We start from the raw sequence: 55595 nt of genomic DNA, 5'->3' as shown, positions 1-55595 counted from the left end.
GAGGGCGCGCTGTACGAGCTGGCCGAAAGCATCAAGGCCCAGGGCATCATGCAGCCCATTCTGGTGCGCAAGCTCAGCAAGGGAGAGCACAGCGGCAAGTACGAAATCATTGCCGGCGAACGGCGCTTCCGCGCTTCGCGCCTGGCGGGCCTGACCGAGGTGCCGGTGCTGGTGCGCGAGGTGCCCGACGAGGCCGCGGCCGCCATGGCGCTGATCGAGAACATCCAGCGCGAGGACCTCAATCCGCTGGAAGAGGCCCAGGGCCTGTCGCGCCTGGTCAAGGAGTTCGGCCTGACGCACGAACAGGCCGCTCAGGCCGTGGGCCGCTCGCGCAGCGCCGCGACCAATCTGCTGCGCCTGCTGAACCTGGCCGAGCCCGTGCAGACCATGCTCATGGCCGGCGATATCGACATGGGCCATGCGCGGGCGCTTCTCACGCTGGATCGCGCCACGCAGATCACGGCGGGCAACCAGATCGCGGCCAAGAAGCTGTCGGTGCGCGAGGCCGAGTCCCTGGTCAAGAAGATCGGCGCGGAATTCAGCCTCACGCGCCAGAAGGCCAAGAAGGACGTCAAGTCGCGCGACGTCAAGCGCATCGAGGAAGAGCTGTCGGACCTGCTGATGGCCGACGTGGAGGTGCGCGTCAAGAAGACCGTGCGCCGCGGCGGCAAGGTGCAGGACGTGGGCGAGGTGGCGATCCAGTTCGGCTCGCTCGAAGCGCTCAACGGCATCATCGAGCGCCTGCGCGCCGAAGGCTGAAGCGCGCGCCCTGCCAAACAAAAAGGCCTCCGCAAGGAGGCCTTTTGCATGGGACGGAGCCCCGGAGCGATTACTGGCCGACCTTGAGCTGGCCGCCGCGGCCCAGGCCGCCCTTGACTTCCTGCGCCTTGTAGTTGCGCAGCGAGACCACCATGTTGTTGTAGGCGTCCATGAAGGCGGCCACGGTGGCCTTGCCTTCGGGCGAGCGCGAGAAGCCGCCCAGGCCGGCTGCAGCGCCGCCGCCGAAGGCACCCATGGCCGCGCCGAAATTGGTGGCCGTGGCATTGCCTTCGGAGATCGAGATCTGCACGCCCGAGCGGATGTCGAACATGCTCAGCGTCACGACCGAGGCCTTGCTCTGCATGGCGCCGCCGATCAGCGTGCCCACGTTGCCGAACAGGCCGCCCACGCCGGCAGCCAGCTGGCCCGTGGCGTCGTTGTCGATGATGATGGACGGCTCCATGTAGTAGTCGGCCGCCACGCGCTGGCCCTTCTGCTGGCGCGAGCCGGCGCGGAACTCGCCCGAGTTGCGCTGCTTGTCGGTGATGGCGCTGAGCTTGCTTTCGGTGCGGTTGTTGCCGATGGAGGTGATCACGAAGCAGTTGGACTGCTGCACGGCCAGGCGGATCAGCGGCTCGATGGTCGTGATCTTGGTGGCGGCGCCGAAGCTGGCATACCACTCCTTGCCGCGGCCGTCGTCCACGGCCAGCGTGCCCAGGGGCGCGCTGCAGCGCTCCAGCGTGGGGTTGGCATTCACGCTGCTGGCGCCCCCGGCTGCGCCGGTAGCCGCCGTGGGGGCCGTGCCGGTGCTGATCGTGCCGCCGCCGGGGGTCACGCAGCCGGCCAGGGCCAGGGAGGCTGCCAGGGCTGCAAGGCGCAGAGTTGTCTTCTTGGACATGAATATGCTTTCAGTTGTGTAAAGGATTTTGAAAAAATGCGCTGAAGCGGCGCGGCCGGCTTTCAGCGCAGATACCAGCCCGACGTGCCCCAGATCCAGCTATAGGGCGTATTGGCGTACCAGGCATTGAGCGATTTGCGGTCCTCTTCGCGCACCCGGTAGTTTTCCTGGGCTTCGCGCTTGGCTGTTTGGGCCTGGGGCAGCAGGCGCTTGGCCTCCTTGTTGCCCTTGGCCGCGGCACGCGAGAGCCAGGTTTCGGCTTCCGCGGGGTCGGAACCCATTTCCTCGAAGCCCAGCAGGTAGAGCCGACCCAGGGCAAACTGGGCGGGACCGTAGCCGCGGTCACCGGCCTTGCGCATCCATTCGATGGCCTGGTAGGTGTTGCGCTCCACGCCGTCGCCGCGCAACAGGCGCAGGCCGAGGTCGTATGCCGCCTTGGGGTCGCGCTCGGCCAGGGCGGCCAGCGCGGCCATGCGGCGCTCTGCTTCGGGATTGACGGGCTCGCCCTGGAAGGTGGCGATATGGCGCGGCTGGTTCACGCACTGGTCGCCATTGCAAAGGCGCACCGTGGGTGCCAGCGGTGTGAGTTGCTCTTCCGGTGTCTGCGTCGCACAACCCGTCAGCATCAAGGCAGCCAGTGACAGGCTGGTGAAAACAAGGCGCATGGATATTCCTCGGAGATTCTGATTCACAGAGTAAGAAAAAGTATACCTATACGTATTGCGTAAATTCTGTGCAGATCGTATGGAGAGATGCCCGATTTTCCATGCAGTTCGCCACGGCGCAAATACCGGATGGCCTTAAATGGGCGATTTGAATATCAATGAGATTCCGGGAATTAATAGTTTCAACGGGTTTTGTTTCAGAACATTACATTTTGTTTTTAGGGCACCATCGCCCACCATGCTCCATTTATCCGCCATGACCTTCTGGCCCTTGCCGGCCTTGCTGACCTGGGCTGCCGCCTGGACGGCGTATGCGCTGTGTAGCAAATTCCTGCCCTGGTGGCTGGCTTTTCTGCTGGCCGGGAGCCTGGGCTGTCTGGCCAGCCTCCGGGGCTCTACCTGGTGGCGCCGGCTGATGATCGCGGGCGGTTTTCCGCTGTCCTTTGTCGCGCTGTCGGCCAGCATGCTGCCGGGCTGGGCCTGGCTGCTGCCGCTGGCATTGCTGCTGCTGGTCTATCCGCTCAACGCATGGCGCGATGCACCGCTCTTTCCCACCCCGCTGGATGCGCTGGACGGCCTGGCCGAGAAGATCGCGCTGCCGCCGGGCTCGGCGGTGCTCGACGCGGGCTGCGGCCTGGGTGACGGGCTCAAGGCCTTGCGCAGGGCCTTGCCGCAGGCCCGGCTCCACGGCCTGGAATGGAGCTGGCCGCTGCGCTGGCTGTGCGCGCTGCGCTGCCCCTGGGCACGCGTGCGACGCGCGGATATCTGGCTGGCGGACTGGAGCGGCTACCAGCTCGTGTATCTGTTCCAGCGGCCCGAAAGCATGGGCCGCGCGGCGGTCAAGGCCGCCACCGAAATGCAGCCCGGCAGCTGGCTGGTAAGCCTGGACTTTCCCCTGCCCGGCGCGGAGCCCAGTTTCGAGCTGCCCGGCGCGGGGCGCCACCGTGCCTGGGTGTATGCGATGCCGTTGGGCGGTCCGGAGGAGGCCCTGCAGGAACCCGGGCCGGGCCGTCCCAGGGCCGGCCGTTTCTGACGCGGCCGGGGGCGGTTCTAGGCGTCCGGTGGCGTCCCGCTGTGCAGGCCGAAAAAGCGGGCGGGCGGCATGCCCACGGTGCGGCGCACCATGGCACTGAAGGCACTGGGGCTGTAGTCGAGCTCGGCGGCAATGCGCTGTATGGGCCAGTTGCGCGCGGCCAGGCTGGTGGCATGGGCCAGCACCACCTGCTGGCGCCAGTGGGTGAAGGTGCATTCGAGTTCCTGGCGGAACAGGCGGGCGACCGTGCGCGGACTGGCACCCGTGTCGCGTGCCCAGTCCTCCAGCGTCACGTGGCGGGTCGGATCGGCCAGCACGGCCTCGCACAGCAGGCGCAGGCGCTTGTCCTGGGGCAGGTTCACGCCCAGCGGCACGGCGCTGGCGCGGCGCAGCTCGTCCAGCAGCAGGGCGCTCAGATGGCTTTCGCGTGCAAGGTCCGCGCTGCACAGCGGCGCACCGTCGTCGGGCTCGGTGGACAGTTCCCGCGCCACGGCGCGCAGCAGGTCCGAGGCATTGAGCACGCGGCACTGGCGCCAGGCGGCCTCGTGCGTGCGCGGCACGTCGGGACCGCAGCGTCCTTCGGGCTGGTGGAAATACAGGGTGCGCAAGTCGGCGCTCTCCACCATGGTCACTGCATGCTCCACGCCCGGCGGCACCCATAGCGCACGTGACGGCGGCACGATGAAAGTGCCCTGCGCCACCGTCAGGCGTATGGTTCCGGTGGTGGAGATGGCCAGCTGTGCCCAGGGATGGCGGTGGGGAACGACCTGGGTGTCCACTTCCAGCCAGCGGCATTTGGCCCGTACGGGGCGCCGGGCCGTGGGCACGAAGAGATGGGGCGTGAGCGACTCCACGTAGCTGGAGGCCTTGCCTGCGCGCAGCGGTTCGATGGGCATGGTGCTTGGCATGTTTGCAACAGCAATTGGCAGACTATCGCATACAAGACGCGGAAGCACTGCCTAAGATGCGATCCATGAACCGCCCCGCCTCCACCACTTCGTCTCCTGCTGCGCCCGATACGTTGCGCAGCGATGCGCGCACCATCGGGCTGATCGGCCTGGCCCATGGCTCCTCGCACTTTTTCCACCTGCTGCTGCCGCCGCTGTTTCCCTGGCTGATCAAGGACTTCGGCTACAGCTATGCCGAACTCAGCGTGCTGGTATCGCTGTTCTTCGTGGTCTCGGGCACGGGGCAGGCGCTGGCCGGCTTTGCGGTGGACCGCTTCGGCGCGCGGCCCATCCTGTTCTCGGCGCTCGGCAGCTTTGTCGTGGCCGGCCTCATCGCCAGCACGGCGCAGGGCTACGCCATGCTGCTGGCCGCAGCCTTTTTTGCAGGCCTGGGCAATGCGCCGTTCCACCCCGTGGACTTCACCATCCTCAACAAGCGGGTCTCGCAGCAGCGCATAGGCCATGCGTTCTCGGTGCATGGCCTGTCGGGCAATATCGGCTGGGCGCTCGCGCCGGTGTTCATGGCCGGCATCACCTCGGCCACGGGCTCGTGGCGCACGGCCTGCTTCTGCGGCGCGCTCTGGGCGGCCGTGGTGCTGGCCATCATGGTGCTCAACCGCGATGCGCTGGACGATCGCGCCCAGACCGCCGGCGCGCCCGCGGCCAGGCCCGGCAGCCATGCCGCGGCGGTGCCCAGGGAGCATCCGATGGCCTTCATGAAGCTGCCTTCGGTGTGGCTGTGCTTCTCGTTCTTTTTCTGGAGCACCTGCGCGCTCAGCGCCATCCAGAGCTTTGCCAGCCCCGCCATGCAGGCCATGTACGGGCTGCCGCTGAGCGTGACGGCGCTCATCGTCACGGGCTACATGCTGTGCGGGGCCGCAGGCATGCTGGTCGGCGGCTTCCTGGTGGGGCGCGTGCAGCGGCTGGAGAAGGTGATTTCCATCTGCATGATGGGCTCGGGCATTTTGCTGTTCATCGTCGGCACGGGCTGGCTGCCGGGCATGGCGGCCGTGGCCGTGGCGTCCATCGCCGGCCTCGGCACGGGCCTGGCCGGCCCTTCGCGCGACATGCTGATCAAACGCGCCGCGCCGCCCGGCGCCACGGGCCGCGTCTACGGCACGGTCTACTCGGGTCTGGATCTGGGCTTTTGCCTGGCAGCGCCGGTGTTCGGCTGGATGCTCGACCATCAGATGCACAACAGCGTGTTCTACGGCTCCGCCATCGCTCTGGTGCTCAGCGTGGTATCCGCCGTCATCGTGGGCGACGGCGTGAGCAAGAAAAGCCGCGCTGCGCTGGCTGCGGGTTAAGGCGCGGCAGCTGCCGGCCGCAATGCCTCCGGAAGGGATTCCGGGGGCTTTTTTTTTGGTTCATCGCACATTTACGTGGAGGCTGCATCTGACTTGATACGCTGAGGCGGTTCCAACTGCCTTGGAGATCAGTCATGCTGGAAGCAAAGTTGCTGGAGTCGCTCGGCGGCTGGCAAGGGTACGCAGTCGAACGCATTGAGTGGCCCGAGCCAGGAAGCCAGACGGTTGCGGTGTATCTGATGCCCAAGGCGCACGCCATGCACTGCGAACAGTGCGGGGCGATATGCACGCAGGTCCATGAGACTACGACACGGCGAGTACGGGAGCTGCCACTATTCCAGTACCGCGTTGTGCTGCACGTGCCGCGCAGGCGCTTGTGGTGCGACAGCTGCGGCGGCCCGCGGCTGGAGCGGCTGAGTTGGCTGGGGCGCTATCAACGGGTGACAGATCGGCTGGCGCAGGCGTGCAGCCAGCTGCTGCGCAGCAGCAACATCCAGGCGGTCGCTGCATTCTTCTCGCTGGGCTGGCACACCGTCAAAGCCATCGACAAGGCATGGCTGCAGAGCTCGCTGGCCGAGCCCGACTGAGCGAGCATCCAGTACCTGGCGATGGACGAGTTCGCCCTGCACAAGGGCCACCGGTACGCCACGGTGGTGGTCGATCCAATACGCAGGCAGGTGCTGTGGGTCGGACAGGGCCGCTCACGAGAAACGGCTCGCACGTTCTTCGAGCAACTGCCCGATGGAGTGGCCCAACGCATCCGTGCCGTGGCCATCGACATGACCACTGCCTACGAGCTGGAGATCCAGGCGCATTGCCCGCAGGCTGAGATCGTCTATGACCTGTTCCACGTCGTGGCCAAGTACGGCAGGGAGGTCATCGACCGGGTGCGCGTCGATCAGGCCAACCAGTTGCGCCAACAGCCCTCGGCACGCAAGGTACTGAAGTCCAGCCGGTGGTTGCTGCTACGCAACCGCAGGGCGCTGCAACCCGGTCAGGCCGTCACGTTGAGAGAGTTGCTGCAGGCCAACCAGCCGCTGTTGACGGTGTACGTGCTGCGCGACGAACTCAAGCAGTTGTGGTTCTACCGTCGTCCGGCGTGGGCCATGCGCGCCTGGGAGGGCTGGTGCCAGCAGGCAGATGACAGCGGTATCGCTGCCTTGCAGCGCTTCGCTCAGCGCCTGAAAAGCTACCTGCACGGCATCGTCGCCAGATGCCGCCATCCGCTCAACACCAGCATCGTCGAAGGCATCAACAACACCATCAAGGTCATCAAGCGCCGCGCTTACGGCTACCGCGATCAGGACTACTTCTTCCTCAAGATCCGATCAGCCTTCCCCGGTATTGCGCGATGAACCTTTTTTTTTCGGCTGCCAGTGGCGCTCCGGCCATGGCGTGTGCGTGTTTTCCCCTGTCTCGTTCTGGCGCCGGCATGGGCGGTGCGCTGCTAAGCTGGCCCGTTTTCGGGGCTTTGCCGCTCCATGCCCATCGGCATGTGCGCGGCCGCCCGCAATCCAGAGGAGACACGCCATGATTGGCACCCCCCGCCGCGCGGCCCATGCAGCCGCCGCCTTGTTTCGCATTTCCCCGCTGGCCCTGGCCCTGCTGCTGGGCACGGCCCAGGCCGCACCGCAGGCGCCCGTGCTGGAGCTGGCGCAGAAGGAGCAGCAGCCGCTGCTCGACACCTTGCGCGACCTGGTGCACATCGAGTCCGGCAGCAAGGACGTGGAGGGCGTGAAGAAGATTGCCGACTACGTGGCCGGCAAGCTGCGCGCGCAGGGCGGCAAGGTGGAGGTGATACAGCCCACCGACGTATACCGCCTGGACGACACGCCCGAGCAGGTCGGCCCCATGGTGCATGCCGAATTCAAGGGCAAGGGCACGAGCCGCATCATGCTGATCGCCCACATGGACACGGTCTACCTGCCCGGCATGCTCAAGGACCAGCCGTTTCGCATCGACGGCGACAAGGCCTACGGCCTGGGCATTGCCGACGACAAGCAGGGCGTGGCCCTGATCCTGCACACGGTAGAGCTGCTGAAGAAGCGCGGTTTCGACGACTACGGCACGCTCACGGTGCTGATCAACGGCGACGAGGAAATCAGCTCGCCCGGCGCGCGCAGCACCATCACGCGCCTGGGCGCCGAGCAGGACGCCGTGTTCTCGTTCGAGGGCGGCGGCACCGACGGCAGCCTGCGCCTGGCCACCAGCGGCATCGGCGCGGCCTACCTCCAGGTCAAGGGCAAGGCCTCGCATGCGGGCGCCAAGCCCGAGGACGGCGTGAATGCGCTCTACGAGCTGTCGCACCAGCTGCTGCAGCTCAAGGACCTGTCCCGGCCCGAGCAGGGACTCAAGCTCAACTGGACCGTGGCCAAGGCCGGCACCAACCGCAACGTGATCCCCGCCGAGGCCACGGCCCAGGCCGATGCGCGCGCGCTGCGCGTGGCCGACTTCACGGCACTGGAGAAAGCCATGCACGACAAGGTGGGCCACAAGCTGCTCGAAGCCAGCAAGGTGGAGCTCAAGTTCGAGGTGCGCCGCCCGCCGCTGGAGGCCAGCGAGGCCGCGCGCAAGCTGGCCCGGCATGCGCAAGGCATTTACGGCGACGAACTGAAGCTGCCCATGAAGGTCATGGACAAGGCCACGGGCGGGGGCACCGATGCGGCCTTTGCGGCCCTCAAGGCCAAGGGCGCGGTGATCGAAGGCTTCGGCCTCAGCGGCTATGGCGCCCACTCCAACGATGCCGAATACGTGCAGGTCAACACCATCGCGCCGCGCCTGTACCTGGCCGTGCGCATGATCGAGGACCTGTCGCGCGGGCAGGTGAAGTAAGGCCGCCCGAGCGGCTCCGGCAAAAAAGGCTTGCCCTGGGGCAAGCCTTTTTTGCTGCTGCGGGGGCGCGTGGCCTACTGGGCGCTGATGCCCTTGTCGTTGGCGATCTTGCTCCAGCGCGCGAAGTCGCCGGCCAGGCGTGCCTTCATCGCGGCGCTGTCCTGGTAGCGGGCAATGGCGCCGGCGGCCAGCATCTTCTGTTGCAGCGCCGGATCGGCCAGCACCACCTTCAGTTCCTTGTTCAGGCGGTCCACCACGGCCTGCGGCGTACCCAGCGGAGCCACGAGTCCGCCCCAGGTGTCGGCGTCAAAGCCGGGGAAGCCCTGCTCGGCCACGGATTTCACGCCGGGCAGCAACTGCTTGGCCTGGTTGGAGCTCACGGCGATCGCGCGCAGCTTGCCGGCCTGGATATGCGGCAGCGCGGCCACCACGTCGGCAAACATCACGGGAATCTGGCCGCCGATCAGGTCGGTCACCGCGGGCGCGCTGCCGCGGTAGGCCACATGCTGCATGTCGAAGCCGCCCAGGTCCTTGAGCTGCTCCATCGACAGGTGGCCGAAGCTGCCGGTGCCCGAGCTGGTGTAGTTCAGCGAGGGCTGGGCCTTCTTGGCATGGGCGATCAGGCCGGGCAGGTCCTTCACGTCGGGCAGCACGCGCGGATTGACGATGATGGCCATCGGCAGGTCGTACACCGTGGCCACGGGCAGGAAGTCCTTGCGCACGTCGTACAGATTGTTCTTGAACAGCACGGGCGCGAGCAGCGCCGGCATGCCGAACATGGACAGCGTGTAGCCGTCGGGGGCCGACTTGATGAAGCTGGACGTGCCGATCGATCCCGAAGCGCCCGCGCGGTTCTCGATGATCACGTTCTGCCCCAGGCGCTCGGACAGGCTTTGGGCCACCAGGCGGGCCGCGGTATCGGTGGGGCCGCCGGGCGGGAAGGCCACGACCATCTTGACCAGCTTGTCCGGCCACGGGCCGGCCGCCTGGGCCGGGGCCAGCAGGCCGGCGGCGAGGCTGGCGCAGCAGGCCGCCAGCGCGGTGCGGCGGGACATGCGGGAGGTGCGGGGGAAATTGCTTTGCATGGTTGTCTCCTGAAAGCTGATGATGAAAACGGTGCGGTCAGACCACCTGCCGGGCGCGCAGCGCGGCCACGGCCTCGGGCGCCAGGCCCAGCAGCTCGCCCAGCACCTCGTCGGTGTGCTGGCCCAGATGCGGAGGCGGGCGGCGCACGGGCAGGCGCTGGCCGTCCATGGCGTAGGGCGGCGCGAGCACGGACTGGGGGCCGGCTTCGTTGTCGTCGAAGTGGTGCAGCAGGCCGGCTTCGCGCGTGCGCTCGGAGGTCAGCGCCTCCAGCAGTCCAAACACTTCGCCGCAGGGAATCTGCGCGGCGCGCAGCTTCTCCAGCAGCTCGGCGCGGGTGCGCCGGCGCAGTTCGGCCTCGATCAGCGGCATCAGCTCGGCGCGGTGGGCCGAGCGCGCCACATTGGTCGCAAAGCGTTCGTCCGCCGCCCATTCGGGCCTGGCTATCACTTCGGTGCAAAAGCGCGCGAACTGGCCGTTGTTGCCCACGGTGATGACCAGCGGTCCGTCGGCCGCCTCGAACACGCCGTAGGGCACGATGGACGGATGGGCGTTGCCGAACTTGGGCGGATCGCCGTCCTTGAGCAGCGCCTCCATGCCGTAGTAGCTGGTGATCATCAGGCCGCAGTCGTACAGCGCCATCTGCACATGGCGGCCCCTGCCGGTGCGCTCGCGCTCCAGCAGCGCCGCCAGGATGGCCTGGGCCGAGTACATGCCGGTGAACATGTCCACGGCCGCGACGCCGAACTTCAGCGGGCCCTGGCCGGCCTCGCCGTTCATGGCCATGATGCCGGACTCGCCCTGCACCACGAGGTCGTAGCCGGGGCGCTGCGCCTCGCTGCCGCCGCGGCCGTAGCCCGAGATGGAGCAGTACACCAGGCGCGGGTTCAGGGCCGAGAGCTGCTCGTAGCCCAGGCCCAGCTTCTCGGCGCCGCCCACCTTGAAGTTCTGCACCACCACGTCGCATTGCGCGGCCAGCTCGCGGGCCAGTTGCAGGCCGGCCTCGGATTGCAGGTCCAGCGTGATGGAGCGCTTGTTGCGGTTGGCGCTGTTGAAGTAGGAGGTGTTGCGCGAGCCCACGCGCACGCCCCAGTCGCGCGTGTCGTCGCCGCGCGCCGGATGCTCGACCTTGATCACGTCGGCGCCGAAGTCGGCCAGCGCCATGGCGCACATGGGGCCGGCCAGCACGCGGGACAGGTCCAGCACGCGGATGCCGGACAGCGGTTGGAGGGGAGAGGAGTTGTTCATGCCTGCCTGTCTTGCCGCCTGGGGAACGGCGGCAGCAATATCCAGGCGCTGATTGTCGATATGTTTAATTAATTTGACAATTGTGCTGATAATTGAAATGTATGTTGACCAAGATTTGACAATGGATGTGAATGCATTGGGCCTGCTGGTGGAGATCATCGATGCCGGCAATCTGAGCCGGGCCGCGGCCCGCCTGGGCATGAGCCGCGCCAACGTGAGCCACCGCCTGAGCCAGTTCGAGCGCGAGCTGGGCCAGCAGCTGCTGCGGCGCACCACGCGCCAGATCGAACCCACGGAGCTGGGCCGGCGCCTGTACGAGCACGGCCGCAGCATCCGCCACGAACTGCAGGCCGCCGACGAATCGGTGGCCGCGCTGGGCCAGGCGCTGCAGGGCCGCGTGCGCCTGAGCGTGCCCAACGGCTACGGCCAGCTGGCCATGGCCGGCTGGCTGACCGACTTCATGCGCCGCTATCCCGGCATTGCGCTGGAGGTGATCTTCGACAACACCGTCGAGGACCTGATGGAAGGCCGCGTGGACTGCGCGGTGCGCGTGATGAACGACCCGCCCGAGCACCTGGTCGCGCGGCACCTGGGGCCGGTGCAGTACGTGGCCTGCGCCACGCCCGCCTGCATTGCGCAGTGGGGCCGGCCGCAGACGCTGCAGGAGCTGCTGCGCCGGCCGCTGATCGCCTCGGGCCTGACCGAACAGAAGCTGCGCATGGCCGGCCTGCAGCCGCTGGCCAAGGGCGATGCGGCCCTACCCATGCGCCTGGTCTCGCCCAATTTCCACTTCCTGCGCGAGGTGCTGCTGCAGGGGCTGGGCATGGGCATCGTGCCCGATTACATGGTCAGCGAATCCATGGCCTCGGGCGCGCTGCAGGAGCTGGACCTGCCGGCCGGCAGCCTGGACTTCCTGGCCACGCACAAGTATCTGCTGTACATGCCCACGCGTTTCCAGACCCGCGCCATCCGGACGCTGATCGACTTCGTGCACACGCGGGCGCTGGAGGATGCCGCCTGACATTGCACTCCGAAAACAGGAGCTTGTGGCGCTTTCCTGTCGGACATCTCACGTTGGAAAAAGCCTGCAATCGTCCATGGACGCGCGCTGGCAGCTCACTTTTCAGGTAGAGCGCTGTCATCTGCCGAACAGTCCCGATGCGCGCGGCTGGCTACAGTGCCAGCATTACGGCAAACACCACAGGAGACACCCATGAGCCAACCCCTGCCGGCCTCGGCCGACCTTCCCAGCGTGCAGCATCTGGTCAGCCCCGAGGAGTGGCAGCTGCGCGTCGACCTGGCCGCCTGCTACCGGCTGGTGGCCCTGTACGGCTGGAGCGACCTGGTCTTCACCCACATCAGCGCGCGCCTGCCCGGGCCCGAGCATCACTTCCTCATCAACCCCTACGGGCTGATGTTCGACGAGATCACGGCCTCGTCGCTGGTCAAGGTGGACATGCAGTGCAACAAGCTCATGGACTCGCCGTTTCCGGTCAATCCCGCGGGCTTCGTCATCCACAGCGCCGTGCACGAGGCGCGCGAGGACGTGCAGTGCGTGCTGCACACGCATACGCGCGCCGGCGTGGCCGTGAGCGCGCAGAAGAACGGGGTGCTGCCCATCAGCCAGCAGAGCACCTTCGTGCTGGCCTCGCTGGCCTACCACGACTATGAAGGGGTGGCCTTCCGCCCCGACGAGAAGCCGCGCCTGCAGGCCGATCTGGGGGCTGCCAACTTCCTCATGCTGCGCAACCACGGCCTGCTGACCTGCGGACCCACGATCGCCGATGCCTTCCTGGCCATGTACACCTTCGAGGCGGCCTGCAAGATCCAGATCGATGCGCAGGCCGGCGGCGAGCTCACCGAGGTCGATCCGCGCATCGTGCAGGGCGTGGCCGAGGCCATGAAGGTGCAGACCGGCGGCCTGGGCGGCCAGTTCGTCTGGCCCGCGCTGCTCAGAAGGCTGGATCGCACCGATCCCGGCTATCGCCGTTGATCTGTTTTCGGAAATGGCAAAAACTTGAATTCAGGCTCTTCGCAGCGCGCACGTCCATAGAGGTTAGTCGGTGTGCTGTCACTCGGCATTGCGCAGCTTGATGAGTTTGCCGATATGCGCGCGTTTACGTGTGCCCTCGATTCTCTTGAATGGCTGTATAGCGAGCGCCTCGGGACTGAGTTTCTCGTGAACCATGTCGAGAATCTTCTGCCCGTACAGCATGCCGTCGGCATGAATCGCTTCCTCCAACCGCTCCAAGTCGCGCTTGCGCAGTGCTTCGATAATGTCCTCGTGCTTGTGCCGCCCGTCGAGCACTAGAGGCTCGTCTGCCTCATATAGGTAGCGGATGCTGGGGCCCGTGATAGCCCAGAGCTGGCGCAACATCGACGTCAGATAAGGCATGTTCGCGGGCTCATAAAGCGCGAAATGAAACTGCACGTTCTTTCGCAGAATATTGTCGGCATCGTGCGCCTTCTTCGCCTTCATCATGTCGCGATGGATGCTGGTGAGCTCCATCAGCCTCTTCCCATCCCAGTGGGCTATACCCGCAGCGGCGGCCATGATTTCGAGCTGGATACGTATGCCGCGCACTTCGGCAAGGCTTTCCACAGTGGGCGAAGGCACGCGGATCGAAAAACCACGCTGACCCACCAGAATGCTTTGTGCAACAAGCTGAAGCAGTGCCTCTCGGATAGGTGTCTGGCTGATCCCCTCAAACTCGCCTGACTCCGTCATTTCGCGCAGCTTGAAGGCATGGCCGGGCCGGTACTCGGCATGGATCAGCTTGTGGATGATTTTTTCTCTGACGAGATCTGTCAGATTGACTTCGCTCACGACGAATCTCCTGTTGCCCTGCCGGTTGGATGTGGTTCCACTGTCCTGTGTGGGCACATGCTCGGTATTTTCCCTCGAACACACCTTGGCAAAAGAACTTTTAATCTGGTCTCATGCAGTATTTTATAAAAAACTGCATGAGACGAACCAGTGAAAGCGCATCGCCATGACAAAACCTCTTCGCACCCCGGGCCTCAACAAACACGACACTATTGGACACACCGTCGCTAGAACCCTCAAGAAGCACGGCATCACGCAGTTTTTCGGCCAGAGCCTGCCCAGCATGTTTGTACTTGCCGCAGAAGAGCTCGGGTTGAAGCAGATTGCGTATCGAACGGAAAACGCGGGTGGCTGCATGGCTGACGCAGCAGCGCGTGTGAGCGGCAAGCCATCGGTCATTACCGCGCAGAATGGTCCGGCCGCCGCCCTGCTGGTGGCGCCGCTCGCGGAGGCCCTCAAGGCTTCGATCCCGATCATCGCGCTGGTGCAGGACGTGGCGCGCGATCAAACCGACAAAAACGCATTCCAAGATCTGGACCATATGGGTCTGTTTAAGCCCGTTACCAAATGGGTACGCCGCGTGGATGTGGCATCCCGCGTGGAGGACTATGTGGAGCAGGCCATCATCGCTGCATGCAGCGGCCGTCCTGGACCGGTGGCGTTGATGCTGCCGGCTGACCTGCTCAATGAGCCGGCAATGCCCTCGTCCATGCCGCGTCCCTCGTCGCTTGGCTTCTTTCCACTCGATCGCCCCACCCCGGATGTACAAGCTCTGGAGCAGGCGGTCGACCTGCTCGTGAGTGCCAAGGCCCCGGTGATCATTGCCGGTGGAGGTGTGCACATTTCCGGTGCCGCTGAAGCGCTGTCTTTGTTTGCTAATGCGCTGTCGATTCCTGTCGGCACGACCAACATGGGCAAGGGAGCAGTGGATGAAACATCAGAACTCTCGCTTGGTGTCATAGCCAACTGCATGGGGCCGAATGGCTCTGGCCGCCATCTCAAGGACTTTGTGACAGAGGCAGACGTGGTGTTCCTCATCGGCAACCGCACCAACCAGAACGGCACGGACAGCTGGACGCTCTATCCCAGAAACGCGCAGTACATCCATCTTGACATTGACGGGCAGGAGGTGGGCCGTAACTACGATGCGTTGCGTTTAGTGGGCGATGCCAAACGTGGTCTTGAAGTAATGCTGAAGATCGCGATGCACAAGCAAATTTCAGCACGCAGCGCACAACGCGCCGCCATAGTCGGCCGCATTGTTTCGGGCAAAAAAAAAGCACCTTGAAGAATCGGCCTCTGTGCGCCTCAGCGCCGAAACACCTATCCGTCCCGAGCGCATCATGCAAGAACTCAATGCGCTGCTCGCTCCGCAAGACACCGTGGTGGCCGATGCGAGCTATTCCACGCTTTGGGTCACCAACTACCTCACAGCGCGCAAAGCAGGTCAGCGCTTCATTACGCCGCGAGGCCTAGCTGGGCTGGGTTGGGGTATGCCGATGGCCATGGGCGTGCGAGCCGTACAGGAAGCGGGCCATGTTTTTTGCTTGGTAGGCGACGGGGGCTTCGGGCATGTGTGGTCCGAGATGGAAACCTGCAGGCGCATGGGTATCAAAGTTATTGTGCTGCTCATCAACAATGGCATTCTTGGCTACCAGAAGCACGCTGAGAATGTGAAGTTCGGCGCGCACACATCAGCCGTGCATTTTGCGAGTGTGGATCATGCCGCCATTGCCCGAGCATGTGGCATCCATGGGCAGCGCGTGACCCTGCCCGATGAAATTGCACCGGCACTCAAAAACGCCATGACCGCCGAAAGTGCGGCGCTCATCGAAGTGATGTGTACCGAAAATGCTTTTCCGCCAATCACCTTCTACACGCCGGAGGCGAACTGATGGACACAGCAGCCAACACGCCAACAACTCCTGCGCGCATCGCGCTCGTCACGGGTGCTGCCCAGGGTATAGGTATTGCGAGCGCGATTGAATTGCTCAAGAACGGCCGCAAAGTCGTGCTGTCGGACTTGAAGTTACCCGATCTGTCGCAGATTCCCACCGCACTACGTGCCAATGCGTCGGCGGTCGAGCTCGATGTGGCAGACGAAGCTCAGTGCCGTGAGGTTATCGCGCAGATCACACGAGAGTTTGGTGGCGTGGACATACTCGTGAACAACGCAGGTATCAGCCTCAAGAATGCGTCGGGCCAGTCCAATGGCATTTTGGAGATCGACATGCCGGAAGTGCAGCGCATGATCGATGTAAATGTGCTGGCCATCGTGCGTCTGTGCCAGCTCGTCCTGCCTGGGATGAAGGCGCGGGGCTGGGGCCGCATCGTAAACGTTTCCTCGCTCGCAGGCCGCAGCAAATCGGTGGTGGCAGGCCCTGCCTACATGCTGACCAAGTCAGCCGTGCTCGGCCTAAGCCGTTCCATTGCATCGGAGATGGGGCAGTTCGGTATCACCACCAATTGCGTTGCGCCTGGGCGCATTCTTACGCAGATGGCGATGCAGGCGGGCGAGGAGGTCAATCGACAATATGCCGCGCAGATCCCGGTGAAGCGAATTGGTGAGCCGCATGAGGTGGCTGCGGCCATTTGCTACCTCGCCAGCGAAGCAGCCGGCTTCACCAATGGCGCCGTTCTTGACGTGAACGGTGGCTTCTTCATGAGCTGATGCTCAGCGCCAGCTGACGGTCGACGCAAGACCCAACTGTCCATCCACAAAGATTCAGTGAGACGAAACCAATGACCGCAAACCGCAATATCAGCAAACGCGCTTTCCTGGCTGCCTGCTCGGGCGCGCTGCTTCTGGGCATGTCTGGCGATGCGCTGGCGCAAGGCATGGATTCTTTCCCCGAGCGCGAAGTCGCCATGGTCATCAACTACGGGGCGGGCGGCAATACCGATGTGGCGGCACGCGCTATCGGCAATGCGATGGAGCGCCTTCTCAAAAAACCTATCATCCCCAACAACCGCCCAGGAGCATTGGGTACGCTAGGCGTCAGCTACCTCGCCAAGCAAAAGCCTGATGGATACACCATGGGCATCGTGACATACTCCACCGTAGCGATCACGCCGCATCTCTTGAAGGTGGACTACAAGGCCGATGATTTCGATTTCATTGCCGGGATTGCGCGGTACCGGTATGGGATCGCGGTACGTTCCGATTCCCCGTACAAGAGCATTGCCGACCTGGTGAAAGCTGCCAAGGGAAGCAAGGGCATATTCTTTGGTGCCCCATCCGCGCCGAACAATCTTGCCATGTATGAGCTGGGTCGCAAGACGGGCGGTAAATTCGAGGAAGTCACCTACAAGTCGGGCTCTGAAACGCTTGCCGCGCTGATCGGCGGACAGGTAGACGTGATCGTGCAGAACCCATCGGACATCGTGCCTTATGTGAAGGCCGGCAAGATGCGCTTCCTCGCAAGTGCAAGCCCCATGCGCTGGAATGAATTTCCCGAAGTGCCTACGCTCAAAGAGCAAGGCTATGACGTCGAAATCGATTCCTGGATCGGTCTGGCTTATCCCAAGGGTACGCCCAAGCCTATCCGCGACAGGATGGAGCACATTGCGACAACTGCTGCGCAAAGCACCGAACTCGCCAGAATCTTCGAGAGCGCGGGCGTCGATCCGATTTCCATCAGCGGGGAGGAATATCGCAAAAAGCTGCTTGAAGGGCGTGAAGTCATGGGCGCGGCCATCAAGGCCGCGAACCTGCCACGAATGAACTAACTGGCTTGGCGTGGCGCAGGCCGGCTCATAGCGCGAAGATCTTGCCGGGATTGAGGATGTTGCGCGGGTCCAGCGCCTGCTTGATGGCGCGCATCATCTGCACGGCGCCGTCGCCGGCCTCCTCGCGCAGAAAACCCTGCTTGTGGATGCCCACGCCATGCTCGCCCGTGCAGGTGCCCCCCAGCGCGATGGCGCGCTGCACGAGCTGGCTGTTGAGCTGCTCGGCGCGCGTGCGCTCGTCCTCGCTGTCGGGGTCGATCAGGTAGCCGAAGTGGAAGTTGCCGTCGCCCACGTGGCCGACGAGGAAGTAGGGGATGCCGCTGGCATCGGCCTCGGTCACGCAGTCCAGCAGCGCATCGGCCAGGCGGCTGATGGGCACGCAGGCATCGGTGGTGATGCAGCGGCAGCCGGGGCGGCTGGCGACGGCCGCGAAATAGGCGTTGTGGCGGGCCGTGAACAGGCGCGTGCGGTCCTCGGGGCGTTCGGCCCATTCGAAGGCATTGCCGCCGAATTCGCCCGCGATCTCCTGCACCATCTCGGCCTGTTCCTTCACGCCCGTGGGCGAGCCGTGGAACTCCATGAGCAGCATGGGCTCCTCGCGCAGCTCGAGCTTGCTGTAGGCATTGACCATGCGCACCGAGTTCACGTCGATCAGCTCCACGCGCGCGATCGGCACGCCGACCTGGATGGTCTGGATCACCGTGCGCACGGCGGCCTCGATGCTCGGGAACGAGCAGACCGCGGCCGACACGGCCTCGGGCAGCGGATACAGGCGCACCGTGATCTCCGTGAAGATGCCCAGCGTGCCCTCGCTGCCCACCATCAGGCGCGTGAGATCGTAGCCGGCCGCGCTTTTCTTGGCGCGGTTGCCGGTGCGGATCACCTCGCCGCTGGCCGTCACCACTTCCAGCGACAGCACGTTTTCGCGCATGGTGCCGTAGCGCACGGCATTGGTGCCGCTGGCGCGCGTGGAGGCCATGCCGCCTATCGAGGCATCGGCGCCCGGATCGATGGGGAAGAAGAAGCCCGTGTCCTTGACCGCGTCGTTGAGCTGCTTGCGCGTGATGCCGGGCTGCACGGTCACCGTGAGGTCCTCGGTGTTCACCGAGAGGATGCGGTTCATGCGGCTCACGTCGATGCTGATGCCGCCTTCCACGGCCAGCAGATGGCCTTCGAGCGAGGAGCCCGCGCCATACGGGATCACCGGCACGCCATGCCGGGCGCACAGCCGCACGGCATCCTGCACGTCCTGCGTGCTTTCGGCAAACACCACGGCAGCTGGCGGCGGCGCGGCGATCGCGCCCTCGTCGCGGCCATGCTGCTCGCGCACGGCCAGGGCCGTGGAGCACTGGCTGCCAAAGCGCGCCGCCAGCGCTTGCACAAAGGCTTCGGGAACGGGACGCTGCACGAATTCGGGATGCAGCAGGGAGGTGGCAACAGGGGCGTTCATCGGGTCTCTCCAGGGAACTCCAAAGAATACCACCGGCACCTGCGGCAGCGGCCCTGCGGGCAGTGCCCATCGGCGATGCGCGCGCTCGCCTGCGCCGCGCACGCAAGGCCCACCCGATCGGGCGCAAAGCCGCGCCAGCCATAGATTTCTTCGCAGATAGCAAATGAAAAATAACCGTTTAGTTTTTGCCTGCCTTGCTTTTACATTGCGCTGAAGCGGCCGCCGGCATGCAGGGAGCATGCCGCCGCGCCGGCTCATGCAGAAAGAAGAAAGGGAACCGGGAATGGCCGACATCAGCCGCAGGGCGCTGCTACGCATGGGGGGCGGCGTGGCCGCCATGCCGCTGCTGGGAGCCACCGGCCCGTGCGCGCGGGCCGCGGCACCGGCGGCCTGGCCGGCCAGGCCCATAAGGCTGGTGGTGACCTTTCCTCCGGGCGGCTCCAGCGACATCGTGGCGCGCCTGATCGCGCCGCTGCTCAGCGAGCAGCTGGGCCAGTCCGTGGTCATCGACAACAAGCCCGGTGCGGGCTCGTCCATCGGTGCGCAGCTGGTGGCGCAAAGTCCCAATGACGGCTACACGCTGCTGGTCTCGAATTCCGCCGCGCTGTCGATCGCGCCGTCGCTGCTCGAAAAGCGCAGCTACGATCCGCTGGCCAGCTTCGAGCATCTGGCCTATGTCGGCGCGGTGCCCACGGTATTCGCGCTGCACCCTTCGGTGCCGGCCGGCAACATCCGCGAACTGGCCGCCTGGATACGCGCCAGCGACAGTCCCGTGCCCTTCGGCAGCGGTGGAGCCGCATCGGTGGGGCATCTGGTGGGCGAGCAGTTCGCGCAGGAACTGGGCCTGCGCATGGAGCATGTGCCGTATCGCGGCGCGGGCCCGATGCGGGCCGATCTGCTGGGCGGCCAGATCAAGATCGCCATCGATGCGCTGCCCCAGAACATCGCGCTGCAAAAGCAGGGGCGGGTCAAGCTGCTGGCCGTGACGTCGGCGCGCCGCGTGCCCCAGTCCCCGCAGACGCCCAGCGTGGCCGAACTCGGGTTCGGGCAGCTGGTTTCCGAGAACTATGTGGGCATCTCGGCACCGGCGGGCATTGCCCGCGAGCATGCGCAAAGGCTTACCGAGGCCGTGCGCCAGATCTGCCGCCGGCCCGAGGTCGCCCAGGCCCTGGAGGCCCAGGGCTTTGTGACGCAGGACATGGATGCCGCGGGCTTCACGCGCCTGGTCGCCGCACAGGCCAGCACCTGGGCCGCCGTGGCCAGGCGTACCGGCGCGACCCTGTAAGCGTGTGGAAACGCTTGCGGAAATGAACCAGACAACCGTTGAGAAATACTCGAGTCAAGCAATGAGCAACCACCGCATTTCGCCCCGGCAGGCACGCTATGCCGTCGTGCTGTTCGGCCCCGAAGGACAGGGCAGCTTCAACGAATCCGGCCTGCTGGGCGCCCGCCGCGCGCAGGCCGCCGGCCATCTCGTGGATGTGCACTGGGTGGCCGCGCAGGCGGCACCGGACCGCGCCGATGAAATGCTGCCCCTTTGCACGGGCGCCTACGACCTGGTCGTGGCGCACGGCGGCCAGGGCGACGGACCCGTGGACATTCTCGCTGCACGGCATCCGCAGCAGGCCTTTGCGATCACGCAGGGCAGCCTGGTGGCGGCCAATGTCGCGCGCTACGAGGTGCTGCAGGAGCAATCGGCCTTTCTGGCCGGCGTGCTGGCCGCCAGCGTCAGCCGCAGCGGCGTGGCCGGGCATTTTTCGGGCGAGAAGGTGCCCCCGGGCCTGCGCGGGCGCGCGGCCTTCGCCCATGGTTTGTCGGCGGCCGGCTTTGGCGGGGATTTCGTGACCCAGTTCTGCGGCCACCAGCACCGCCCGCAATGGGCCCGGGCCTGCGTGGAGGACATGGCCCGGCAGACCGGCGTGGATGTGTTGTTCGCGATGATCGACGGCGGCCGTCCCGGCGTGACGGAGGCCTGCCGGCGCCATGGCGTGGCGCAGATCGGCAATGTGCTGCCCTGGGGGCAGCGCGATCCCGGGGTCTTCATTGCCTCGGCCATCTGCGATTCCGGCGAGGCCGTCTTGCGTGCCATCGGCGACCATGCGCGGGGCAATCTGCCGCTGGGGGGATATCGCAGCTTCGGTCTGGAGGAGCCGTCCCTGGTCCGCCTGGACCTGGGCCCGCGCATCGATGCGCAAGCCCGTGTGGCGGTCGATGAATGGGCGCAGCGCCTGCTGCGCGGGGAGGTGGATATACGTTCCGTCTATACGGGGCCGGAATTCCCCCTGCCGGCCGGCGAAGCGGCCCTGGCTGCCTGAGGCGGTTTCAGGCGCTACGCAAGGGCCCGTGGAACCTGGCTTTGCGCCAAGGGGTGCGGGCCGGCCGCATGCTCCCTGCACGGCGCATGGCGCCTCAGGGCGCCTTCTGTACGCCCTTGTTGAACTCGGCCAGCGAAAGCTGGCCGTTCCCGTCGGCATCCATCTCTTCGAAGCGTTGCGAGACCGCCGGCAGCTGCCGCGCCTCTTCGGCGCTGAGCTGGCCGTCGCGGTTGGCATCGGCGCGCTGGAAGGCGGTCAAGGCGCTGTTGCCGGCGGCGCCTGGCGCCGGCGCATGCTGCACGCCCGTGGCGGCGCCGGACGCCACCAGCTGTGCGCGCTCATGGCTCTGATGGGCGGCATTCTGGGCCAGCACGGCTCCGGTCGATCCAAAGGTGAGGGCAGAGAACAGCACCACGCTAAGCACCTCGAACGACGAGATATTGCAGTTGAGCATGGTCTTTTTCATCGCCGGGCCGTCCCAAGATGAAAAGCACCCCTCCCGGAGGGGCAGCGACCACACGGCAGTGGGGAGCGGGGGGTGTCATTTTTCATGCCGGTTCATTCCTTCGCTAGTCAAACACAGGCCCGTATTGCAGCGCAGGCGCCCTGTGCGGGCCAGCTTTTTTGCCGGCTGTTGCCCTGGACTACATTTGCCTGCGAGTTGTAACCGCTGCCTGCGCAAGGCGTTCGTGTCCGATCACAATCGGGTGCAGAGCAATACGCAAGGAATACACCATGGGCAACCGCCTCACGCAAATCGCGACCCGCACCGGCGACGACGGAACGACCGGCCTGGGCGACAACACCCGCGTCTCCAAGAACAGCGGCCGCCCGCATGCCATGGGCGATGTGGACGAACTCAACTCCCACATCGGCCTGCTGCTGTGCGAGCCGCTGCCCCAGGATGTGCGCGAGCTGCTGGTCGATGTGCAGCATCAGCTCTTCAACCTGGGCGGCGAGCTGTCCATGCCCGGCTACGAGCTGCTCAAGGACGATGCGCTGCTGCAGCTGGACCAGGCCCTGGCACGCTACAACGCCGGCCTGCCGCGGCTGCTGGAATTCATCCTGCCTGCGGGCACGCGCGCCGCGGCCCAGGCCCATGTCTGTCGTACCGTGGCGCGCCGCGCCGAGCGCAGCGTGGTGGCCCTGCAGCAGGGCGAGGCCATGCGCAGCGCGCCGCGCCAGTACCTGAACCGCCTGTCGGACCTGCTGTTCGTGCTGGCGCGCGTGCTCAACCGCATGGATGGCGGCGACGACGTGTACTGGAAGAGCGAGAGGCTGATGAAAGGCACACCCTGAGCGGCTGCGCCGCTTCCCCCTCTCTCGCTTCGCGGGAGGGGGACGAGACCCTCGCTGCGGGGCGGCCCTTGCTCGGTGTTTCCGGCTTGTGGCATGCCTGTTCATGCGCAGCGCCATGGACGGACTGACAAGGAAAAATGCATGCGCTTGCGGCATATCGAGGTCTTCAACGCGGTCATGCAGACCGGCAGCGTCAGCGCGGCCGCGCGGCTCATCAACATCACGCAGCCGGCCGTCAGCCGCACGTTGCAGCATGCGGAGCTGCAGCTGGGCTTTGCGCTGTTCCAGCGCACGCGCGGACGGCTGACGCCGACCAACGAGGCCCAGGCGCTGTTCCCGCATATCGAGAAGCTGTTCGAGCAGCTCGACGAGGTGCAGCGCCTGGCGGCCAATCTGCGCCACGGCCAGGCGGCCGACCGCATCACGGTGCTCACCGTGTTCGCGCTCAGCCGCGAAGTGCTGCCGCGCGCCGTGGCCGGCTTTCGGCGCCGCCATCCGCAGGTCCAGGTGCATGTGCAGGCCTTGCACACGCCCCAGGTGGTCTCCGGCCTGCTGTTGCAGGAGGCCGATGTGGGCTTTGTCATCAGCTCCGTGGGCCAGCCCGTGCTGGAGCATGAGCTGCTGGCCGAGGTGGACATGTTCTGCGTGCTGCCCAAGGGGCTGCTGCCGCCTTCGCGCGTGCGCCAGGCCGGCATGGCGCTGCAGGACCTGGCCGCGCTGCCGCTGGTCGCGCTCGATGCGCGCGACCCCCTGGGCATGCGCATAGGCCAGGCCTGCCGCGAGCACGGCGTGGGCCTGTCGCCCGTGGTGACGGTGCAGACCTATCACGCCGCGCTGTCCATGGCCGAATACGGGCTGGGTGCGGCCATCGTGGACGGCTGCACGGCCCTGGCCGCCGATAGGCGCAAGGTCCATGTCGTGCCGCTGCTGCCGCAGATCGCGGTGGGCGTGAATGCGCTGCGCCTGGGCCAGCGCCCGAACTCGGTGCTGGCGCGCGCCATGACGCAGGAGATGCGCAAGGCGTTGAAAGAGTTGTTGGTATCCCCCTGAGGCGCTGCGCGCCTTCCCCCTGGAAGGGGGACGACACCCTCGCTGCGGGGCGGCCCTTGCTCGGTGTCTCTGGGCTGGGCCGTGTCCGTTTGAGCGCTGCGAGTGACGAGAAGCCTGGCAAAGAGGCTGTTTACGCCTCTTTCCTGTTGGAGGCGCTGTCAGGCGTGCCGCATTTGCGCCGCGAGCCGCTGCGCCGAGCCGAAGGCCAGCGTCAGGCCGAGCGCGCCGTGGCCGGTCTGCAGCCACAGGTTGCGCGGGCCGCCGCGCTGGCGGCCCGTGATGGGCAGGCCCGTGGGCGTGGCGGGGCGCATGCCGCTCCAGGGACGGAGCGCGCCGTCCAGCGGCAGTTGGGCGAACACCTCGCGGGTGGAGCGGCGCAGGCTGTCGATGCGGCGCGCATCGATGCGCGTGTCGGGTCCCACGATTTCCACCATGCCCGCCACGCGCAGGCGCTCGCCCAGGCGCGCAAAGACCACCTTGCGCGCCGTGTCGGTCACGCTCACGTGCGGCGCCGCATGCGGCAAGTGGGCCGGAATGTCGGCCGTGATGCTGTAGCCCTTGAGCGGGTAGACGGGAATGCGCAGGCCGAGCTCGCGCGCATGGAGCGCGCTTTCCCAGCCGCTGGCCAGAACGTAATGGTCGGCGTGCAGCGGCCCCGCTGCCGTTCGCAGGCCGGTGATGGCATCGCCCTGTCGCTCGAAGCCCCGCAATGCGGTACCGAAGCGCAGGTCGGCACCGCGCGCGGCCAGCCGCGCCGCGAGCTGCTCGCAGAGCTGGCGGCAGTCGGCCGTGCTCTCGCTGGGCGTGTAGACCGCGCCGGCGATGCGCGGCGCATATCCGCCCAGGGCCGGCTCTATGCGCGCCACTTCGGCCGCATCGACGATGCGCTGCCGCGCGCCGCCCAGCTGTGCCTGCAGCGCCACTTGGCGGGCAGCGGCATCCAGTCCCTGTTGCGTGGGATAAAGCACCAGCTTGCCCGGCGTGTGCAGGTCGCAGGCCAGTGCTTCCTGCGCCTGCACCTCTTCGAAGGCCTGGCGGCTTTCTGCGGCCAGCGCCAGCAGCGCGCGCGTGCCGGCCGCGGAGGCCTGCGCATTGCACGCTGCCAGAAAGCGCAGCCCCCAGGCCCATTGCCGGGGATCGGCGCGCAGCCTGAAGGCCAGCGGCGAATCCTTTGTCAGCAGCAGCTTGGGCAGCATCTTCCAGATGCCGGGATCGGCCAGCGGCTGCACATAGGAGTAGCTCAGCTGTGCGCCGTTGCCGCCGCTGGCGCCGGCTGCCGCATCCGGCGCGCGCTCAATCAGCGTGATGCGGTGGCCGGCGCGCTGCAGCACATAGGCCGTGGCCAGGCCGGCGATGCCGGCGCCCACGACACAGACATGCATTGATCGTTGTTCCATAGCTGTCGCACTGTAGGCCCGCGCCGGCCCGGCCAGCCATGGTTTTTGCTGCATGGGGTATGCGCTCAGGTTATGGATTTTCTGCCTGCATGGAACGGCGGATGGAATACATCGCGAGGGAAATCCGGCCCAGATCCTTCCCCGTTGAATGGCTCGCCATCCATAAATACAAGGCATGGACCAGCCCGATATTGTCATCACCGCTTCGCGCCGGCTATTCCTACACTAGCCCCCATATCCACCAACGATGAGGAGACAAGGCATGAAACTTCACATCCGGCTGCTGTGCGCGGCCATGGGCCTGGGCAGCCTGGCAGTCGCCCAGGCCGATACCCTGGCCAAGGTGCGCGACAGCGGACGCATCACGCTGGCCTACCGCGAGTCCTCCGTACCCTTCAGCTACCTGGAAAACGGCAAGCCCATCGGCATGACGGTGGAGATCTCGCAGGCCGTTGCTGAGGCCGTGAAGAAAGCGCTGAACAAGCCCGACCTCAAGGTCATGTGGCAGGCCGTGACCTCGCAGAACCGCATACCGCTGCTGGCCAACGGCACCATCGACCTGGAGTGCGGATCGACGACCAACAACACGGTGCGCGCCAAGGAAGTGGGCTTTGCCATCAACCATTTCTACACCGGCACGCGGCTGCTGGTGAAGAAGAGCTCGGGCATCCGGGACTATGCCGACCTCAAGGGCAAGACCGTGGCCATCACCACGGGCACGACCAATCTGCAGGTGCTGCGCAAGGCCAATGCCGAGCAGAACTGGGGCCTGAACATCGTCATGGCCAAGGACCATGCCGACGGTTTCCTGCTCGTCGAGAACGACCGCGCCGCGGCTTTCGGCATGGACGACATCCTGCTCTACGGCCTGATCGCCAACGCCAAGAATCCGCAGGACTTCCAGGTCGTGGCCCAGCCGCTGCAGGTGGAGCCCTATGCCTGCATGCTGCGCAAGGACGATCCGCAGTTCAAGCAGCTGGTCGACGGCGTGATCGGCGACATGATGAAGTCGGGCGCTTTCGCCAGGCTCTACGACAAGTGGTTCATGCAGCCGATCCCGCCCAAGGGCGCGGCGCTGGGCCTGGCCATGAGCGAGCAGCTGCAGCGCAACCTGCAGGAGCTCAGCGACAAGCCGGCTTTTTGAAATACCCCCTGTGGCGCTTCGCGCCTTCCCCCTGAAGGGGGACGACACCCTCGGTGCGGGGCGGCGCGGCCGGCTTAGGCCCTTCCTCGGTGTCCCTCGCTTGGGGCGCGCCGGTTTCATGCGCGGTGCTTGGAATGACAGAGATAGCGAAATGACGGAAGTGAAACGGCAGCCCCCGCACGCCGTGGGCATTCTTGGCGGCATGGGGCCTGCGGCGGGCGCCGATTTCGTGCGGCTGTTCGTGCAGGCCTGCACCCGGCAGCTGCATGAGCAGGGGCGGCCCGTGCACGACCAGGCCTATCCCGAGCACTGGCTGGTGCAGCTGCCCATGCCCGACCGCACGCAGGCGCTGCGCGGCGACCCGCAGTCGCCCCTGGGGCCGGCACCGCACCTGTTGCAGGGCATGGGCCGCCTTGCCGCCCTGGGCGTGCGCAGCGTGGCGCTGGCCTGCAACACCGCGCATGCCTGGCATGGGCAGCTGCAGGCGCTGTTTCCGCAGCTGCATGTGCTGCACATCGCTCGGCAGACCGCGGCCCATCTGCAGGCCGCCGGCGCGCGCCAGGCCATCGTGCTGGCCACGCAGGGAACCTACGACAGCGGGCTCTACGACGCCGCGCTGGCCCGCCATGGCATCGCACCCCTGCTGCCCGATGCGGCAGGCCGTGCGCAGCTCATGCGGGGCATCTACGAAGGCGTCAAGCAGGGGGACATGGCGCTGGCCACGCAATGCTTCGGCGCCGCATTGGTTCCGCTGCTGCAGCGCCACGGCAACGTGCCCGTGATCATGGGCTGCACCGAGATCCCGCTGGCGCTGCCGCAGGCACCCCAGGCGCTCGGCACGCAGCTGATCGATCCGGCCTGGCTGCTGGCGATGGCTCTGGCACGCGACGCCTATGGACTGCAAGCCCAGGAATCCGAGCACGCCGCATAGCCACGGCAGCGCGGCGGCAGGCTCTGGCGGGGGCACAATCGCTGCATGCCCCGCTCTGCCAACTCCCCCAAGTCCGGCCCCAGAACCACGGCCCGCGCTGCCGCCGCACAGGATGGCGCGGCCGAACCGGTGGATTCGTCTTTCCTGCGCACCCTGGTCGGCTACAACGCCCGCCGGGCGGCGCTGTCCATCATCGAAGTCTTCATGCAGCGCATGAGCGCCTACGACCTGAAGGTGGTGGAGTTCTCCATGCTGTCCCTGGTGGGGCACAACCCCGGCATCACCTCGCGCCAGCTGTGCGCCACGCTGGGCGTGCTGCCGCCCAACCTCGTGGGCCTGATCGCCGCGCTGGAGCGCCGGGGCCTGATCAAGCGCCTGCCCCATCCCAGCGACGGCCGGGCCATGGGCATACACCTGACGGCCGCCGGCACCGAGCTGATGCAGGAGGCCGAACAGACGGTCGCGCAGCTGGAGGTGGAGGCCACCTCGCGCCTGACGGATGCCGAGCGCAAGACACTGATCCGGCTGCTGCAGAAGATCTACTGAGGCCGGGTCCCGAAGCCCAGTAGCCGCACCGCGTTGCCCTTGAGGATGCCGGGCATGACCTCGGGCTTGAAGCCGGCCTCCTGGAAGTCCTTCATCCAGCGTTCGGGCGTGATCAGCGGGTAGTCGCTGCCGAACAGCACGCGGTCCTTCAGCAGGGTGTTGGCATACTGCACCAGCTGCTTGGGGAAATACTTGGGGCTCCAGCCCGACAGGTCGATCCAGACATTGGGCTTGTGCGTGGCCACGCTCAGGGCCTCGTCCTGCCACGGAAAGCTCGGATGGGCCATGACGATCTGCATGTCGGGAAAGTCGATGGCCACGTCGTCCAGGTGCATGGGGTTGCTGTATTCCAGCCGCAGGCCGCCGCCGCAGCGCATGCCGCTGCCGATGCCGCTGTGCCCGGTGTGGAAGATGGCCGGCAGCTTGTGCTCGGCAATCACTTCGTAGATGGGCCAGGCCATGCGGTCGTAGGGGTGGTAGCCCTGCACCGTGGGGTGGAACTTGAAGCCCTTGATGCCTTCCTGCTCGATCAGGCGGCGCGCCTCGCGCGCGCCCATCTTTCCCTTGTGCGGGTCGATGCTGGCGAAGGCCACCATCATGTCGCTGTTGGCGCGCGCGGCCTCGGCGATCTCCTCGTTGGGAATGCGGCGGCGGCCCAGCTGGGACTCGCTGTCCACGGTGAACATGACCAGGCCGATCTTCTGCTCGCGGTAATAGGCCACGGTCTCGGCGATGGTGGGGCGGCGGCCGTTCTTGAAGTACTTGTCGGCCGCGCGGTCGTATTCCTCGCCATAGTTGTCGAACGGGTTCCAGCAACTGACTTCGGCATGGGTGTGGATGTCGATGGCAATCAGGTTCTCGTGGTCCATGCAGCGCTCCTTGGTTCGGGTAAGTCCCGGTGAAATTGGTTATAAATAATAATCAAAATTCGCTCATCGAGAAAGCCTGTATGAACTACCAAGACATCCATTTCGAACTGCGCGGCGACCACTCCGAAGTCGCCGTGATCCGCCTGGCGCGCACCGCCAAGCGCAACGCCCTGAGCGACGGCCTGATCCTGGCGCTGCGCGATCTCTTCGAGCAGATGCCCGCCAGCGTGCGCGCGGCCGTCATCGACGGCGAGGGCCCGCATTTCTGCGCCGGCCTGGACCTGTCCGAACTGCGGGAGCGCGACGCGGGCCAGGGCCTGCACCACTCGCGCATGTGGCATGCGGCGCTGGACCGCGTGCAATACGGCCCCGTGCCCGTGATCGCCGCGCTGCACGGCGCCGTGGTGGGCGGCGGGCTGGAGCTGGCCAGCGCCTGCCATATCCGCGTGGCCGATGCCTCCACCTTCTACGCGCTGCCCGAAGGCTCGCGCGGCATCTTCGTGGGCGGCGGCGGCGCGGTGCGCATTCCCAAGCTCATCGGCGTGGCGCGCATGACGGACATGATGCTCACCGGCCGCGTCTACGACGCGCAGGAAGGCGAGCGCGTGGGCCTGGCCCAGTACCTCGTGCCCGAGGGTCAGGCCTTCGACAAGGCGCTGGAGCTGGCACTTCGCGTGGCGCAGAACGCGCCGCTGACCAACTACGCGCTGATGCACGCGCTGCCGCGCATTGCCGAGCAGCCGGCCGACCAGGGCCTGTTCACCGAAGCCATGATGGCCGCCATCGCCCAGAGCGCGCCCGAGGCCAAGCAGCGCCTGGCCGATTTCCTCGAAGGCCGCGCAGCCAAAGTCCGCAAGAACTGAAACTACCAAAAACATAGCTGCCAGCGCCTTGCCCACAAGCGACTGCGGCAGATTGGAGACAAAACCCATGAGCGACACCACCACGGATGCGCCCCGCTACCGCCCCATGCCTTTCGGCGTCACCCGCGTCAGCCTGCGCGATGGGGCGCCGGGCGTGCGCTACCTGTCGGCCGACCTGCCCCTGGGCGCGTATGCGCGCCGCGTGACGGACTATCTGCTGCACTGGGCAGAGGCGGCGCCCGAACGCAGCTTTCTGGCCCGCCGCGAGGCGCTGGCCGACGGCCGCACCGGGGACTGGCAGCACGTGAGTTACGGCCAGGCGCTGGAGGCCGCGCGCAGCATCGGCCAGGCCCTGCTCGACCGCGGCCTGACGGCCGAGCGGCCCGTGCTGGTGCTCAGCGAGAATTCGCTCGAGCATGCGCTGCTGGCGCTGGGCTGCATCTATGCGGGCGTGCCGTACTGCCCGGTGTCGCCGGCCTATGCCACGGTGAGCCAGGATTTCGACAAGCTGCGCCATGCGCTGGATACGCTCACGCCGGGCCTGGTGTTCGCCGCCGACGGCGCGCGCTATGGACGGGCCATCGAAGCCACGGTGGCGCCGGATGTGGAGGTGGTGCTGGCGCAGGGCGCGATCGCGGGCCGCGCCACCACGCCGTTCGCCAGCCTGCGCGCCACGCCGGCCACCGCCGCGGTCGATGCGGCCATGCATGCCACGGGTCCGGGCACCATCGTCAAGTTCCTGTTCACCAGCGGCTCCACCAAGCTGCCCAAGCCCGTGATCAACACGCAGCGCATGTGGTGCGCCAACCTGCAGCAGATCACGCTGTCGCTGCCGGTGCTGGCCCAGGAGCCCCCGGTGCTGGTGGACTGGCTGCCCTGGAACCACACCTTCGGCAGCAACCACAACTTCGGCCTCGTGCTCATGCACGGCGGCACGCTGTACATCGACGACGGCAAGCCCACGGCGGCGCTGATCGGCGAGACGCTGCGCAATCTGCGCGAGATCGCGCCCACGGTCTACTTCAACGTGCCTGCGGGCTTCGAGATGATCGCCGAGGCCATGAAGACCGATGCACAGCTGCGCGGCACGCTGCTGTCGCGCCTGCAGATGTTCTTCTACTCGGGCGCCGGTCTGTCCCAGCCCGTGTGGGACAGCCTGCATGCCACGCAGGAATCTGCCATCGGCCAGCGCATCGTCATGGCCACGGGCCTGGGCATGACGGAATCGGCGCCGTCGGCGCTGTTCGTCAACAGCGCCGAGGTGCGCGCCGGCCATGTCGGCGTGCCCGTGCCGGGCATGACGCTCAAGCTCGTCGATGTGGACGGCAAGACCGAGGTGCGCTACCGCGGCCCCAATGTGACGCCCGGCTACTGGCGCTCTGATGCCGCCACGCGCGACGCCTTCGACGAGGAGGGCTACCTGATCACCGGCGATGCGGTGAAGTGGATCGACGACAGCGACATCCACCGCGGCCTGGCCTTCGACGGCCGCATCGCCGAGGACTTCAAGCTCGCCACCGGCACTTTCGTGAGCGTGGGGCCGCTGCGCGCACGCATCGTCGCGGCCGGCGCGCCCTACATCCAGGACGTGGTGCTCACGGGCCTGAACCAGAAGGAGATCGGAGCGCTGGTGTTTCCCGCAGCCGCCGCGTGCCGCGAGGCCAGCCGCCTGCCGGCCGATGCGCCCTGGACCGAGGTGCTGGCCAGCGCCGGCGTGCGCCAGCGCATCCAGGCCGTGCTGAACCAGCTCGCCCGCGATGCCACGGGCAGCGCCAGCCGCGTGGCGCGGGCGCTGCTGATGGCCGAGCCGCCCTCGCTGGACAAGGGCGAAATCACCGACAAGGGCTCCCTCAACCAGCGTGCCGTGCTCAGGCACCGCGAGGCGCTGGTGGCGGCGCTGCACGAGGGCACGGCGCCCGGCATTTTGCTAGCCCAGGCCTGAACCATATTCCAAGGAGACAGATATGCAGATTCAAGGACAGAGCGCACTGGTCACGGGCGGCGCATCGGGCCTGGGCGAGGCCACGGCGCGCGCACTGGCGCGCCTGGGCGCCCGTGTGGCGGTGCTGGACCGCAATGCCGAACAGGCCGCCAGGGTGGCCGCGGACATCGGCGGCGTGGCCTGCGCCTGCGACATCACCGATGCCGCCAGCGTGGCCGCCGCGCTGGAGCAGGCCGCCGCCGCCCACGGCCCGGCACGCATTCTGATGAACGTGGCGGGCATAGGCAGCGCCAAGCGCATCGTGCAGCGCGACGGCAGCGCTGCGCCGCTCGAGGACTTCGCGCGCGTCGTGAACATCAACCTCATCGGCACGTACAACGTGAGCCGCCTGTTCGCTGCGGCATGCAGCCGGCTGGAGGCCCTCGACAACGGGGAGCGCGGCGTGATGCTGTTCACGGCCTCGGTGGCGGCCTTCGACGGCCAGGTGGGCCAGCAGGCCTACAGCGCCTCCAAGGCGGGCCTGGCCGGCATGACGCTGCCCATGGCGCGCGACCTGGCCCAGCATGCGATACGCGTATGCACCATCGCGCCCGGCCTGTTCGCCACGCCACTGATGCAGGAGCTGCCCGAGGCCGTGCAGCAGTCGCTGGCCGCGAGCATCCCCTTCCCGCCGCGCCTGGGCCGGCCCGAGGAGTTTGCCGAGCTCGCCTGCCACATCGTGACCAACGGCCACCTGAACGGCGAGGTGATCCGCCTGGACGGCGCGTTGCGCATGGCTCCGCGCTGAGTTGCCAATCCGAACGAACGGAGACCCGCATGCCTGCTCTTTCCAAGCTCACGCTCGTCGCCTGCGCCGCCTGGGCGGCCTGCACCCTGGTGCCACCTGCTGCTGCGCAGACGGCCGCATCCGGGCGCCTGGCCCCGCTGGTGGACGAGATATACCCCCGGCTTGAAGCGCTCTACCAGGACCTCCATGCGCACCCCGAGCTGGGCTTCCAGGAAACGCGCACCGCCGCCGCGCTGGCCGCGCAGATGCGGGCGCTGGGCTTCGAGGTGACCGAAGGCGTGGGCCGCACCGGCGTGGTGGCGCTCTACCGCAATGGCAGCGGCCCGACGGTGCTGGTGCGCACCGAACTCGATGCGCTGCCGATGGAGGAGAAGACCGGCCTGCCCTATGCCAGCCGGGCCAGGGCGCAATGGAACGGCAGCGAGACCTTCGTGGCCCACAGCTGCGGCCATGACGTGCACATGGCCAGCTGGGTCGGCACGGCGCAAGCGCTGCTCGCGCTCAAGGACCAGTGGCATGGCACGCTGATGTTCATCGGCCAGCCGGCGGAGGAGTCGGTGGGCGGAGCCAAGGCCATGGTGGACGACGGCCTCTTCAAGCGCTTTCCCAAGCCGGACTTCGCCTTCGCGCTGCACACCGATCCCATGGCCTACGGCTACGTGGGCTATCGCGCGGGGCCGATGACCTCGGCCGCCGACGGCCTGGAAATCACATTCAAGGGCCGCGGAGGCCATGGCTCGGCACCGCATGCGACGATCGACCCGATTGCCATCGGCGCGCATTTCGTGACCGATGTGCAGACCGTGGTCAGTCGCGAGAAGAACCCGTTCGAATTCGGTGTGGTCACCATCGGTGCGTTCCAGGCCGGCACTGTCGGCAACATCATTCCCGCCGAAGCCAGGCTCAGCGGCACCATCCGCAGCTACGATCCCGCGGTGCGCCGGAAGCTGATCGACGGCGTACGCCGGACGGCGCTGGCATCGGCCGCCAGCGCCGGTGCGCCCGAGCCCGAGCTGCATGTGGGCGAGGGCGGCGTCGGCGCCGTGGTCAACGATGCCGCGCTGGTGCAGCGCACGGTGGCCGCGCTGCAGGCGCAACTGGGCGCCGACCATGTGGTGCAGGTGCCTCCCATTACCGCGAGCGAGGACTTCTCCGTGTTGGGCGAGAACGGCATCCCCTCGATGTTCTTTGTCGTCGGCGTGAGTGACCCCAAGGACGTGGCCGCGTCGAAGCAGCCCGGCGGCAAGCCGCTGCCCTTCAACCACTCGCCGTTCTTCGCGCCCGTGCCCGAACCCTCGATCAAGGTCGGCGTGCGGGCCATGACGACGGCGGTGCTGTCGGCCATGGGAGCGAAGCACTGAGAAGGCCGAGCCGGGCGCCCGCCATCGCCCTCCCGAGGCGCACGCATGCAGCCTGAAAGTTCTTTCCCGCCACCAGGAGACATCCATGCCAGTGCAACGCCGCCACTTCATCCAGTCCCTGGGTAGCACCATCTGCGGCACGGCAGCCCTGGGCGCGTTCGCGCCCCTTGAGGCCCGGGCCCAGCAGGCGCTGGAGCAGGTCAAGATCATGTACGGCTTTCCGGCCGGCAGCGCCGGCGACAGCGTGGCGCGCCGCGTGGCCGAGAAGCTGGGCGGCACGGCCTACAGCAGGAATGCCGGCTATGTGGAAAACCGGCCGGGCGCCGGCGGCCGCATCGCGGTGGAGACGCTGAAGCACTCGGCCGCCGACGGCTCGGTGCTGGCGCTGGCGCCCGTGTCGGCCTTCTCGGTCTATCCGCACATCTATCCGCGGCTCGGCTACAAGGCCGAGGATGCGGCGCCGGTGTCCATGGGCGCCATCATGCTGCACGGCCTGGCCGTGGGGCCGGCGGTGCCGGCCGAGGTCAGGACGCTCAGGGACTTTCTCGCCTGGGCCAGGGCCAACCCGGAAAAGGCCAGCTACGGCACGCCGGGCTCCGGCTCCATGCCGCATCTGCTGGGTGCCCTGCTGGGCCTGCGCGCGGGCGTGCCGCTCAACCATGTGCCCTACCGCGGCACCGTGCCCAGCATCACCGATCTCGTGGGCGGCCAGGTTGCCGCGGCCGTGAACCCCAGCGGCGACTATCTGCAATACCTGAAGGCGGGCCGCGTGCGCGTGCTGGCCCTGTCGGGCAGGAAGCGCTCTCCCTACCTGCCCGATGTGCCCACGTTTGCCGAGCTTGGCTATCCCGACGTGACCGCGGAGGAGTGGTTCGGCTTCTATGCCCCGGCCCGGGTGCCGTCGGCCGTGCTGGCCCATGCCAACGCCGCCATCACGGCCGCGCTCAAGGACAGGTCGGTCATCGATTCGCTGGCGCTGGTGGGGCTGGTGGCGCGCGGCAGCACGCCGCAGGAGATGGCGGCCGACCAGAAGGCCGAGTTCGAGCGCTGGGGGCCGCTGGTCAGGCAGATCGGCTTCACGGCCGAGTCCTGAGCCGCGCCTGCACCGGTGGCCAGCCGGTCAGTCCATGGCGGCCACGGCCGCCTTGTAGATGCTCTGGCGGGGCTGGGCCATGAGGCGGCGCAGCATGGGCTCGAACTCCGAGATCGGCAGCGTCTCGCCCCTGGGGTCGAAGGCCGGGTTGTCGTAGAGTTCGCAGAACTCGGCCGTGCGCTCGTAGTGCGGGTGGCCCCTGAACTGCGCGCGCATGTCGCGGTCCAGCCCGATGTGGTGAAAGAAGTAGTGGCCCTGGAAGATGCCGTGGTGCTTGACCATCCAGTGGTTGGCCTCGCTCACAAAGGGCTGGACAATGGCCGCCGCGATGTCGGGATGGTTGAACGAGCCCAGCGTGTCGCCGATGTCGTGCAGCAGTGCGCAGACCACGTATTCCTCGTCGCGCCCGTCGCGCAGCGCGCGCGTGGCGGTCTGCAGAGAGTGCGTGTAGCGGTCCACCGGAAAGCCGCCGTAGTCGCCTTCCAGCAGCTTCAGATGCGCCATGACGCGGTCTGGCAGCCCTTGCGCGAACTGCGCGAATTCGCCGCCTATCAATCGCCAGTCATCGCGCGTGCTGTCCTGCATGCGGATGAAGTTCGCCCGTGCATTCATGCCTGTCTTTCGTGGGTGGATGTAGGGCTACTGTAGGTCGGCATGGAGGGCCGCGCTGTCAATGGCATGACATGCATGACATGCGCGCGAAAGGGCCGGGGCGGCATCCCCGGTCCGCTGAATCAATAGGTTTCCAGGTGCAGGCGTCCCTCGCGCTTGAGGCGCTGGCCCAGGGCTTCCCATTCGAGGCCGGCCTGCTGCGCCACATCGCGCAGGGCCAGCAGCACGCCTTCCTCCATGCTCTTGAGGCCGCAGACGTAGATGTAGGTGTTGTCGTCGCCCAGCAGCCGGGCCAGGTCCACGGCACGTTCGCGGATGGCGTCCTGCACGTAGCGGCGCGGCTGGCCGGGCACGCGCGAGAAGGCCAGGTTGTTGTCCATGAAGTCTTTGGGCAGGCTTTGCAGCGGGCCGAAGTAGGGCAGCTCCTGGGGCGTGCGCGCGCCGAAGAACAGCATGAGCTTGCCGCCGTCGAACTTGCCGCTCCTGCGCAGGCGCCGGCGCCATTCGGTCATGGCGCGCATGGGCGCGCTGCCGGTGCCGGTGCAGATCATGACGATGTGCGAGCGCGGATGGTTGGGCATGAGGAAGGAAGTGCCGAACGGGCCGATGACCTGCACCTTGTCCCCCACCTGCAAGTCGCACAGATAGTTGCTGGCCACGCCACGCACGGGCCGGCCCTCGTGGTCCTGGGTGACGCGCTTGACGGTCAGCGCCACGTTGTTGTAGCCGGGGCGTTCGCCGTTGCGCGCGCTGGCCACCGAATACTGGCGCGCGACATGGGGCCTGCCGTGGGCATCCAGGCCCGGCGGGATCACGGCAATCGACTGGCCTTCGAGCACGGGAAACGGCATGGCGCCGAAGTCCAGCACGATGTGGTGGGTCTCGCTGGCGAAGCCTGCCTCCGTGCAGTTGAGATTGCCGGTCACGGTGGCCGTGACCGGGTTCCTGGGGCCGTAGAGATTGGAATAGGCATGGGCTGCGGACCAGGGCGGCACGGTGGCCCCGTAGGCGGCCGCCCTGAAGGCCGGTTCGGCGGCTGCGCTGCTGGCGCTGGCGCTGCTCGCCAAGGCGGCCGCCGCAATCACGGCCTGGGCCTGGGTCAGGTCCGCGGGTTCCTGCTGCGCGGCGGCCAGTCGCTCGGCCGGCAACTCCTCGGGCAGGCTTTCCCAGCCGTACTGCTGCGCCAGCGTGTAGGCCTGCAGGGCCGGCACCTTGCGCCAGTTGTCGATGGCGCCGGTGGGGCAGGGGGAGATGCAGTCCATGCAGCCATTGCATTTGTCGGCCATGACCACGTAGTTGGTGTCGTCATGCGTGATGGCATCGACCGGGCAGGTGGCTTCGCAGGTGTTGCAGCGAATGCAGATTTCCGGATCGATCAGATGCTGGTTGAGGATGCCGTTTTCAATCAACGTGGTGGTGGTCATGTTCTTCTCCCAACAAATATCGCCATGCCTTGGTGCGCGACCCTTGGAATCGGCGCAGCCGCCCAGGGGATTAATTGAAGCGGACGTACTCGAAATCGACAGGCTGGCGATTGATGCCCATGACCGGCGGGGCAATCCAGCCCGCGAACTTGCCAGGCTCCAGGCACCGGCCCATGAGCGAGGCCACGAAGGTGCGGTCCTCGTCGGTGGGCAGCCATTCCTTCTTGCGCAGCTCCCATTCCTGCTCGCTCACGGGGCGGCCGTCGGGGCTGATGCGCACGCCGGCCAGCGCGCCGATCTGGCGGTTGAAGGCCTTGTGCGGCACCGTGAGGCGGAAATCGATGCCGGCCTTTTCCATCACCTTGTTCCAGCGGCCCACGCCGGCATTGCTGTCCTTGATGTAGTCGTCGCGCAGCACCTCGTTCAGGGCGTTGAGCATGGGCACGTCCTTTTCCTGCAGCCTGCCGTCCACCACTTCCAGCACCTTGTACTGCTGGTCATGCAGCGCATGGTCGTCGCTGCGCTTGCCTTCCTCGTAGCGGCCCTTGAGGCCCGAGCTGTAGAAGGTGGCGGCATTGCTGGACTGGTCGGCGCCGAACAGGTCGATGGTCACGCTGTAGTGGAAGTTCAGGTAGCGCTGGATGGTGGGCAGGTCGATCACGCCGGCCGCGCGCAGCCGGCTCACATCGTCGGTGCCGAGCTCGTTCATGACCTGGCAGGTGCGGGCCAGCACGCGCGAGACGCCGGATTCGCCCACGAACATGTGGTGGGCCTCCTCGGTCAGCATGAACTTAGTGGTGCGCGCCAAGGGGTCGAAGGCGCTTTCGGCCAGGGCGGCCAGCTGGAACTTGCCGTCGCGGTCGGTGAAGTAGGTGAACATGAAGAAGCTCAGCCAGTCGGGCGTCTTCTCGTTGAAGGCGCCCAGGATGCGCGGATTGTTCTCGTCGCCCGACTGGCGCTCGAGCAGGGCCTCGGCCTCCTCGCGGCCGTCGCGGCCGAAGTGCTTGTGCAGCAGGTAGACCATGGCCCACAGGTGGCGGCCTTCCTCCACGTTGACCTGGAACAGGTTGCGCAGGTCGTACAGCGAAGGCGCGGTCAGGCCCAGGTGGCGCTGCTGCTCCACCGACGCGGGCTCGGTGTCGCCCTGGGTGACGATGATGCGGCGCAGGTTGGCGCGGTGCTCGCCGGGCACGTCCTGCCAGGCCTTCTCGCCCCTGTGGTCGCCGAAGTGGATGGTGCGGTTTTCCTCCGCGGGGTTGAGGAAGATACCCCAGCGGTAGTCGCGCATCTTCACGTAGCCGAACTGGGCCCAGCCCTGGGGGTCGACGCTGACCGCGGTGCGCAGGTAGACGTCGTGGTGGGTGGAGCCCTCGGGGCCCACGTCGTCCCACCACCTGATGAAGTTGGGCTGCCAGCTCTCCAGCGCGCGCTGCAGGGTGCGGTCGCTGCTCAGGTCCACGTTGTTGGGAATCTTCTGGCTGTAGTCGATGCTGCTCATGGGATATCTCCTGGATGCGGTGGGGGTCAAACGCGATTGAAATCAAAGCCGGCTTTTTGTCCGGTGCCGTAAAGCTTCAAGGCGCCTTTTTCGCCCACGGCATTGGGGCGGTTGAAGATCCAGTTCTGCCAGGCCGACAGGCGTCCGAAGATGCGCGTGACCATGTTTTCCTTGCCGGCAAAGCGCAGGTTGGCCTCGAGGCCCGTGAGCGCATCGGGCGACATGGCGGCGCGCTCCTCGATGGCGATGCGGATCTCGTCCTCCCAGTCGATATCGTCGAGCGCCGCGGTGACCAGGCCCAGCTGCTGGGCCGCATCGCCGTCCAGCGCCCGGCCCACGGCGGCGCGCGCGGCTTCCAGCGGCGCGGCTTCTTCGTAGAAGCGGCGCTGCAGGCGGCTCTGGTCGTTGACCAGGGGCAGCAGGCCGAAATTGAATTCGTCCAGCACCAGGGTGGGCTGGCGCCCGGGCTCGTCGGGCAGCACCAGCATGTAGGCGCGGTCGGCGCAGAAGGCCAGCTCGGCCAGCAGGCCGGCAAAGCAGGAGCCGGGCTCGATCAGCGCGAACAGCGAGCGCGAGGACACGTCCAGGCGCGCCAGCGTGCGGCGCAGCAGGCCTATGGTCTCGCGCACCAGCCAGTGGTCCCGGTGGGCCAGCAGGACCTGGTCGGCGGCCAGCACGGCGGCCGCATCGCCCTCGGTCCTGAGGATCCAGGTGCCTATGTCCGGCTCGTTGGTGCGCAGGTGCAGGATGGCGTCGTCCAGTTCGCGGCCCATGGCCAGCGGCCACCAGGCGGCGCCGGCCTGCGCGATGGCGTCGATGTCCCCGGGCTGCGGGCCCTGCGGCGCCCTGACCGTGACGGTGGCGCTGCGCTTGGCGCGGTCGATCTCCACGGCCACATGCCGATAGCCCAGGCTGGCTTCGCCGAGTTCGCGCTCGATGCGGGTCAGCGCAATGCCCTTGGCCGAGGCGGGGCGCTGGCTGGTTGCGGCCAGCTTCTGCGCGTGCTGCTCCACGGTCGCGGCAAATTGCGCGGGCTTGGCCACCGCATCGACCAGGCGCCAGTCCACGGCGCGTTGGCCGCGCACGCCTTCCACGCTGGTGCAGAAGATGTCGGCCAGGTCGTGGCGCACGTGGCGCTTGTCGGTCACGCGCGTCAGCCCGCCCGTGCCGGGCAGCACGCCCAGCAGCGGCACCTCGGGCAGGGAAACGGAGGAGGAGCGGTCGTCGATCAGCACGATCTCGTCGCAGGCCAGGGCCAGCTCATAGCCGCCGCCCGCGCAGGCGCCGTTGACTGCGGCGACGAACTTGAGGCCGTCGTGCCTGGAGCTGTCCTCGATGCCGTTGCGGGTCTCGTTCGTGAACTTGCAGAAGTTCACCTTCCAGGCATGCGAGGAGACGCCGAGCATGAAGATGTTGGCGCCCGAGCAGAAGATGCGCTCCTTGCCGCTGGTGACGATGACGCTTTTGACCTCGGGATGCTCGAAGCGGATGCGGTTGAGCGCATCGTGCAGCTCGATGTCCACGCCCAGGTCGTAGCTGTTGAGCTTGAGCTTGTAGCCGGGGCGTATGCCGCCGTCCTCGGCGATGTCCAGCTTCATGCGTGCAACCGGCCCGTCCACTTCAAACGACCAATGGCGGTACTGGCTGGGTTCGGTGCGGTAGTCGACGAGGGATTGCTGCTGCATGGCGGGCCTCTTGAAGATGAAAAATAGTGCAGTTGCTATCGGGTGTAGGCACAATTATGCAGAGTTGTCCAAAAAATGCACGCGGATTTAGGCATTATTTTGCATGTTTCATCGGTTCCAAGGGTAAATGCCTATACGCGGACGTCGCCATGCCGGAGTGTGAAGGCGAGGCGCCGGACGCAGGCAGGCGCAAGCTGCCGCCATGGTTTCATGGCGGCGAACAAGCGGAATGCGGAAGGCGGGCGTCCCGGCCGGCAGGAAGCCGGCTTCAGGCTGCTCCAGAAAATGGAGCGCGTGGCGCTTTCCAGGCATGGGCTGGAGGCCAGAATGGCTTGAGCCGGGGAGGCCGTGCCCGGATTGCCGGCGCCGGCTGCTGCCGGTGGGCCGCTGCGTGCAGTCAGGCGGCGGCTTCGGGATGGCGCTGCAGCCACTGCGCGAGCTGCTGGCGGTACTGCCGCATTTCCTCGGCATAGCAGTCGTACACGCAGGGGTCGCAGCCGCTTTCGCAGCATTCGTTGGGCTGCGGCGCTTCGGGCGGAACGGGGCGCGGATCGTCGGCCATGCCGGGCTGGAGGGTGTTCATGGTCATGCCGCCGTGATCCGGCGCAGCTCCTCGAAGCTTTGCTGCAGCGTCTTGCCGCTGGTGTCGAGCCGGTGGTCGGCCTTGGAATAGAAGGCGGCGCGGCCGTCGAGGATGCGCCGCAGGTCGTCCATGGCTTCGGGGTTGGCGGCCATGGGGCGCGTGTCGCCCTGGGCGATGACGCGGCCCATGTGCTCCTCGGGATCGGCCTGCAGCCAGACCGTGGTGCAGTGGGTCAGCAGCTCGTTGAAGGTGGCGGGGTCGGAAACGATGCCGCCCGGCGTGGCGATCACCACGTCGCTGTAGATCTGCACGGCTTCCTCGAGCGCGCGGCGCTCGTAGCGGCGGTAGGCGCCGGCGCCGTAGAGGTCGTAGATCTCGCGCACGCTGCAGCCGGCCACGCGTTCGATCTCCTGGTTGAGTTCCAGGAACGGCACCTGCAGCTGCTCGGCCAGCATGCGGCCCAGCGTGGACTTGCCGGCGCCGCGCAGGCCGATCAGCGCGATGCGCGAATGGCGGTGGGCATCGCCGCCGGGCGCCGTGCCCAGGATTTCCCCGGCCGCCATGCGCACGCGCTTGAGGTCTTCCTCGCTGCGGTTTTCCAGCAGCTCGCGCAGCAGCAGCCATTCGGCGCTGGAGGTGGTCACATCGCCGAGCAGTTCGGCCATGGAGCACTGCAGGGCCTGTGCGATCTGGTGCAGCACGAGGATGGAGACATTGCCCGTCCCGTATTCCAGATTGGCCAGGTGGCGCTCGGAAACCTGTGCCGTGACGGCCAGATTGCGGCGGGTCAGCCCCCGGCGCGCGCGCAGCTCGCGCACGCGCTCTCCCAGCGCCTGCAGCACCAGGCTTTTGCCGGCTTCGGCCGGGGTGGCCGCCCCCTCGCTGCCGGCCTCCGATGCAATCTCAAACTGATCCATAAAGCTCCCCAAGACGGCGTGAATCATAAACAGTCGGGGTTAACACCAGTCATGCAATATATTGCTTGACACTGCATTGTGACCTATCTATCTTTCGATTGCACGCACAATATTGCATGTTGTGCGCCCGATATCAATCGCCGCAGGCTATCGCCCTGCGTCCCAGGAGACTGAGATGGACGCGTGCTCCCTCCGTATTTCCCAGCAGGTTTTCCACGATCTGGTGGCCGAAGTGGCCCGCGGCATGGCGGGCCGGCCGCTGGACGCGGACCTGCAGGACTGGCTGAACACGCACTATGGTGCACAGACCCCGCATTACGCCGCATTGCGCCAGGCCTGCGCCACGGGGGTAGATCAAGGCTGGCTGTGTTCGCGTGAAAACGGCGGCATTCGCTGGGGGCGCGTGCACGAGGCCAGCGAGGCGCTGGGCGGCTTTTCGGTGGATGTGGTGGAAATGGACGGGGCGGCCGACCGCGGCATTGCGGGCCCCCACCATAGCCATCCGCTGGGCGAGGTGGACCTGATCCTGCCGCTGGATGAGGGCGCGCTGTTCGACGGCCACGGCGCTGGCTGGTGTGTCTACGGCCCGGGCAGCGCCCACAGCCCCACGGTGAGCGAAGGCGCGGCCCGCGTGCTGTACCTGCTGCCCCAGGGGCAGATCCAGTTCACGCGCCGCGCCGCCTGAGCGGCGGCCTCAGATTCCCTCCATTCCCCTCATCGCCATGACGGAACTCCTTGCCAACCATGTCTGCGGCCGCTGGCAGGCCGGCACCGGCCCGGGCAGCGTGCTGCGCGACCCCGTGCGGGGCAGCGCACTGGTGCGCGTGGACGCCACCGGGCTGGATCTGCCGGCCGCCTTTGACTATGCCCGCGAGACCGGCGGCGCGGCCCTGCGCGCACTGAGCTATGCCCAGCGCGCCAAACTGCTGGCCGATGCGGCCGGCGTGCTGCAGGCGGGCCGCGATGCCTATTACGCAATTTCCACGGCCAACTCGGGCACCGTGAAGAGCGACACGGCCGTCGACGTGGACGGCGCCATCTACACGCTGGGCCAGTACGCCAGATGGGGCGCGGCGCTGGGCGATGCCCGCCATCTGGCCGACGGCGAGGCGGTGGCGCTGGCCCGCGACGGCGTGTTCCAGTCCCGGCACATCCAGGTGCCGGCGCGCGGCGTGGCGCTGTTCATCAACGCCTTCAACTTCCCTGCCTGGGGGCTGTGGGAAAAGGCCGCGCCCGCGCTGCTGTCGGGCGTGCCGGTCATCGTCAAGCCCGCCACGGCCACGGCCTGGCTCACGCAGCGCATGGTCCGCGACGTGGTGGAGGCCGGCATTGTGCCGCCCGGCGCGCTGTCGGTGATCTGCGGCAGCGCGGCCGGACTCATGGACCAGTTGCAGCCCTGGGACATGGTCTCTTTCACGGGCTCGGCCGAGACCGCTGCCGCGATCCGCGGCCATGCAGCCGTGGCGCGCCACGCGGTGCGCAGCAATATCGAGGCCGACAGCATCAACAGCGCGCTGCTGCTGCCCGGCCACGGGCCCGGCAGCGAGGCCGTGCGCCTGCTGGCGCGCGAAGTGGCGCGCGAGATGACGGTCAAGTCCGGCCAGAAGTGCACGGCCATACGCCGCGTCTTCGTGCCCGGGGCGCTGTACGACGCCGTGGCCCAGGCGATTGGAGCACAGCTGGCCGAGGTCGCCGTGGGCGATCCGCGCAGCGAGGGCGTGCGCATGGGCTCTCTGGTCAGCCGCGAGCAGTACGACAGCGTGCAGCAGGGCCTGGCCGGGCTGATGGCGCACACGGATGTGCTGCACGACGGCCGCAGTCGCGCCCTGGTGGATGCGGATCCGGCCGTGGCCGCCTGCGCCCGGCCCGTGCTGCTGGGCACGCGCAGCCCCGATGCGGCGGCCCTGGTGCACGACATGGAAGTTTTCGGGCCGGTGGCCACGCTCATGCCCTACCGCGACCTCGCGCACGGGCTGGCGCTGGCCCGCCGCGGCCAGGGTTCGCTGGTGGCCTCGCTGTACGGCGAAGACCCGGCAGCGCTGGCGGCCGCGGCCGCCGACCTGGCCGCCAGCCACGGCCGCGTGCATGTGGTCACGCCCGAGGTGGGCAGGACCCATACGGGCCACGGCAATGTGATGCCGCAGTCCCAGCACGGCGGGCCCGGGCGCGCCGGCGGCGGCAGCGAGCTGGGCGGCCTGCGCGCGCTGGACTTCTACCACCGCAAGGCGGCCGTGCAGGCCAGCCCTGCCGTGCTGCAGGCCCTCGTCCCGGCCTGAAAACCGGGCATGGACCCGGCCGCAGAGCCGGGCCGCAACCACATGTGCGCGGCAGCGGTGCGGCGCAAGGAGACACACGATGATCGACCTGGACCAGTCCTTCAACTTTGCGCAGCATCTGTTCGAGACCAACCGCGGGCGGGCCGGCAAGACGGCCTATACCGACGACCACGGCACGCTCAGCTACGGCGAGCTGGAAGACCGGGCGCGGCGCCTGGCCCAGGGGCTGCTGGCAGCGGGCATCCACCGCGAGGAGCGCGTGCTGCTGGTCATGCACGACATGCGCGAATGGGCCGTGTGCTTTCTGGGCGCCATGTATGCGGGCGTGGTGCCGGTGGCGGTCAACACGCTGCTGACGGCCGGCGACTATGCCTACATGCTCGAGCACAGCCGGGCCCAGGCCGTGCTGACCAACGGAGCCATGCTGCCCGTGCTGCGGCAGGCGCTGGACGGCGCCCGGCACGAGGCGGCCCGCATCTGGGTCGCGCATCCCGAGGAAGCCGGGGCGCAGCTGCCCGCCGGCTGCGAGCCGCTGCAGCCCTGGCTGGATAGCCAGCAGCCGCTGGCGCAGCCGGCCGCCACGCGCGGGGACGACCCGGGCTTCTGGCTGTACTCGTCGGGCTCCACGGGCAAGCCCAAGGGCGCGGTGCACACGCATGCCAATCCCTACTGGACCGCCGAGCTGTACGGCAAGCCCGTGCTGGGCCTGACGGAAAACGATGTCTGCTTCTCGGCTGCCAAGCTCTACTTCGCCTACGGCCTGGGCAATGCGCTGACCTTTCCGCTCAGCGTGGGCGCCAGTGTGGTGCTGATGGCCGAGCGGCCCACGCCCGATGCCACCTTCGAGCGCTGGATGCGGCACCGGCCCACGGTGTTCTTCGGTGCGCCCACGGGGTTTGCGGGCATGCTGGCCTCGCCGCGCCTGCCGGCGCGCGAACAGGTCAGCCTGCGCATGTGCTCGTCGGCCGGCGAGGCGCTGCCGGCCGACATCGCCCGGCGCTTCAAGGCGCATTTCGGCGCCGACATCGTGGACGGCATAGGTTCGACCGAGATGCTGCACATCTTCATCTCCAACCGGCCGGGTGACATACGCTACGGCACCACGGGCCGGCCCGTGCCCGGCTACGAAGTGCAGCTGCGCGGCGAGGATGGCAGTCCCGTGGCCGATGGCGAGATCGGCGACCTCTACATCAGGGGCCCGAGCACGGCGCTGATGTACTGGCGCAACCGCGAAAAGACGCGCGACACCTTCCAGGGCGGCTGGCTCAAGAGCGGCGACAAATACGTGCGCGACGCCGACGGCTACTACACCTATGCGGGCCGCAGCGACGACATGCTCAAGGTCAGCGGCATCTATGTCTCGCCGTTCGAGGTGGAGGCCACGCTGCAGCAGCATCCGGCCGTGCTCGAGGCCGCGGTCATCGGCAAGACCGATGCCGACGGCCTGGTCAAGACCAAGTCCTTCGTGGTGCTCAAGAGCGGCTGCAGCGCGACCGAGCAGGAGCTCAAGGCCTTCGTCAAGGAGCGCCTGGCGCCCTACAAATATCCGCGTTTCATCGAGTTCGTGGACGAGCTGCCCAAGACGGCCACCGGCAAGATCCAGCGCTTTCGCCTGCGCGAACAGGAAGCCAGCCATGACGCAAAAACCGAGGCAAAAGCGGTTTGATCCCAGCAGGGACGGGCGCTGACTGCTATGGATTCAAGACCATGATGCCGCAAGCTGCAATCACCGGCGCCGCCGAGCGCGTGCGCATTCCCTGGCGCGGCCGCCAGGTGGAGATCGAATACCAGTGGCTGGAGGCGGACCGCCCCGACGCGCCGGTGATGATCTTTCTGCACGAGGGCCTGGGATCGCTGGCCATGTGGAAGGACTTTCCCGCCCGGGTCTGCCGTGCTGCGGGACTGCGCGGCCTGGTCTATTCGCGCCCCGGCTACGGCAACTCCACGCCGCGCCCGCCCGAAGAGGCCTGGGCGGCCGACTTCATGCACCGCCAGGCCTACGAGGTGCTGCCCGCGCTGCGCGAAGCCCTGGGCCTGGCACGGCCGGCCTGGCTGCTGGGCCATAGCGACGGCGGCTCGATCGCGCTGCTGCATGCGGCGCGCTTTCCGGAGCTGACGGCCGGCACGGTGCTGATGGCGCCGCATGTGATGGTCGAGGACATTTCCGTGGCCAGCATTGCCAGGGCCGCCGAGGCCTACCGCCAGGGCGGCCTGCGCGAGCGGCTGGCGCGCTACCACGCCGATGTGGATTCGGCCTTCGGCGGCTGGGCCGGCATCTGGCTGGACCCCGCCTTCCGCCGCTGGAACATCGAGGCCGAGGCCGCCGGCCTGCGCAGCCCCACGCTGGCAATCCAGGGCCTGGACGACGAATACGGCACGCTGGAGCAAGTAAGGGCAATTGCTCGTATTGCTTTAAGTGTCAAGTTGTTAGAGTTGCCGGCGTGTGGCCATTCGCCCCACCGCGACCAGCCGCTACAGGTGACAGAGAGCATTCGGCAATTCATCCAAACCTCGAGGAGACAAGCATGATCAAGCAATGGACAGCGATGGGCGCGGTGGCACTGGCCGCCGCGACGGCCGGTGGCGGCGCAATGGCGCAGGACAAGATCAAGGTCGGCTTCATGCTGCCCTTCAGCGGCACCTATGCGGCGCTGGGCAATGCCATCGAGAACGGTTTCCGCATGCACGTGGCCGAGCAGGGCGGCAAGCTGGGCGGACGAGAGATCGAGTTCTTCAAGGTCGACGACGAATCGGACCCGGCCAAGGCCACGGACAACGTCAACCGCCTGATCAAGCGCGACAAGGTGGACGTGATCGTGGGTACCGTGCACTCGGGCGTGGCCATGGCCATGGCGCGCGCGGCCAAGGAAAGCGGCACCGTGCTCATCGTGCCCAATGCCGGCGCCGACGCCGTGACCGGGCCCATGTGCGCGCCCAACATCTTCCGCTCCTCGTTCAGCAACTGGCAGTCGGCCTATCCCATGGGCGTGGTCGCGGCCAAGCAGGAGGGCAAGAAGACCGCCATGACCATCACCTGGAAGTACGCGGCCGGCGACGAGATCACGGGCGGCTTCAAGGAAGGCTTCGAAAAGAGCGGCGGCAAGGTCGTCAAGCAGCTGACCCTGCCTTTCCCCAACGTGGAGTTCCAGGCGCTGTTGACCGAGATCGCCGCGGCCAAGCCCGATGCCGTGTTCGCCTTCTTCGCCGGCGCGGGTGCCGTCAAGTTCGTCAAGGACTACCATGCGGCCGGCCTGTCCAAGACCATTCCGCTGTACGGCGCGGGCTTCCTCACCGACGGCACGCTGGATGCACAGGGCGAAGCGGCCCAGGGCATGCTGACCACGCTGCACTATGCGGACGAGCTGGGCACCGAGCGCGACAAGACCTTCCGTACCAATTACGCCAAGAGCTACAAGCTCATGCCCGATGTCTATGCGGTGCAGGGCTACGACGCGGCGCAGATGCTGGCCGTGGGCCTGAAGGCCGCGGGCGGCGACATCGGCAGGAAGGACGTGTTCCGCACCGCGATCGAGAAAGCCACCATCCCCAGCCCGCGCGGCGACTTCACGCTGAGCAAGGCCCACAATCCGGTGCAGGACATGTACTTGCGCAAGGTCGAAGGCAAGGAGAACAGGAAGATCAGCGTGGCCATGAAGGCCCTGGCCGACCCTGCGCGCGGCTGCCGCATGCAGTAAGGCCCTCCGCATTTCATCGCAAGGACTGCCGTGGATTTCGCCACCTTTCTGGTGCAGTGCCTGAACGCTGTTCAGTACGGGCTGCTGCTGTTTCTGCTGGCCTCGGGCCTGACGTTGATCTTCGGCATCATGGGGGTGATCAATCTCGCCCACGGCAGTTTCTACATGATCGGCGCCTATATGGCGTTCGCGCTGGCCCCCGTCCTGGGCCAGCATTTCGTCACCATGCTGCTGGTCGGCACGGTGCTGGCCGTGGCCATAGGCTATGTGCTCGAGTGGGCCTTCTTCAGCTTTCTCTATGAGCGCGAGCACCTGCAGCAGGTGCTGATGACCTTCGGCCTGATCCTGGTGTTCGAGGAGCTGCGCGCCCTGCTGTTCGGCAACGACGTGCACGGCGTGCAGCTGCCCGGCTGGCTGGCCGGCAGCTTCTCGCTGGCCGGCCTCATGAGCTACCCCTGGTACCGCATCTTCGCCTCGGCGGCCTGCCTGGTGGTGGCGCTGGCGCTGTACTGGGTGGTCAACCGCACGCGCCTGGGCATGATGGTGCGCGCGGGCGCCAGCAACCGCGACATGGTGCGCGGCCTGGGCATCGACATCCAGCGCCTGTACCGCATCGTGTTCGCCATGGGCGTGGCGCTGGCCGCGCTGGCGGGCATGATCGCCGCGCCCATGAGCTCGGTCTACCCCAACATGGGCTCCAGCGTGCTCATCATTTGCTTCGTGGTGGTCGTCATCGGCGGCATAGGTTCGATCACGGGCGCGCTGCTGGCATCGCTGCTCGTGGGCTTTGTCGATACCTTTGGTAAGGTGTTCTTCCAGGAGCTCAGCGGCATGAGCATCTACCTGCTCATGGCCATTGTCCTGGTATGGCGGCCCGAGGGCCTGATGGGCAAGCGATGAAAAAACACCCCCTGTGTCGCTTCGCGCCTTCCCCGTTGCACGTCGCCCTCTCTCGCCACGTGGGAGGGGGACAACACCTTCGTTGGGGCAGCCCCTGCTGCGGGGCGGCGCGGCCGGCTCAGGCCCTTGCCCGGTGTTCCTTGCTTGGTTCACGCCAGTTTTACATGCAGTGCAAGGAGCCACTGATATGAGCAACACATCCTCCACGCCGCTGCCCCAATCCAACCAGGCCTATGCCGAAGCCCCTTCGGTGAGCGGCAGGAGCCGGCCTGCGCGCTCGCACAGCCTGCTGGCCGGCGTGCTGCTGCCGCTGCTGGCGGCCGTGGCCCTGGGGCTTGCCCAGCCGTTCTTGTCATCCTATCTGTCGGATCTGGTGGTCAAGATCATGATCCTGGCCATCTTCGCGCTCAGCCTGCACATCCTCGTGGGCGGAGCCGGCCTCGTGAGCCTGGGCCATGCGGCCTTCTTCGGCATAGGCGCCTACGCGGCCGTGCTGGCCGCCACGCCCGACAGCAGCAATTTCGCGATCATGCTGGGGGCTGCGGTCGCGGCCTCGGCGCTGTATGCGCTGGTGGTGGGAGCGCTGAGCCTGCGCACCCGCGGCGTGTACTTCATCATGGTGACGCTGGCCTTTGCGCAAATGGCGTTCTTCGTGTTCCACGACACCAATATCGGCGGCGGCAGCGACGGCATCTACCTCATGGTGCGGCCGTCGCTGGGCGCGCTGGACATGGAGAGCGCCGGCACGCGCTACTACGTGGTGCTGGCCGCGCTGGTGCTGGTCTATGCCTTCATCGGCATGCTGCGCCACTCGCGCTTCGGCGCCGCGCTGGCCGGCATCCGCGTCAACGAGCAGCGCATGCGCGCGGCAGGCTTTGCGACCTACTGGTACAAGCTGGCGGGCTTCGTGATCGCCGGTGCGCTGGCCGGCGTCGCGGGCTTTCTGCTGGCGGCGCGCGACGGCGTGGTCAACCCCGAGCTGCTGGCCTGGCACCATTCGGGCGAAGTGCTGCTGATGCTCATCCTCGGCGGCATAGGCTCGCTGCGCGGTGCCGTCATCGGCACGGTGGCCTTCGTGGTGCTCAAGGAGCTGCTGAGCACGCAGGCCGTGGTGGGCAACCTGGCCGACCACTGGCAACTGACGCTGGGCCTGGCCATCATCGCCCTCGTGGCCCTGCTGCCCAAGGGCTTGATGGGCCTGGGCGAGCAATGGCGCCAGTGGCGCGACCGCTCACGCAGCAAAGGAGTACACCATGGCTGAAGCCCGACTGGCCGTGCGCGGCCTCACGCGCCGCTTCGGCGGCCTGACCGCGGTAAGCGGCGTGGACCTGGACTTGCACGATGGCGAAGTCCACGCCGTCATCGGCACCAACGGCGCAGGCAAATCCACCTTGATCAACATGCTCTCGGGCGAGATAGCGGCCAGCGAAGGCACGATCCGGCTCGAAGGCCGGGACGTCACGCGCATGCCCCAGCCGCGCCGCGCCAAGGCGGGCATGGGCCGCAGCTACCAGCGCACCACCATCTTTCCTGAATTCACCGTGCTCGAGAACTGCCGGCTTACCGCCCAGGCGCAGATGCGCCCGCGCCCCTGGCGCATCTGGGAGCCTGCACAGCGCTGCCAGGCCAGCCTCGAGCGCGCGCAGGAGGCCCTGGTCCGCGCGGGACTGGCCGAGCAGGCGCAGCGCAGCGCGGGCAGCCTGAGCCACGGCGCCAAGCGCCAGCTCGAGGTGGCCATGTGCCTGGCCACCGGGCCGCGCGTGCTGCTGCTGGACGAGCCGCTGGCCGGCATGGGCGCCGAGGAGACCGAGCGCATGCTGGGCCTGCTGCAGGAACTGAAGACAGGCCACGCCGTGCTGCTCGTGGAACACGACATGGATGCGGTGTTCCGCATCGCCGACCGCATCACCGTCATGGTCAACGGCAGCGTGGTGGCCAGCGGCACGCCGGCGCAGATCCGCGTCGATCCCGTGGTGCGCACTGCCTATCTGGGAGAGGAAGAACATGCTTGAGGTCGCACCCCATGCCGGCGCCCTGTTCGGCGTGCGGGACCTGCACACCTATTACGGCGACAGCCACATCCTGCACGGCGTCTCGCTGGACCTGCCCGAGGGCAGGGCCGTGGGCCTGCTGGGCCGCAACGGCATGGGCAAGACCACGCTGATCCGCACGCTCATGGGCTATGTGCGCGCGCGCTCGGGGCAGGTGCTGGCGCAGGGACGCGATGTCACGGGCGCGCCGCCCGAGCAGATGGCGCGCTCGGGCATTGGCTACGTGCCCGAGGGGCGCGGCGTGTTTCCCAACCTGTCGGTCCGGGAGAATCTTGTGATGAGCGCGCGCGCGGGCCTGGACGGCCGCAGGCCGTGGACGCTGGAGCGCGTGCTCGAGACCTTTCCGCGCCTGAAGGAGCGCCTGTCCAACGGCGGCCACCAGCTCTCGGGCGGCGAGCAGCAGATGGTCTCCATAGGCCGCGCGCTCATGACCAATCCGCGCCTCATGATCCTGGACGAGGCCACCGAGGGCCTGGCCCCGCTGGTGGTGGCCGAAATCTGGCGCGTGATCGCCGAGATCCGCCGCACCGGCATTTCCACCCTCATCGTGGACCGCGACTACAAGAAGGTGCTGGCCCATACGGACCACGCCGTGGTCATGGAAAAGGGGCGGCTGGCGCTGCAATCGGATTCGGCCGCCCTGCTGGCCAGGCCGGAGCAGCTCTCGGCGCTGCTGGGGGTTTGAAGGTATCCGCTGGCCCCCCTTTTGTCCGCGCCTGTGGCACGTCATCCAGGCTGTGGGCAACGCTGCCGTAGGACGGCGTTGCTTCGTGCTCTGACTTGCCGCCGTTTGTTCGAGCGGAGCGGCTATGCCGCGCAGCGAGTTGGGCGGCACCACAGACTGGATGGCGTGACGCAGGTTTACCCCGGAGCGTAGCGCAGGGGCCGCAGACAATGGGGCGTGTTCTTTTGCCTCCTTTGCTTGCACGAGCAAGAAAAGGAGGTCGCCCGCCGGGGCGAGACCCGGCCTCTGTCGCAAGCAGTACCCAAGCGCCGCAGGTGCAGCCCAAAGGGCATGGGGAGAGGAAGTCGCACGAGCCTTCGCTACGCTCGACCTGAGAGTGCAGCAACTACCGCTATCAATTCTGAGGCGCCAGAATCGCCATGGTCAGACTGCAGTTGCAGGTGAGCTTGCCCTGCTCGTCATGCAGCTCGATGGCCCAGACGTGGGTGGTGCGGCCCAGGTGCACGGGGCGGGCCGTGCCGGTCACCCAGCCCTGGCGTGCGGCGCGCACGTGGTTGGCCGAGACGTTCAGGCCCACGCAGCGATGGCCTTCGGGAATGGAGCAGGCTGCGGCCACCGAGCCCAGGGTCTCGGCCAGCACCACGTTCACGCCGCCGTGCAGGATGCCGTAGGGCTGGCAGGTGCGCTCGTCCACGTGGATGCGGCCGCGGATGAAGTCGTCGCCGATCTCGGTGAGTTCGATGCCCAGGTGCGAGACCGCGGTGTTGGCGCCGGCGGCGTTCAGCGCTTCGAGATTCATTGCACGTGTCCAGATAGCCATATCGATCCTGTGTTTCGTCAATTAATGCGAGAGTTCTGTGTCGAGGCCTGCGCCATCGCTTCTTCATGCCGGGGCAAGCCATCCTCGGGCAAGGGCCACCAGGAGGCGCGCGAGGCCACATGCTGGTGACTGGCCAGCGAGGCCCTGCTTGGCTCGTCGAGCAGGCCGGCGCGTATGCGCAGCACACCGGCCGGACTGCTGCGCAGGCTGTAGACCGGCGAGCCGCATCGGGGGCAGAAAGCACGCAGCTTGCCAGGCGAGGATTCGAAGTGGCGCAACTGATCGCGCCCCGCAATCCAGCGGGTTTGCTCCTGCCTTACCGGGATATTGGTGGCCAGGGGGCCGCCCTGGGCTTTGCGGCACTGGCTGCAATGGCAGATTTGAATGCCGGCCAGTTCGCCACCTCACCTGCCCGCATAGACAGGAGCCTGTGGTGACGGCCGTGGAGTCTTCCGGAATCTGGTGAATACGCATGGCGCGAAACGGGTTGCATGAAAAATGGCCCCCCCATGCTCCCCACTGTGCGTGGTTCGCGGCCCCTGCGGGCGGGGTTTTCCATCTTGGGTCGGCCCCGCGATGAAAAAAGGACGGCCTGAGACAGACCGTCCTTGATGCTACTGGATAAACGTATTTCGCCCAGCCGACGCTGCCTCGTCAGAGACACCGGGCAAGGTCCTGCCGCCCCGCCGCGAGGGCGTCGTCCCTCGGAGATCCCGGCCAGGAAGCCGCGCAGCGGCACAGGGCGTGAATGATTAAACGCGCATGTCCCCGGTTTCCATGAAGCGCTCGTGCCACGACAGCGCTTCGCCCAGGATATGCGGCGTGTGCTGCGCGCCCTTCAGGCGGGCGCGGTCGAAATAGTCCTGCAGCCGGTCGCGGTAGTCGGGATGGGCGCATCGGTCGATGATGACCTGGGCGCGCTGCTTGGGCGAGAGGCCGCGCAGGTCGGCCAGGCCTTGCTCGGTGACGATGATCTGCGTGTCGTGCTCGGTGTGGTCCACGTGCGAGCACATGGGCACGATGCAGCTGATCTTGCCGCCCTTGGCCACCGAGGGCGTGACGAAGAAGGACAGGTAGCCGTTGCGTGCGAAGTCGCCCGAGCCGCCGATGCCGTTCATCATGCCCGTGCCCATCACATGGGTGGAGTTGATGTTGCCGTAGATATCGGCCTCGATCATCGAGTTCATCGCGATGATGCCCAGGCGGCGCACCAGCTCGGGGTGGTTGGAGATCTCCTGCGGGCGCAGGATGATGCGATCGCGGTAGAAGTCGATGTGGTCCTCGAAGTCCTTGTACGCGGCGCCCGACAGCGAGATGGCCGTGGCCGAGGCGCGCGTCATCTTGCCTGCGCGCAGCAGGTCCAGCATGCCGTCCTGCAGCACTTCGGTGAAGCCCAGCAGGTTCTCGAAGGGGCCGGTCAACAGGCCCGCGAGCACGGCATTGGCCACATTGCCCACGCCCGACTGGATGGGCAGCATTTCCCTGGGCAGGCGGCCCATCTTCATCTCGTGCGCGAGGAAGTCGATGATGTAGGAGGCGATCTTGTTGGAATTTTCGTCCGGCGTGGCAAAGACGTTGTCGCGGTCGCCCTTGTGGGTTTCGACGACGGCGACGACCTTGGCCGGATCCACGCGCAGATAGGGCTCGCCGATGCGGTTGTCGGCATGGGTCAGACTGATGGGCACGCGGCGCGGCGGAATGGCCGTGCCGTAGTAGATGTCGTGCATGCCTTCCATCTTTGCGGGCGGCTTGGTGTTGACCTCGAGGATCACCTTGTCGGCGATCTCCAGCCAGGTCTTGTTGTTGCCCACGGCCGTGGAGGGGATCAGGCGGCCGTCCTCGGTCACGCCCAGCACCTCGACCACGGCGACATGCATAGGGCCCAGAAAGCCGAACCATGCATGCTGGGCCACGTGCGACAGGTGCATGTCGATGAAGTCGATCTCGCCCGCATTCACGGCCTTGCGGGCCGTGGGATCGGTGTTGAACGGCAGGCGCTGGCCTATGGCCTGGGCCTCGGCCATCACGCCGTCGCATTCGGCCGCAGTGGAGGCCCCGGTCCAGACATTGATCCTGTAGGGCTTGCCGGCCGCATGCTCGGCCCGGGCGCGTGTGGCGATGGCCTGGGGCAGGGCCTTGGGGTAGCCGGCGCCGGTGAAGCCGCTCATGCCGACATTGGTGCCGTGGGGGATCAGTTCGGCGGCCTGTTCGGCCGTCATGATGCGCGAAAGAAAATCCGGATAGCGAACGCGATCTGCGATGGACATGGAAGTCTCCAACTACAGAGGCTCCGGTCGGGCACGCGGGCCTGCCCTCGCGGGCGGTGGCTTTCTGGGTCCATGCACTGCGCCTGGCCGGCACCTCAAAAAAAACCGCCCGGTCAGGGGCGGTGTATCTCCAGCGGGAAATGGTAACAGCGCGGAACGCGACGCCGGGGTTTCCCCGCAAAGGCCCCGCGCTGCTGTCAAGGGAATGTTTCCCCGGTTACATGGCGGCGCTCAATGGGCCTTGCCCTGAGTTTCATCGGCGTGCCGGCCCATGTTGAGCAGCGCATAGAGGATGATGGCGCCGAAGGTGGCCGTGCCGATGCCGCCGAGCTTGAATTCGCCGAAGGTCAGCGTGAAGTCGCCCGTGCCCAGGATCAGCGTGATGGCGGCCACGATGAGGTTCTTGTTTTGCGAGAAGTCCACGCGGTTGTCCACCCAGATCTTGGCGCCGGCCACGGCGATCAGGCCGAAGACCACGATGGACACGCCGCCCATCACGGGCAGCGGGATCGCCTGGATCAGCGCGCCGAACTTGGGCGAGAAGCCCAGCAGCACGGCCAGCACGGCGGCGCTGAAGAACACGGCCGTGGAATAGATGCGCGTGGCGGCCATGACGCCTATGTTCTCGGAATAGGTGGTCACGCCCGTGCCGCCCACCGAGCCGCTGACCATGGTGGCCAGGCCGTCGCCGATGAAGGCGCGGCCCATGTACTGGTCCAGGTCCTTGCCGGTCATGGCCGTGACGGCCTTGATGTGGCCCAGGTTCTCGGCCACCAGGATGATGACCACGGGCACGATGAGCACCATGGCATGGGCGTTGAATTCGGGGGCATGGAAGTGGGGCATGCCGAACCAGGCCGCATTGGCCACGCCCGCCAGGTCCACGGGCGTACCCCAGCCCAGCACGTTGGTGAACAGGCCGTAGATCAGCGTGGCCACGATCAGGCCCACGAGGATCAGCAGGCGCTGCACCATGCCGCGCGTGAACACGGCCACCAGGCCCACGCTCACGAAGGTCATGGCCTGCATCCAGGATTCGAAGTTGTTGGCCGCCATGTTCTTGACCGGGATGGCCGCCAGGTTCAGGCCGATCACGGCCACCACGGCGCCCGTGACCACGGGCGGCATGAAGCGCTCGATCCAGCGCGTGCCGATGGCTTGCACGGCAAAGCCCACCAGCATGTAGGCCGCGCCGCAGGCGATGATGCCGCCCAGGGCCAGCCCGATGTTGGGGTTGGCGCCCTTGCCCGCATAGCCCGTCACCGCGATCACTACGCTGATGAAGGCGAACGAGGAGCCCAGGTAGCTGGGCACCCTGCCGCCCGTGATGAGGAAGAAGATCAGCGTGCCGATGCCGCTCATGAAGACGGCCAGGTTGGGGTCGAACCCCATCAAAATGGGCGCCAGCACGGTGGAGCCGAACATGGCGATCACATGCTGCACGCCCATGAGGCCGGTCTGCGGCCAGGGCAGGCGCTCGTCGGGACCGATCACGCCGCCCGACTGCAGGACGTCGGCGGACCGTTGTGTCCAGTGGAAAAGGCCCATGGGAAATTGCTCCTTGTAAACAAATGCTGCGATGGTATGTGTTTTTCCGGGGCGGCAATGCCGGGGCCGCCCCTGGCCCGTGGCCAGGCGGCGCATCTTTCCTACGTGCCGTGCCGCGGGGAGTCATTAGAGTGGGATGCTCCCAACCCAAGCAAAGGAACAGACCATGCGCGTGGACATCTACCGCCGGGCCGAAGCCCAGGGCCGGTATTCGCATCTGGTCGTGCCCGAGGGGCGCGCCATTCCCGAGGAAGCCACC

50 protein-coding genes and 2 pseudogenes (2 of these 52 only partly in view) are annotated in these 55595 nt (G+C 67.0%); 32 read left to right on the top strand and 20 right to left on the bottom strand.

The window, feature by feature from the left end:
* Positions 1-759: the 3' portion of a ParB/RepB/Spo0J family partition protein gene (locus V8Z74_RS07985; RefSeq protein ID WP_349708797.1), read on the top strand. Its footprint begins 171 nt before the window's first position; the window shows 759 of its 930 coding nt (coding positions 172-930); its start codon lies off the left edge, out of view; its stop codon occupies positions 757-759.
* A 70-nt stretch (positions 760-829) separates the two neighbouring features.
* Here V8Z74_RS07985 and V8Z74_RS07980 read toward each other — a convergent pair whose 3' ends face one another.
* Entirely contained in the window at positions 830-1657 is an 828-nt protein-coding gene (locus V8Z74_RS07980) for a hypothetical protein (RefSeq protein ID WP_066474532.1), read from the bottom strand.
* A 62-nt stretch (positions 1658-1719) separates the two neighbouring features.
* The gene (locus V8Z74_RS07975; protein WP_349708796.1) at positions 1720-2322 is read right to left on the bottom strand and encodes a tetratricopeptide repeat protein; all 603 of its coding nucleotides are present in this window, start codon (positions 2320-2322) and stop codon (positions 1720-1722) included.
* A gap of 238 nt (positions 2323-2560) precedes the next feature.
* On the opposite strand from V8Z74_RS07975, the gene V8Z74_RS07970 reads away from it, so the two are divergent.
* Complete coding sequence (locus tag V8Z74_RS07970; protein ID WP_349708795.1) at positions 2561-3355, top strand: class I SAM-dependent methyltransferase; 795 nt, start codon at positions 2561-2563, stop codon at positions 3353-3355.
* Between the two features lie 17 nt (positions 3356-3372).
* On the opposite strand, the gene V8Z74_RS07965 is transcribed toward V8Z74_RS07970, so the two are convergent.
* Positions 3373-4251, bottom strand: a complete 879-nt coding sequence (locus V8Z74_RS07965; protein ID WP_349708794.1) for an AraC family transcriptional regulator — start codon at positions 4249-4251, stop codon at positions 3373-3375.
* Positions 4252-4328: 77 nt separating this feature from the next.
* Between V8Z74_RS07965 and V8Z74_RS07960 the strand changes: the two genes are divergently transcribed.
* The 3 genes and pseudogenes from V8Z74_RS07960 (at position 4329) to V8Z74_RS07950 (ending at position 8441) form a co-directional block, all read left to right on the top strand.
* Positions 4329-5609, top strand: a complete 1281-nt coding sequence (locus V8Z74_RS07960; protein WP_349708793.1) for an MFS transporter — start codon at positions 4329-4331, stop codon at positions 5607-5609.
* 134 nt (positions 5610-5743) lie between these two features.
* Positions 5744-6964: pseudogene (locus V8Z74_RS07955) on the top strand (ISL3 family transposase).
* A 175-nt stretch (positions 6965-7139) separates the two neighbouring features.
* On the top strand, positions 7140-8441 hold the full coding sequence (locus V8Z74_RS07950) for a M20/M25/M40 family metallo-hydrolase (RefSeq protein ID WP_349708792.1): 1302 nt from the start codon (positions 7140-7142) through the stop codon (positions 8439-8441).
* Between the two features lie 74 nt (positions 8442-8515).
* Here the strand turns inward: V8Z74_RS07950 and V8Z74_RS07945 are convergent, their stop codons facing one another.
* Both V8Z74_RS07945 and V8Z74_RS07940 read right to left on the bottom strand, forming a co-directional pair.
* Positions 8516-9526 (bottom strand): Bug family tripartite tricarboxylate transporter substrate binding protein, encoded by a 1011-nt coding sequence (locus tag V8Z74_RS07945; protein WP_349708791.1) that lies wholly within the window; start codon positions 9524-9526, stop codon positions 8516-8518.
* A 37-nt stretch (positions 9527-9563) separates the two neighbouring features.
* Positions 9564-10772, bottom strand: coding sequence for a CaiB/BaiF CoA transferase family protein (locus V8Z74_RS07940; protein WP_349708790.1), 1209 nt, complete (start codon positions 10770-10772; stop codon positions 9564-9566).
* A 121-nt stretch (positions 10773-10893) separates the two neighbouring features.
* On the opposite strand from V8Z74_RS07940, the gene V8Z74_RS07935 reads away from it, so the two are divergent.
* A complete protein-coding gene (locus V8Z74_RS07935) occupies positions 10894-11793 on the top strand; it encodes a LysR family transcriptional regulator (RefSeq protein ID WP_349708789.1) in 900 nt (299 codons plus the stop codon).
* Between the two features lie 192 nt (positions 11794-11985).
* Positions 11986-12765: a class II aldolase/adducin family protein gene (locus tag V8Z74_RS07930; protein WP_349708788.1), complete on the top strand. Its 780-nt coding sequence runs from the start codon at positions 11986-11988 to the stop codon at positions 12763-12765.
* A gap of 78 nt (positions 12766-12843) precedes the next feature.
* Here the strand turns inward: V8Z74_RS07930 and V8Z74_RS07925 are convergent, their stop codons facing one another.
* Entirely contained in the window at positions 12844-13599 is a 756-nt protein-coding gene (locus V8Z74_RS07925) for a GntR family transcriptional regulator (protein ID WP_349708787.1), read from the bottom strand.
* Positions 13600-13765: 166 nt separating this feature from the next.
* Here V8Z74_RS07925 and V8Z74_RS07920 point away from each other — a divergent pair.
* The 3 genes and pseudogenes from V8Z74_RS07920 (at position 13766) to V8Z74_RS07910 (ending at position 17328) form a co-directional block, all read left to right on the top strand.
* A pseudogene (locus V8Z74_RS07920) lies at positions 13766-15494 on the top strand (acetolactate synthase catalytic subunit).
* A complete protein-coding gene (locus V8Z74_RS07915) occupies positions 15494-16270 on the top strand; it encodes a 3-oxoacyl-ACP reductase (RefSeq protein WP_349708786.1) in 777 nt (258 codons plus the stop codon). The pseudogene V8Z74_RS07920 and the gene V8Z74_RS07915 overlap by 1 nt, the downstream one beginning before the upstream one ends.
* A 71-nt stretch (positions 16271-16341) precedes the next feature.
* Positions 16342-17328: a Bug family tripartite tricarboxylate transporter substrate binding protein gene (locus V8Z74_RS07910; protein WP_502879480.1), complete on the top strand. Its 987-nt coding sequence runs from the start codon at positions 16342-16344 to the stop codon at positions 17326-17328.
* A gap of 25 nt (positions 17329-17353) precedes the next feature.
* Here the strand turns inward: V8Z74_RS07910 and V8Z74_RS07905 are convergent, their stop codons facing one another.
* Positions 17354-18778 (bottom strand): FAD-binding oxidoreductase, encoded by a 1425-nt coding sequence (locus V8Z74_RS07905; protein ID WP_349708785.1) that lies wholly within the window; start codon positions 18776-18778, stop codon positions 17354-17356.
* Positions 18779-19061: 283 nt separating this feature from the next.
* Between V8Z74_RS07905 and V8Z74_RS07900 the strand changes: the two genes are divergently transcribed.
* Together V8Z74_RS07900 and V8Z74_RS07895 are read left to right on the top strand one after the other, a co-directional pair.
* Complete coding sequence (locus tag V8Z74_RS07900) at positions 19062-20063, top strand: Bug family tripartite tricarboxylate transporter substrate binding protein (RefSeq protein ID WP_349708784.1); 1002 nt, start codon at positions 19062-19064, stop codon at positions 20061-20063.
* A 61-nt stretch (positions 20064-20124) separates the two neighbouring features.
* Entirely contained in the window at positions 20125-21093 is a 969-nt protein-coding gene (locus tag V8Z74_RS07895) for a BMP family lipoprotein (protein WP_349708783.1), read from the top strand.
* 94 nt (positions 21094-21187) lie between these two features.
* Here V8Z74_RS07895 and V8Z74_RS07890 read toward each other — a convergent pair whose 3' ends face one another.
* On the bottom strand, positions 21188-21547 hold the full coding sequence (locus tag V8Z74_RS07890) for an EF-hand domain-containing protein (RefSeq protein ID WP_245633315.1): 360 nt from the start codon (positions 21545-21547) through the stop codon (positions 21188-21190).
* A 281-nt stretch (positions 21548-21828) separates the two neighbouring features.
* Between V8Z74_RS07890 and V8Z74_RS07885 the strand changes: the two genes are divergently transcribed.
* A complete protein-coding gene (locus tag V8Z74_RS07885) occupies positions 21829-22392 on the top strand; it encodes a cob(I)yrinic acid a,c-diamide adenosyltransferase (protein ID WP_066474573.1) in 564 nt (187 codons plus the stop codon).
* A 141-nt stretch (positions 22393-22533) separates the two neighbouring features.
* Positions 22534-23442, top strand: a complete 909-nt coding sequence (locus tag V8Z74_RS07880; RefSeq protein ID WP_066474575.1) for a LysR substrate-binding domain-containing protein — start codon at positions 22534-22536, stop codon at positions 23440-23442.
* Positions 23443-23600: 158 nt separating this feature from the next.
* On the opposite strand, the gene V8Z74_RS07875 is transcribed toward V8Z74_RS07880, so the two are convergent.
* Entirely contained in the window at positions 23601-24824 is a 1224-nt protein-coding gene (locus V8Z74_RS07875) for a D-amino acid dehydrogenase (RefSeq protein ID WP_349708818.1), read from the bottom strand.
* Positions 24825-25101: 277 nt separating this feature from the next.
* On the opposite strand from V8Z74_RS07875, the gene V8Z74_RS07870 reads away from it, so the two are divergent.
* From V8Z74_RS07870 to V8Z74_RS07860, 3 genes are all read left to right on the top strand, one after another.
* Positions 25102-25983 (top strand): amino acid ABC transporter substrate-binding protein, encoded by an 882-nt coding sequence (locus V8Z74_RS07870; RefSeq protein ID WP_349708782.1) that lies wholly within the window; start codon positions 25102-25104, stop codon positions 25981-25983.
* 151 nt (positions 25984-26134) lie between these two features.
* Entirely contained in the window at positions 26135-26914 is a 780-nt protein-coding gene (locus V8Z74_RS07865) for an aspartate/glutamate racemase family protein (protein ID WP_349708781.1), read from the top strand.
* 45 nt (positions 26915-26959) lie between these two features.
* Positions 26960-27460: a MarR family winged helix-turn-helix transcriptional regulator gene (locus tag V8Z74_RS07860; RefSeq protein WP_349708780.1), complete on the top strand. Its 501-nt coding sequence runs from the start codon at positions 26960-26962 to the stop codon at positions 27458-27460.
* Here the strand turns inward: V8Z74_RS07860 and V8Z74_RS07855 are convergent.
* Positions 27454-28329: an amidohydrolase family protein gene (locus tag V8Z74_RS07855; RefSeq protein ID WP_066474587.1), complete on the bottom strand. Its 876-nt coding sequence runs from the start codon at positions 28327-28329 to the stop codon at positions 27454-27456. The two genes, V8Z74_RS07860 and V8Z74_RS07855, sit on opposite strands and share 7 nt — an antisense overlap.
* Before the next feature lie 80 nt (positions 28330-28409).
* On the opposite strand from V8Z74_RS07855, the gene V8Z74_RS07850 reads away from it, so the two are divergent.
* The 5 genes from V8Z74_RS07850 (at position 28410) to V8Z74_RS07830 (ending at position 34375) form a co-directional block, all read left to right on the top strand.
* Entirely contained in the window at positions 28410-29192 is a 783-nt protein-coding gene (locus tag V8Z74_RS07850; protein WP_349708779.1) for a crotonase/enoyl-CoA hydratase family protein, read from the top strand.
* 67 nt (positions 29193-29259) lie between these two features.
* On the top strand, positions 29260-31134 hold the full coding sequence (locus V8Z74_RS07845; protein WP_349708778.1) for a feruloyl-CoA synthase: 1875 nt from the start codon (positions 29260-29262) through the stop codon (positions 31132-31134).
* Between the two features lie 22 nt (positions 31135-31156).
* Positions 31157-31921 carry an SDR family NAD(P)-dependent oxidoreductase gene (locus V8Z74_RS07840; protein ID WP_349708777.1) on the top strand — a complete coding sequence of 255 codons (765 nt, stop codon included), beginning with the start codon at positions 31157-31159 and terminating at the stop codon, positions 31919-31921.
* 29 nt (positions 31922-31950) lie between these two features.
* Positions 31951-33282 (top strand): amidohydrolase, encoded by a 1332-nt coding sequence (locus tag V8Z74_RS07835; RefSeq protein WP_349708776.1) that lies wholly within the window; start codon positions 31951-31953, stop codon positions 33280-33282.
* Between the two features lie 85 nt (positions 33283-33367).
* Positions 33368-34375: a tripartite tricarboxylate transporter substrate-binding protein gene (locus V8Z74_RS07830; RefSeq protein ID WP_349708775.1), complete on the top strand. Its 1008-nt coding sequence runs from the start codon at positions 33368-33370 to the stop codon at positions 34373-34375.
* Positions 34376-34402: 27 nt separating this feature from the next.
* On the opposite strand, the gene V8Z74_RS07825 is transcribed toward V8Z74_RS07830, so the two are convergent.
* The 6 genes from V8Z74_RS07825 to V8Z74_RS07800 form a co-directional block, all read right to left on the bottom strand.
* The gene (locus tag V8Z74_RS07825) at positions 34403-34987 is read right to left on the bottom strand and encodes an HD domain-containing protein (protein ID WP_349708774.1); all 585 of its coding nucleotides are present in this window, start codon (positions 34985-34987) and stop codon (positions 34403-34405) included.
* Between the two features lie 122 nt (positions 34988-35109).
* The gene (gene boxA / locus V8Z74_RS07820) at positions 35110-36411 is read right to left on the bottom strand and encodes a benzoyl-CoA 2,3-epoxidase subunit BoxA (protein ID WP_349708773.1); all 1302 of its coding nucleotides are present in this window, start codon (positions 36409-36411) and stop codon (positions 35110-35112) included.
* Between the two features lie 70 nt (positions 36412-36481).
* The gene (gene boxB, locus V8Z74_RS07815; RefSeq protein WP_066474626.1) at positions 36482-37909 is read right to left on the bottom strand and encodes a benzoyl-CoA 2,3-epoxidase subunit BoxB; all 1428 of its coding nucleotides are present in this window, start codon (positions 37907-37909) and stop codon (positions 36482-36484) included.
* 26 nt (positions 37910-37935) lie between these two features.
* Positions 37936-39594 (bottom strand): 2,3-epoxybenzoyl-CoA dihydrolase, encoded by a 1659-nt coding sequence (boxC, locus tag V8Z74_RS07810; RefSeq protein WP_349708772.1) that lies wholly within the window; start codon positions 39592-39594, stop codon positions 37936-37938.
* Positions 39595-39991: 397 nt separating this feature from the next.
* Complete coding sequence (locus V8Z74_RS07805; protein WP_157081893.1) at positions 39992-40177, bottom strand: oxidoreductase-like domain-containing protein; 186 nt, start codon at positions 40175-40177, stop codon at positions 39992-39994.
* A 2-nt stretch (positions 40178-40179) separates the two neighbouring features.
* Positions 40180-41094, bottom strand: a complete 915-nt coding sequence (locus tag V8Z74_RS07800; RefSeq protein WP_066474644.1) for a helix-turn-helix transcriptional regulator — start codon at positions 41092-41094, stop codon at positions 40180-40182.
* Positions 41095-41269: 175 nt separating this feature from the next.
* Between V8Z74_RS07800 and V8Z74_RS07795 the strand changes: the two genes are divergently transcribed.
* The 9 genes from V8Z74_RS07795 to V8Z74_RS07755 all read left to right on the top strand — a co-directional run bounded on the left by V8Z74_RS07795 (position 41270) and on the right by V8Z74_RS07755 (position 50701).
* On the top strand, positions 41270-41779 hold the full coding sequence (locus V8Z74_RS07795; RefSeq protein WP_066474655.1) for a 4-hydroxylaminobenzoate lyase: 510 nt from the start codon (positions 41270-41272) through the stop codon (positions 41777-41779).
* 37 nt (positions 41780-41816) lie between these two features.
* The gene (locus V8Z74_RS07790) at positions 41817-43370 is read left to right on the top strand and encodes a 3,4-dehydroadipyl-CoA semialdehyde dehydrogenase (protein ID WP_349708771.1); all 1554 of its coding nucleotides are present in this window, start codon (positions 41817-41819) and stop codon (positions 43368-43370) included.
* Between the two features lie 79 nt (positions 43371-43449).
* On the top strand, positions 43450-45036 hold the full coding sequence (locus tag V8Z74_RS07785; RefSeq protein WP_349708770.1) for a benzoate-CoA ligase family protein: 1587 nt from the start codon (positions 43450-43452) through the stop codon (positions 45034-45036).
* Between the two features lie 44 nt (positions 45037-45080).
* A complete protein-coding gene (locus V8Z74_RS07780) occupies positions 45081-45899 on the top strand; it encodes an alpha/beta fold hydrolase (RefSeq protein ID WP_502879483.1) in 819 nt (272 codons plus the stop codon).
* Positions 45896-47065, top strand: a complete 1170-nt coding sequence (locus V8Z74_RS07775; RefSeq protein WP_349708768.1) for an ABC transporter substrate-binding protein — start codon at positions 45896-45898, stop codon at positions 47063-47065. Before V8Z74_RS07780 ends, V8Z74_RS07775 begins: the two co-directional genes overlap by 4 nt.
* Positions 47066-47095: 30 nt before the next feature.
* Positions 47096-47965, top strand: coding sequence for a branched-chain amino acid ABC transporter permease (locus V8Z74_RS07770; RefSeq protein ID WP_066474665.1), 870 nt, complete (start codon positions 47096-47098; stop codon positions 47963-47965).
* Between the two features lie 187 nt (positions 47966-48152).
* Complete coding sequence (locus V8Z74_RS07765; RefSeq protein WP_349708767.1) at positions 48153-49226, top strand: branched-chain amino acid ABC transporter permease; 1074 nt, start codon at positions 48153-48155, stop codon at positions 49224-49226.
* Complete coding sequence (locus V8Z74_RS07760; RefSeq protein WP_349708766.1) at positions 49219-49977, top strand: ABC transporter ATP-binding protein; 759 nt, start codon at positions 49219-49221, stop codon at positions 49975-49977. Before V8Z74_RS07765 ends, V8Z74_RS07760 begins: the two co-directional genes overlap by 8 nt.
* Positions 49970-50701, top strand: a complete 732-nt coding sequence (locus tag V8Z74_RS07755) for an ABC transporter ATP-binding protein (RefSeq protein ID WP_502879479.1) — start codon at positions 49970-49972, stop codon at positions 50699-50701. Before V8Z74_RS07760 ends, V8Z74_RS07755 begins: the two co-directional genes overlap by 8 nt.
* Before the next feature lie 394 nt (positions 50702-51095).
* On the opposite strand, the gene V8Z74_RS07750 is transcribed toward V8Z74_RS07755, so the two are convergent.
* From V8Z74_RS07750 to V8Z74_RS07735, 4 genes are all read right to left on the bottom strand, one after another.
* Positions 51096-51521 (bottom strand): hotdog fold thioesterase, encoded by a 426-nt coding sequence (locus V8Z74_RS07750; RefSeq protein WP_066474688.1) that lies wholly within the window; start codon positions 51519-51521, stop codon positions 51096-51098.
* Between the two features lie 17 nt (positions 51522-51538).
* The gene (locus tag V8Z74_RS07745) at positions 51539-51847 is read right to left on the bottom strand and encodes a GFA family protein (protein ID WP_349708816.1); all 309 of its coding nucleotides are present in this window, start codon (positions 51845-51847) and stop codon (positions 51539-51541) included.
* Positions 51848-52273: 426 nt separating this feature from the next.
* On the bottom strand, positions 52274-53788 hold the full coding sequence (scpC, locus tag V8Z74_RS07740) for a succinyl-CoA:acetate CoA-transferase ScpC (protein WP_349708765.1): 1515 nt from the start codon (positions 53786-53788) through the stop codon (positions 52274-52276).
* Between the two features lie 231 nt (positions 53789-54019).
* Positions 54020-55336: a solute carrier family 23 protein gene (locus tag V8Z74_RS07735; RefSeq protein ID WP_349708764.1), complete on the bottom strand. Its 1317-nt coding sequence runs from the start codon at positions 55334-55336 to the stop codon at positions 54020-54022.
* A 166-nt stretch (positions 55337-55502) separates the two neighbouring features.
* Between V8Z74_RS07735 and V8Z74_RS07730 the strand changes: the two genes are divergently transcribed.
* On the top strand, positions 55503-55595 hold the start of the coding sequence (locus V8Z74_RS07730; RefSeq protein WP_349708763.1) for a DUF6139 family protein. 147 nt of this gene lie beyond the right edge of the window; 93 of the gene's 240 nt are visible here — the first part of the coding sequence; it begins with the start codon at positions 55503-55505; its stop codon lies beyond the right edge, outside the window.

Origin of the sequence: Comamonas sp. w2-DMI (assembly GCF_040187735.1) — a bacterium.
Lineage (GTDB): Bacteria > Pseudomonadota > Gammaproteobacteria > Burkholderiales > Burkholderiaceae_C > Comamonas > Comamonas terrae.
This window is presented reverse-complemented; position numbering and strand designations above follow the sequence as displayed.

Coding starts and splice junctions, on each gene's coding strand:
- V8Z74_RS07940 (WP_349708790.1), bottom strand. CDS start 10,772: ATGAACAACTCCTCTCCCCTCCAACCGCTGTCCGGCATCCGCGTGCTG.
- V8Z74_RS07930 (WP_349708788.1), top strand. CDS start 11,986: ATGAGCCAACCCCTGCCGGCCTCGGCCGACCTTCCCAGCGTGCAGCAT.
- V8Z74_RS07735 (WP_349708764.1), bottom strand. CDS start 55,336: ATGGGCCTTTTCCACTGGACACAACGGTCCGCCGACGTCCTGCAGTCG.
- V8Z74_RS07900 (WP_349708784.1), top strand. CDS start 19,062: ATGGCCGACATCAGCCGCAGGGCGCTGCTACGCATGGGGGGCGGCGTG.
- V8Z74_RS07790 (WP_349708771.1), top strand. CDS start 41,817: ATGACGGAACTCCTTGCCAACCATGTCTGCGGCCGCTGGCAGGCCGGC.
- V8Z74_RS07845 (WP_349708778.1), top strand. CDS start 29,260: ATGAGCGACACCACCACGGATGCGCCCCGCTACCGCCCCATGCCTTTC.
- V8Z74_RS07885 (WP_066474573.1), top strand. CDS start 21,829: ATGGGCAACCGCCTCACGCAAATCGCGACCCGCACCGGCGACGACGGA.
- V8Z74_RS07840 (WP_349708777.1), top strand. CDS start 31,157: ATGCAGATTCAAGGACAGAGCGCACTGGTCACGGGCGGCGCATCGGGC.
- V8Z74_RS07760 (WP_349708766.1), top strand. CDS start 49,219: ATGGCTGAAGCCCGACTGGCCGTGCGCGGCCTCACGCGCCGCTTCGGC.
- boxB (WP_066474626.1), bottom strand. CDS start 37,909: ATGAGCAGCATCGACTACAGCCAGAAGATTCCCAACAACGTGGACCTG.
- V8Z74_RS07780 (WP_502879483.1), top strand. CDS start 45,081: ATGCCGCAAGCTGCAATCACCGGCGCCGCCGAGCGCGTGCGCATTCCC.
- V8Z74_RS07855 (WP_066474587.1), bottom strand. CDS start 28,329: ATGGACCACGAGAACCTGATTGCCATCGACATCCACACCCATGCCGAA.
- V8Z74_RS07795 (WP_066474655.1), top strand. CDS start 41,270: ATGGACGCGTGCTCCCTCCGTATTTCCCAGCAGGTTTTCCACGATCTG.
- V8Z74_RS07965 (WP_349708794.1), bottom strand. CDS start 4,251: ATGCCCATCGAACCGCTGCGCGCAGGCAAGGCCTCCAGCTACGTGGAG.
- V8Z74_RS07880 (WP_066474575.1), top strand. CDS start 22,534: ATGCGCTTGCGGCATATCGAGGTCTTCAACGCGGTCATGCAGACCGGC.
- V8Z74_RS07755 (WP_502879479.1), top strand. CDS start 49,970: ATGCTTGAGGTCGCACCCCATGCCGGCGCCCTGTTCGGCGTGCGGGAC.
- V8Z74_RS07970 (WP_349708795.1), top strand. CDS start 2,561: ATGCTCCATTTATCCGCCATGACCTTCTGGCCCTTGCCGGCCTTGCTG.
- V8Z74_RS07960 (WP_349708793.1), top strand. CDS start 4,329: ATGAACCGCCCCGCCTCCACCACTTCGTCTCCTGCTGCGCCCGATACG.
- V8Z74_RS07750 (WP_066474688.1), bottom strand. CDS start 51,521: ATGGCTATCTGGACACGTGCAATGAATCTCGAAGCGCTGAACGCCGCC.
- V8Z74_RS07830 (WP_349708775.1), top strand. CDS start 33,368: ATGCCAGTGCAACGCCGCCACTTCATCCAGTCCCTGGGTAGCACCATC.
- V8Z74_RS07875 (WP_349708818.1), bottom strand. CDS start 24,824: ATGCATGTCTGTGTCGTGGGCGCCGGCATCGCCGGCCTGGCCACGGCC.
- V8Z74_RS07910 (WP_502879480.1), top strand. CDS start 16,342: ATGACCGCAAACCGCAATATCAGCAAACGCGCTTTCCTGGCTGCCTGC.
- V8Z74_RS07890 (WP_245633315.1), bottom strand. CDS start 21,547: ATGCTCAACTGCAATATCTCGTCGTTCGAGGTGCTTAGCGTGGTGCTG.
- V8Z74_RS07835 (WP_349708776.1), top strand. CDS start 31,951: ATGCCTGCTCTTTCCAAGCTCACGCTCGTCGCCTGCGCCGCCTGGGCG.
- V8Z74_RS07935 (WP_349708789.1), top strand. CDS start 10,894: ATGGATGTGAATGCATTGGGCCTGCTGGTGGAGATCATCGATGCCGGC.
- V8Z74_RS07765 (WP_349708767.1), top strand. CDS start 48,153: ATGAGCAACACATCCTCCACGCCGCTGCCCCAATCCAACCAGGCCTAT.
- V8Z74_RS07945 (WP_349708791.1), bottom strand. CDS start 9,526: ATGCAAAGCAATTTCCCCCGCACCTCCCGCATGTCCCGCCGCACCGCG.
- V8Z74_RS07870 (WP_349708782.1), top strand. CDS start 25,102: ATGAAACTTCACATCCGGCTGCTGTGCGCGGCCATGGGCCTGGGCAGC.
- V8Z74_RS07850 (WP_349708779.1), top strand. CDS start 28,410: ATGAACTACCAAGACATCCATTTCGAACTGCGCGGCGACCACTCCGAA.
- V8Z74_RS07975 (WP_349708796.1), bottom strand. CDS start 2,322: ATGCGCCTTGTTTTCACCAGCCTGTCACTGGCTGCCTTGATGCTGACG.
- V8Z74_RS07775 (WP_349708768.1), top strand. CDS start 45,896: ATGATCAAGCAATGGACAGCGATGGGCGCGGTGGCACTGGCCGCCGCG.
- V8Z74_RS07805 (WP_157081893.1), bottom strand. CDS start 40,177: ATGAACACCCTCCAGCCCGGCATGGCCGACGATCCGCGCCCCGTTCCG.
- V8Z74_RS07785 (WP_349708770.1), top strand. CDS start 43,450: ATGATCGACCTGGACCAGTCCTTCAACTTTGCGCAGCATCTGTTCGAG.
- V8Z74_RS07825 (WP_349708774.1), bottom strand. CDS start 34,987: ATGAATGCACGGGCGAACTTCATCCGCATGCAGGACAGCACGCGCGAT.
- V8Z74_RS07980 (WP_066474532.1), bottom strand. CDS start 1,657: ATGTCCAAGAAGACAACTCTGCGCCTTGCAGCCCTGGCAGCCTCCCTG.
- V8Z74_RS07950 (WP_349708792.1), top strand. CDS start 7,140: ATGATTGGCACCCCCCGCCGCGCGGCCCATGCAGCCGCCGCCTTGTTT.
- boxA (WP_349708773.1), bottom strand. CDS start 36,411: ATGACCACCACCACGTTGATTGAAAACGGCATCCTCAACCAGCATCTG.
- V8Z74_RS07860 (WP_349708780.1), top strand. CDS start 26,960: ATGCCCCGCTCTGCCAACTCCCCCAAGTCCGGCCCCAGAACCACGGCC.
- boxC (WP_349708772.1), bottom strand. CDS start 39,594: ATGCAGCAGCAATCCCTCGTCGACTACCGCACCGAACCCAGCCAGTAC.
- scpC (WP_349708765.1), bottom strand. CDS start 53,788: ATGTCCATCGCAGATCGCGTTCGCTATCCGGATTTTCTTTCGCGCATC.
- V8Z74_RS07865 (WP_349708781.1), top strand. CDS start 26,135: ATGACGGAAGTGAAACGGCAGCCCCCGCACGCCGTGGGCATTCTTGGC.
- V8Z74_RS07800 (WP_066474644.1), bottom strand. CDS start 41,094: ATGGATCAGTTTGAGATTGCATCGGAGGCCGGCAGCGAGGGGGCGGCC.
- V8Z74_RS07915 (WP_349708786.1), top strand. CDS start 15,494: ATGGACACAGCAGCCAACACGCCAACAACTCCTGCGCGCATCGCGCTC.
- V8Z74_RS07905 (WP_349708785.1), bottom strand. CDS start 18,778: ATGAACGCCCCTGTTGCCACCTCCCTGCTGCATCCCGAATTCGTGCAG.
- V8Z74_RS07895 (WP_349708783.1), top strand. CDS start 20,125: ATGAGCAACCACCGCATTTCGCCCCGGCAGGCACGCTATGCCGTCGTG.